Raw genomic sequence first — 57,671 nt, forward strand, 5'->3', positions numbered from 1 at the left:
TATCGAGGTGCGTGGTGCCGTCGAGGTGCTTCTCGGGGGCTCCGTAAACGGCACCGTTCTTGTGCCACGTGTATCGATGGATGGTCTTCGGCGTGAACATATCGACCGCCACCACGTGTCGGCGGAACTCGGGAATGAACCGCACGACACTATCGCTGATCAGGTCGTACCAGCGGTTCTTCTCGTAGCGGTACTGCTGCTCGGAAAGGTTCACCCAGCGGTCGTAGTTGGCCAAGGCCGTGACGCGCAGGTAACCTTCATCGAGGTTCGCTCCATCCTCGTAATCGAAGTTGTTCGGCGAGCAAATCACACCAGTGCGGACATCGCACAATTGGTCTTCCGGTTTAACCCAATGGAACTTGTTCGTGTCGTTAAAGAAGACGATCGTCGAATCGTAACCAACCTCGACCGGTTGCTTCTTGATGACGGAGATTGTTTCGACAAAACTCAAGCGGCCTGGCTCGCTGACAGGCGGCTTGATGCCTTCTTCGCACATCCGCATCGTTTCCCACCAACCGGCGGACGAAACGACCTTACGCCCCATCAGTTCGGTCCCGTCGTCGAGCTTCACTCCGACGCACTGACCTTCTTCGATCTTCAGCGAGGAAACTCCGGTGCGGAGCTTGAGTTCGCCGCCTAGTTCGCGGAACTTTTTGACCAGGTTCTTCAGCAGCAGACGCACACCTTTAAGCGGACGCGCGAAGCCTTCCATGTAGATACTGCGGAACATGATGCAGAACTGCCCCCAGTCCATGTCCTGCTCGCGGGCATTGCCGTACCACATCAGCGGACACAGCAGCATTTCGACCAGCAGTGGATCGGTGATGATCTCGGCCAGACGCGTACGGGCAGAGCCGGCATAGTTGTCCGGCGTGATGTCGTCGTAGTCCATGATCTGCCCGCGTAGGCGATCGAAGTTGTCGGCCTGCTTGGGAAAACGCTGAGCGATTTCGCTTCGCAGCAGTTCGATATCGTTATCGAACTTCAGCTCGACACCGGGAAACATCACCTTCGAGCCCAACTGGGGGCACAGCGCGAACTCGTCCCATTTGAATCGCAGCTGACGCAGCAGCCGTCCGAGTGGCCCCTTCTTCTCACCCTTTTTAGTGAAGTTAGTGACCGCATGCAGGCCGACATCGAAGTCGCGGCCGGCCATACGATAGAAGGAGTTCAGCCCGCCAATCGTATTGTGACGCTCGAGAATGCAGACATTCTGACCGAAGTAGGCCAAGCGAATCCCGGCCGCCAGCCCGGACATGCCTGCGCCGATAATGATCGTGTCGTACATCGTGACGAGAAAGTCCTTGTGGCGTCCCAGTCGAGTCCCCTCGCCCCTGAGGGGAGAGGGTTAGGGTGAGGGGTTTAAATTGTGCGTGACGAGATCAATCGACCGTGTATCGGGTCCGCCCCTCATCCGCCCTTCGGGCACCTTCTCCCCTATAGGGGAGAAGGGACGATTGAGAAAATTACAGATCTTTCATCTTCGGTTCGAGGTAAGCAACCGTGCTGCTCATCGAGCCGAGTTCCGGGTATTCTTCTTCCGGAATCTGGACTCGGTGACGCTTGCGGAGTTCCATGACGATGTCCAGGAAGTCCATGCTGTCGAGTTCCAGCTGATCACGAAAGGGCTTATCGTCGTCGATATCCGTGATGTCGTCATCCGGAGCGATGTCCCGCAAAATGTCCAATATTTCTTCACGGATTTCCGCTGGCGTCATCCCGATCTGGCTCCTTCAACCGTTTGCTTTACAGCTTCTTGATGATTACTACTGAGTTAATGCCCAGCATTCCGAACGAATTGTTCAGAATGACCTGAGCCTTTCCGAGTTCTCGCGGCTGATTTAAAACCAAACCGTCGATGGCACATTCTGGGTCCAACTCGTCGACGTTGATCGTAGCGTGACAAACGCCATCTTCAAACGCAGGCAAGTTGCCGGCTAGTTCCAATGCTCCAGCCGCTCCCATCGCGTGACCGATGAAACTTTTTGTGTTGTTGACGAAAGTCGTTTCGCTTTTTCCGAAGACTTCGCGTATTGCAGTGCATTCCTGCTGATCGCCCAGCGTCGTGCCGGTGGCGTGCGTGCTGACGATATCGACATCGGTTGCATTCATCCCAGCTCGCTTCAAGGCCAGGTTGATGCACTGCACTTGTCGTTCGGGGTTGGGCAGCACGAAGTCAGTCGCGTCGGTGTTCATCGCGTAGCCGACCAGTTCGCCGTAGATCTTCGCACCGCGTTTTTTCGCATCCGATAACCGCTCAAGCGTATAAATGCAGCCACCTTCGGAAACGACAATCCCGTTTCGCTGGGTGTCAAAAGGGCGCGAGGCCTTGGTTGGGTCTTCGTGATGGGCCAAGGCTCCTTGGCTCTTGAAACCGGCGAAGATCCCGAATGTTTGAATACTTTCCGACACGCCGCCCGCCAAAGCCAGATCGCATTCGCCCAGACGAAGCATCTGTGCACCCTGAATCAGCCCCGCATTGCCGGCGGCACAAGCAGCACCAATGGTGTAGTGCGGGCCCACGATACCCAGCGTCAGGCAGATTTCGCCGGCGGGATTATTGGCCACCGTGCGGGGGTTGTGGTGGTGCGACCAGAACGAGGTGTCGTAGTCGTAGCCTTTGATGTTATAGACTTCGTTTTCCGTCTCGACGTTGCCGTGCTCGGTCACGCCGATGTAGACGCCGACCATGCTTTTGTCGGTGTTTTCCCAGTCAATGCCGCTATCGGCGATCGCATCGCCGGCGCAGTAGATGCCGATGCTGCCGGCACGCGTACCGCGGCGGATGTCCCGCTTCTTTTGATAACGGGTCGCTTCGTAGTCGCAGATACCGGCCAGGGTCTCGCCGACGTAGCGAATCTCGTAATTCTGCACGCCGCTCTTCCCCTCGAGCAGCGCAGCTCGGTAATCGACATACGAATTGCCATTGGGCGCGGTCAGACCGATGCCCGTGATGACAATGCGCTGCGAATCGGGAAGTTGTTCGGCGGTGGCAATCATTTGCCCATCCTCGGCAATTTAACGGAAACCGTTCAAGCTACCGATTCCCATGAACCTTGACAAGTCACCTGCGGCAAGCCAAATCGTCGCACAGGCGCTGCATCCCCTCTTCGGTAGAGACCTTCGGCAAGTAGCCCAAGTCGTGGCGAGCAGCGGAGATATCGAAATAATGATGGGTCGCAAGTTGCCGCGCGAGGAAGCGAGTCATGCGTGGTTCTTCCTGCATCCGACCGATCATTTTATAGGTCGTTTCCAGTGCGGCACCGGCATAATAGGCAACGTTTGCCGAAACACGTTTCCGAATCGGGGGAATCCCTTCCATGGCGAGGATCTCGTTAATCCAATCCCACAGCCGAACAGGAGCCCCCTGCGTGACGAAATAAGCCTTGCCGCCGACCTTCTCTGGCGTGTTGGCCAAGGCCCCAGCCGCTTGAATATGGGCCGAGGCGGCGTTCTCGACATAAACCATGTCGACCAGGTTTTTGCCATCTCCCACAATACGCAACTTACCTGATTTCGCTCGCTCAATGAGCCGCGGAATCAAGTGCCCATCGCGCGGCCCCCAGATCAGATGCGGACGGATGGCACACGTGACCAGGGCCCCTGGCCGGTTGGCCGACAGGACGGCTTGTTCGGCGATTGCTTTGGAATGGGGATAGTGGGCCAGCCATTTTTCCGGATAAGGGGCCGATTCATCGACTCCCTTTTGATCCGTTCCGTTGAAGGTCACGCTGGGGCTGCTGCTGTAGACCAGTCGCTCGACATTCCAAGCCAGACACGCATCGATAATGTTCTGTGTTCCTTGAACATTGATGCCGTAGTAGTTTTCCCATCGGCCCCAGATACCGGCCAGCGCTGCGACATGGTAGACAACGTCGCAGCCGCGGACAGCCCCTTCGACGGCAGCCTTGTCGCGGAGATCCCCCTGGATGCACTCGACGCGGAGTGCTTCGAGCTGGGGGTATTTCTGCCGCGAGAGCACCCGCACGTGTTCTCCGTGCATGAGAAGCTGCTCGACGATATATCGGCCGAGGAATCCACCTCCGCCGGTGACCAGCACGCTCAAGGGTTGCTCCGGATGCCTATCTTGTCGTGGTCAGGGCCCGGTTACAGACCCTGAATCATGGACTTGGGAATCTTGAACCGGTACGAACCACTTTTGCCAATCGCTTCGCCTGGCAAGTCAAGATACAGATACTCGACTTTGTTGGGATCGAAATCCTCTGGCACGTCAAAGACGATCGCATCGGTACCTTCGTCCAAAGGCTGAAACGTTTTGCTGGGGGTCCACCATTTCAGGTCGGCAAGATCATCAAACTTGAGGGGATAGTACAGGTTCTTGTCGTCGTCGGAAAGCTGGGCCGTACGAATTGCACCATTTTGTGTGGTAAATTGGTTGCCGTACCAGCTTTTAAAGTCAAACGTCTTGCCCGAGCGATTGGCCAGTTCGAGATAGACGTTCATGTATGGGCGGCCGTTCGAGGTGACCAGTTCGCCTGCTTCGTCGCGGCCGCGAACTTCGCCCCAGTCGACGTGATTGATCTTTACCTTGAAGCCTTCCATGGTGGCCGAATTCTTCGCCGGCACCCAGTTGATGTAGATATCGCCCTTTTCGGCGGCTTCCATCACGTCTTGAATCTGGTTACCGCTATTAGCGACCCCGTCGTTGTTGTACGGGGTTTCGTTGACGACATCATCGCCTGAGCCGATTTCCAGGATGCCCATCGCCACCAGGCCGAAGAACAGCACGACGGCCAGGAAGATCGGCAGCACGACCAACTTGGTGATCTTCAGAATCAGATCGATCGGGATTCCGCCCGATTCGAATTCTTCTTCCCCTTCGGTACCCTCGGCTCCTTCGGCCTGCTCGGTCTTCGGCTGGGCCTTTTTTCGCAGTGGCTTGCTCCCAGGCTCCCTTGGCGTAATGACCGGTGCACTGATTTGCGGTGCACTCATCTGAGGTGCCTGCGGTGTTGCCTGCGGAACGACAAACAGGCCCTGGCAAGTCGGACATTGGACCTGGGTCCCGCCGGGACTGGTCACATTAAGAACGGTCGAACAGTGAGGGCACTTGAGATGCATAGGTTAGAAAAGCCTTGAATCGACTGATTAGTTGTCGCGTGGAGCGTTCGTTGTCTCAGTATAGCGTCATTGGTCCCTCCTCCCCCGCAGACGGGGGCGAGCGGGCACGATCACGAGAGCCGATCCTCGGCCCAAACCTTCAGTTTTTCGCGGAAAATCTTCGAGTTATGCCGCACATCCACAGGAAAATTCGGGTGCAGCAGGAAATGTTCTATTCGCTCGGTCAGTACGTTTTTATTGCCGATTTCCCGCAGCTGGTCTATCAGTTGGTCGATCTCTTGCGGCGTATCGGGGTACATTCCTGGCCACGGCTGAACGATCACCACAGGGATCTGCTCGCCTGGTTCCCCGAGCCCTACTAGTGCGCTACGAAAGATCTTCTCGTGCGTATTGAAGATCGATTCGACCGGGATCGTGAACATCGGCCCCTCGGCAGTTTCCAGGCGATGCGACTTTCGCCCACAAAACCAGAAACGGTCCAGCGTGTCGAGATAGCCCACATCTCCCATCCGATGCCACACGGCATCCCCATCATAAATCTTAGAGAGTCGCGTGGCCTCGTCACTGGTCGCATAACGCCGCGTGATCACCGGACCTCGAACGATCAGTTCCCCAATTTCACCGCGCGGCAGCGGCTCGATCTGGTCGATGTTCTCAATGGCTTCGTCCGAGATCGCAATCACCTGCCAGTCGATACCCGCGAAGCGCGAGCCGACGCACGTACCACCGCCCACGCTGGAGCGTTCGATTGTTTCTCCCAACACCTCACTGGCCGAGATCGAAGCGACTGGCAGGGCCTCGGTCGCGCCGTAAGGCGTGTACATCTCGGCATTGGGTGCGGCCTTCTTCATACGCTTCAGCACATGCGGAGGGACAGGAGCCCCTGCCGACAGAACTCGCTTCAGCGACGGCATCCACAGGTTCTCACGTTCACAGAACTGTCCCACGGCGTTCCATACCGCTGGTGAAGCGAATGACTGGGTCGCCTCCCAGTCGCCGACCGCTTCCAGAATGTTCCGCGGGTCGACCGTCGCAGGCCGGCTGAAATCCATATCAGGAATAACCGAGGTCACCCCCATCGCGCTATTGAACAGCCCGAACAGAGGAAACCCAGGCACATCGATTTCGCCTGGCTCGATCGCGTATCGCTCTTGAATGAACTGCACCTGGCGGCGGAATCCTTCGTGCCGGAACTCGACTCCCTTCGGCGGCCCCGTGCTGCCAGAGGTGAAGATAATCGCCGCTTTGTCGTTGGCCGTGGCCGCAAACGACTGGAAGTCGCCGACCTCCGTTTTGCGTAGCTCTTCGAGAGTCGCTCCACCCCAGAACCACTTGCGACCCACCGTCACGTTCAGCCTGGCATCGCGGTAGCGTCGACCGCAAAGCTTTCGCACGGCATGCACGATTGGGATTCCGACGAACCCTTCCGGCTTGACCTGGTCGAGACAAGACAGGACATTCTTCTTGCCCATGCCGGGGTCGATCAAGATGCTGACCGCCCCGACCTTGAACAGAGCGAACACAAGCGAAACAAAGTCGATCCCCGGCCGAACCATCAGCGCCAGTCGCGTGCCTGGGACGACTCCCATCTGTGAGAGACCTGCGGCAATGACCGTGCTGTCTTCGGCCAATTTGGCGAATGTAATCGTATCGTATTGCCGTTTTCCCAGGGCATCGCGTCGGCCTGCCACGGCAATGGCGGTCGCATCCGCGCGGGCAAGCGCCACTTCATCCAGAAGCAGGCCCACATTGTAGACGGTCGATGTTTTCATTCTTAAGTTCCCTCTCCCCTGAGGGAAGAGGGTTAGGGTGAGGGGTTAATCAACGTTCGGCAATTTTCGCTACGACGTAATCCATCAACTTCGAGGCGATATCGACATCACAGGCCGCCGAAAGCCCTTTCCATCCTGGGACAGCATTGGCTTCCAGTAAATACCAGCCCCCTTCGCCGTCAGGCAAAAAGTCGAGCCCTGCGATCGCCAGGTCGAGAGTTTTCACCGCTGCCAAGGCAACCTCCGCGACTTCCGCGGGGACTGTTTCTGGCGTGGCATGGGCACCTCGGCTGAGGTTCGTTCGCCAACTATCAGCGGACGTCCGCCGCATGCCCCACATCGTATCGCCTAGCACCATCACCCGCAGGTCATAGCCAGGATGCGGCACAAACTTCTGCAGGTAAATGATCTGCCCCATCTGCTGCAAGGTCTTGAAGACACGATGCGCGAGATCGGCATCTTCAACCCGCATGATCCCCCGCCCTTCTCCGCCGAAGATCGGTTTCACAACCACCGACGGTCCCATCTCTTCAAAGGCGACCATCGCGTCCTGCCAGGTCTGACAGACGTGTGTTTGCGGCACACGAAAACCGGCGGACGATAGTTTGGAAAGGGAAAGATACTTGTCGATCGCCAGCTCCATCGACTTAGGCGGATTGATCACCAGCACGCCTTGCCGCTCGAGCCCTGCCAGCGCGTCCATGCGGAACACAACCTGCTCGAGCGAGCCTGGGGGCATCGTGCGGACGATCACGGCGTCGAAGTTTTCTGAAAGCAATGCATCGGTCGAGATTGACTCGACAACGCCGATACGCGACTGAAGTGCCGAGAACTCCAGACGCTCGACATGGGCTTTACCACTGGCCGCACACTGCAGATCCTGGAAATACCAGCTGTCTTCGTTGGCCAGGATGCCAATGCGGGGCAGTTGAGTGCGTGGATCCATCGCGGCGGTTAACCCTGCCCGAACGATTGAGCCAGCACTTCCAGGTTGCGCTGGCCGAAGATGGTCGATTTACCATCCTGCAAGCTCACCAGGCACACTTCCGCCGGGCTGAATAGCAGCGGATCGATCTGATAAAAGTCGAACTTCGCATCACGCAGAATCTTTTCAAACGGCTGTCCGTACATCGTAGACGTACTGCTGGGAAGCTTCTCGCCGAATTCCTTCAGCCGCTCGGACGTTTCATTGACCCATAACGTAACGGTGCCGCCGTAAAGGATGGCATCGTTCGTGCGGCCAATCCCCGCGACATCATCGGCGGCGATCGGCGGAAGCGGAGCGGCCCCGAACCCGCTGGCAATCTTCGAAAGATCGAACTCCAGCTCATGCAGCTTGTGAAGTGACGTCTCGACGCTACGAGCGACAACCTGCACATGCCCGGCGATACTGGCCGTCCGCGCGGCCAACAGGACCAGGTTTTTCGGGTCGACATGGCAGTCAGCCGCGATTTTCTGACAAACTTCATCTCCCGGCAGCCGCGACGTTTCCAAAACGCCCACGGCCACAGGGTAGTCGTCGGTGAGATTCAGTTCGCGAATAACAGGCTCTTTGGCTGCTTTCACCCGCATCGGCCCCGAGCCCATCCCGAAGAAATTCTCGGTCTTGATCTGCCAGCCGGCGTACTGCGAAGCGATGCACGCCAGTTCCGGGCGATCGGTGCAAACGTTCACGAAGGTCCGCGTACCGGGAGCGTCCCCCAGCGAGAACGACACTTCCCCCAGTCCAGCCAGGCAAATCTCGGCCATCTGACGACCTGCCTCCAGCCCCCCTCGCCCCGTGGCAACCCCCAAATCAAGCACTTTGGCACCACATTCGAGCTGCACCAACTCGGCTCCGATCTCGCGTGGGGTTTCAATAATCGGCTGTACCAGGGCATGTGCCCGCTGGTTTAATTCCAAGATTTTCTCCTCAGCGTTGTATTCTGATCCCCTCGCCCCTGAGGGGCGAGGGATAGGGTGAGGGGTTTTCGACGGTGCCGAAAAGTTCACACCAGCAAAGCTCCCCCCATCATCCCTGTCTTTCCCAAATGCTGCAATGACGTCTCCTGCCGGATGAAGGCAGTGCTATTGACGCTTTTTGCCGCATTCTCCTATACTCAGTCGCTTGTTTGTAAGCATTTTACAGGAAACGCTTTAGTAGCAATCCCGCTACGATCACGTTTCCCGCAGGCCCCACTCTTAAAGCGTTAAATCAGCGATGAAGTCGGAACGTCGGCACGAAATCCAAGAGAATTCCCTGGCTCACTTTCTCGAAGGCATTCTGGAGCAAGCCAAACCTCACGCGACGATGATCGGCGGGGTTGCTTTGGCGCTGCTGTTGGGATTCGTGGGTTACGCCATCCTCAATACGGATAGCGGCATCGTGAAACACGAAGAGTGGAATGCCGTTTACTCGACGCTCGACCAGTCATTCCGCGTTGGCGAAGACGACGTCAAACGCCAGGAAGTCGCCCAAGAGTTCGCAACGCTCTCGACCGACTTCGGCACCACCCGACCTGCATTGTGGGCCGAGTACTTCTATGGTCAACAGAACCTGACACAAGCCAGCGACCTCGCGTTCAGTGATCCTCAATCGGCCACTGCCGATATCGAACGAGCTTTGAAGTCTTTCCAGAAGGTTTACGACTCGGCGGACATGCCGGTTCTGAAGGTGAAAGCCCTGTGGGGTATGGCCGAAGCCTACGAACTTCAGGCCACCAAGGAATCGCTGGCCAAGGCCAAATCGAACTACGAAGAAATCCTGGTCATCTGGCCAGACACCAACACTGCCCTGCTGGCCGAAGAACGCATCAAGCGTCTCGACAACCAAGGGGTCGACGGTTTCTACGCTTGGTACCGCGATCAAGACTTCGTTGCCCGAGCAGCGGAAGTCGAGAAAGAAAACCGTGCACCACTTCAAGGAACCGTGCCTGGCATGGACATGAACCTGGAAGCTCCTGGTGGCGGACTGTTCGATGCCCCTGGTGCCGGTGCCACTCCAGGTGCAGGCAACAGCCCACTCTTCACGCCAAGCATGGACCTCAAGGGTGCTGACGGCGAAGGTGCCGCTCCGAAGCCTTCCTCGTTCACCGAGAAGGAAAAAGAAGCCGCTGAAAAGGAAGCTGCCGATAAGGCCGCTGAGCCCATGAGCGAAGAAGCCAAGGCCGATCCAGCCGCAGAAAGCACCGACAAGCCGAAGGCCGAGTCGACTGAAGAAGCTCCTTCCGAAGAGAAGCCGGCCGCTGAAGAAAAGCCAGCGTCTGAAGAACCGGCGAAGGAAGAAGCTGCCAAGGAAAAAGCCGAATAGGCGTCCCTCCCCTACGGCGAATCACGGGATAAAATATCAGCATGGCCACTTTCCGGTGGCCATGTTTTCTTTCTTGGGTCTCATGACATGCGATACACGGTCGACAAATCAGACGCGGGGCAACGGCTCGATCAATTCGTTACCCGCCGCATCAAGAAGGCGAGCCGCGCCCAGGTTCGCGAAGCGATCGACGAAGGTCAGGTCACCATCAACGACCAGGCCATGAAGCCGTCTTACAAGCTGCGTCTGGGTGATGTCGTCGAGTACCCCGAGATCGATGCCCGGCAGGAAGAACAGCTACCCCAACAATTCGACCTCGACATCCTGTACCAGGACGAACACCTGGCGGCAATCAACAAGCCCCCTGGCATGGTCACCCATCCGGCCAAAGGACACTGGGACGGCACGCTAACCGCGGCCCTGATCGCGAAGTTCAGCCAGTTGAGCGACATCGGCGGTGCCTCACGCCCTGGCATCGTGCACCGGCTCGACCGCGATACAAGCGGCGTGCTGGTAATTGCCAAACATAACGAAGCCCACGAGGCACTCAGCCAGCAGTTTGCCGACCGGACCACCGAGAAGGAATACCTGGCGATTGTTGCCAATTGCCCCGACCGCGACCGCGACGTGATCAACGAACCGATCGGTCCGCATCCCCGTTTTCGCGAGCGAATGTCGATCGTGCGGGACGATCCGGAAGCCAAAGAAGCGAAGACCTTCTACGAAGTCGCCGAGCGTTTCGATGGCTACGCGGCGTTTAAAGTCTTCCCTAAGACAGGTCGCACCCACCAGATCCGTGTCCATCTGGCCCATATCAAGCATCCGGTGCTCTGTGATCGCGCGTATGGAAATCAGGCCCGCATCACGCTTGGCGAGATCGCACGAACCGACGACGAAGAAATTGTTTTGGCTCGCACGGCCCTGCATGCCCGGCGGCTGAAGATCAATCATCCGGTAACGGGCGAACCCCTCGAATTCGAGGCCCCGATTCCAGAAGACATTCACTCGACGTTGGTCGTCTTGCGTAAGTACCGCTCGGTGTAAACTCGATCGTCAGGGTACAGCAGTTGCATCATGTCTGGAGTGCCGACGGCCCGCGTTGTGTAGAACAGTTCGCCGGCACCATACCCGGCTGTAGCTCCCAGGTAGATCGCCGCTCCCTTCACGCGTTCAAAGACGTACGCTTTCTCTTCGGAGAACTGTGTCTGGTAACAGCGAATGCTCTCCAGCTTTCGCTCCAGGCAATCGGTGATGTCATGCACGAAGCTGCCAGGCGCGTCGAGCTTGTGAATCGGCTCGAAGGCAATCTTGTAGTACAACTGCCGGCCGATCGTATGTACCGGCAGGTGATCGAACGTTTCGTCCCACTTGGTCAGCCGTGAATAGAAGACCGCCGCGTCGGTGATCTGCATCGCCTGCCAATGATCTGGCGATGCCATCGGCGTGCGATCGCCAAACCCGATAACCACCTTGGGACGATACTTACGGAACTCTTTAGCCAGGGCGACGCGTGCCTCGAAGCTGTCGAACAGCTTGCGATTGGGCAGATCGAGTGTGATCCGCTTCTGCACCCCCAGCACTTTAGCCGCCGCGGCTGCTTCTGCGAGACGCGTTTCCGGATCGGGCGAACGAGGCGTTGGCTCGCCATCGGTCAGATCGATGACCCCCACCGTATGTCCCAAGTCGGCCAACTTGGCCAGCGTTCCGCCGCAAGCAATCTCGACATCATCCGGATGGGCACCGACCGCCAGAATATCGATCTGCGGATACTCTTTTTCGACGTCAACAGTCAACGGACTCTCTCTTTTTTGTCCCCTCGCCCCTGAGGGGAGAGAGGGGGGACCGGAGGTTGGTTAGCTCTTTTTCAGTGGCTTCTTGGCACTGACCAGGAATGTTGGATTCGAGGCTTCAAACCGGTGGCGTTCCAGTTGGTAGGTGGCATGCGAGATGTTCACCATCGTGACCTTGGCCGATTCCATTTCGCTGTCGAACAGCTGGTGCACTTCGGCCAGGTTTTCGATGCTGCTCAGATTGCACACGATGCGGCCCCCTGGCTTGATGCGAGCAATAGCCTGTTCGCAGATGCCACGGACCTGACGACCAGTACCACCGATGAACACACAATCCGGGTCCGGCAGATCGGCCCAGGCATCGGGAGCTTTGCCCAGCACAGCCTGAACGTTCTTCACGCCGAAAGCTTCGATGTTGGCGCGAATCAGGCCATGGTCTTCGGCGTCCATTTCGATGGCGTAGATCGAACCTTTTTCGGCGATCATTCCCGCTTCGATCGAGACACTACCGCTACCGGCACCAACATCCCACACAACGCTCGAATCACCCAGGTCCATCAAGCTAAGGGCAATGCAGCGGACCTCCATCGGAGTCAGCAGACCACGCTTCGGCTTGGCCTGGCGGAAGACATCGTCCGGATTGCCAAACTTGCGTTTGCCAACCAGCGACATCGGCCGGTCAGGCACATCGGGCTTGCGAACGAGAATCATCACATTAAGCGGGCCAAAGGTCTGCTCGCTGATTTCCTTCAGGTCACCTTGCGTGACACATTCGTTCGGCGAGCCGAGATTCTCGCAGATGTAGGCATGGAAGTAATCGAGATCGTGCCCGAGAAGTGTCTTGGCGACTTCCTTCGGCGGGATCTCTTCGGTGGTGAACAGACCGATCGCTTCGGAAATCCGGGCAGCAGCCACCACCGATTCGAGTGGCTGGTTGGCGAGGTTCGCCAGGTGGGCATCGTCCCAGCTCTCTTTGATTCGCGCAAAGGCCAACTGCATGCTACTGACGTGCGGAATGACGTGGAAGCGATCTTTCCCGAGCTTTTCGCACAGGTACCGCGACACGCCGTAGAACAGCGGGTCGCCGCTGGTCAGCAGTACGACATCTTTGTCGCTGTGCTTTTCAAGCGCCTCTACGATCTCGTTCAGGTCGCCACTGACCGGCACCTTCTCGGCAGCGATCTTCTCGACGTGGACCAGGACTTGAGGGTTGCCGATAATGACCTTGGCATCCCCCAAGATCCGCATCGATTGGCTCGTCAGCCCGTCGAGACCATCGTCGCCAATACCTACGATAAATATTCTGGGAGTCTTACTCACCGATTGTTCCAATTCCGAGCTTCTGAAGAAGAAAAGACTTGCGTCGATTTTACGAGATGCGACGATCTCTGGAAAGTTCACCCTCCCCCTCCCTTCTGCCCCATTCTTTTTCCGGAAGATTCATCATGCCCACCATCGCCGTTACAGGAGATCACTTCCATTATCCTCAGCAGGAATATTTTTGCCTGCTAACCAAGGCCGGGTACGAGGTCCGCTTCGTCGATCCGGTGAAACACGATCTGACCAAGCCAGATGTGCTTCTTGCGCAGCTTGAGGGGTGCGATGCCGTGATGTGCAGCACCGAGCCCTACCCGGCTGATCTGCTGAATCAATGCTCGGTCCGTGTCCTTTCGCGGCTGGGCGTGGGGTTCGATTCCATCGACCTGCAGGCCGCCACAGCCAACAACATCGTCGTGTGCCGTACGCCTGGGGTGCTGCACGAGTCGGCCGCTGAGCAGACGTTGGCCTTCCTGTTCGCGATTTCCCGCAACGTGATCGAGCGCGACCGACAAGTCCGCGCCGGCCTATGGAAACGCATCTGCTGGCCGCGTCTGGCCGGACAGACCCTGGGGCTGTTAGGTCTGGGCCTCATTGGCCGGAGCGTCGCCATGAAAGCCCTGGCGTTGGGAATGAAGGTTATTGCCTACGATCCTGTCGCAGCCCCGCACGAGGGTATCGAACTGGTCACGCTCGATCGACTGTGGAGCCAGGCCGATATCGTCAGCCTGCATGCCCCTTGTACCCCGGAAACAGCCAATATCATCAATCACGTCACGCTACAGCGAATGAAACGGGGCGTGATTCTGATTAACACTTCCCGCGGAGGCCTGGTCGATGAAGGCGCGCTGGCCGAGGCGTTACAGTCGGGACAGGTGCTGGCCGCGGGGCTCGATGTCTTTCACGACGAACCACCTCGCGCGGACAATCCGCTACTGAAGCTCGATAACGTGGTCCTCGCTCCCCACATGGCCGGGATGGATCTCGAATCGGAACGCGCCATGGCAACGATGTCGGCCGAGAACATCATGGCCCTGCATCGCGGCGAGTGGCCAACTGCGCATATCGTGAACCCCGACGTGCAGCCAACCTGGAAGTGGTAAGCGTCGGCCAATTCGCGTTCAAGAAAAGAAAACGCCCTAGCAATTGCCAGGGCGTATCTCTTTTCGTGTGTATCAGCAAAGCTGGTTTGCAGCTTAGGCCTGGAACGACGAACCGCAACCGCAGCTACGAGTAGCGTTCGGGTTGTTGAATGCGAAGCCGCGACGGTCGATGCCGTCGTAGAAGTCAACCGTGGTACCGTCGAGGTACAACGCGTGCTTCTTGTCGACAACCACTTCGACGCCGTGATAGTCGTACTTCGAATCCTTCTCTTCGTCGTATTCCTTTTCCAGCGTCAGGCTGTACGAGAAACCGCTGCAACCACCGGCGGTGATACCGATACGCAGCTTAGTGCCTTCTTCGTACTTCTGGTCTTCCAGGATTCGCTTGACTTCGCCGGCCGCTTTTTCGGTAATGACGACTGCCATGTTTTGTTCACTCCAGACGTTAAATTAACGCAAACTTGTATGTGTTTATTATTATCGATGCCCCGAAACGGGGAAAGGGTGCAAAATACTTGGGGAATCTTGAGCACTGATATTATTACCGATTCTACCCCAAAAATCGAGGGTGCGGTCAACCGAAGTGCCTGCTAAGCAATCAACTTACGAAGTTTATCTACCGCCCCTGCCACGACGTCAACGGCAAATTCGACTTCTTGCGGCGTGTTGAACCGCCCGATCCCAAACCTCAGGCTGCTGCGAGTGAGGTCCTCAGACAGGCCAATCGCTCGCAGCACGTGGCTGGGCTGGGGGTTGGCCGAAGTGCAGGCCGAACCACTTGATACGGCAATTTCGCGGACATTCATCATCAGCGCCTCGCCGTCGACCTGTTCGACCGCGAAGTTCAAATTCCCCGCCAGGCGGGCCCCAGTCGCCTCAAGCGACGGCCCATTGAGATGCAGCCCTGCGATCCGCTCGGTCAGGCCTGACCACAACTGCTTTCGCAGTTGGGCTAACCGCTGAGACTCTTCTTCCATTTCGGCCACGCTCAGACGGATAGCTTCCGCCAGACCGACAATGCCGGGGACATTCAATGTGCCGCTACGGATTCCCCGCTGCTGACCACCGCCGAAGATCGCCGGTTGAAGACGAACCCGCGGGGCACTCTTCCGCACGTATAGCCCACCCACACCTTTCGGCCCGTACATTTTATGGGCTGAAAAACTCATCAGATCGACACCTAGTCGCTCGACATCGACTGGGGTCTTGCCAACCGCCTGGGTTGCGTCGCTGTGCAGCAGCACGCCCTGCTCTTTGCAGATCTGGCCGATCTCGGCGATCGGATGGATCACCCCGATCTCGTTGTTGGCCAGCATGACGGAAACGAGAGTCGTATCAGGCCGAATCGCATCGCGGACCTGATCGGGATCGAGCATGCCCGCCAGCGGGTCGCTGGCCTGCCGGGGTGAAAGCCGCGTGATCTCGAAACCGTGATGCTCCCACTGTTCGAGCGGATCGAGCACTGCTTTGTGCTCGGTAGTGACGGTTACCACGTGGTTTCCGCGACGACGACGCTGTGACAGAACGCCGCTGATCGCCAAGTTATTGCTTTCGGTTGCGCCGCTGGTGAAAACAATCTCGCTAGCCGACGCCCCAATGGCCAAGGCAATCGACTGCTGTGACGCTTCGACCAGTTGCTTAGCCTCTTCGCCGTACAAATGCCCGACGCTTGATGGGTTGCCGAAAACTTGCGTAAACGTCGGCAACATCGCCTCGACGACGCGAGGATCGACCTGGGTGGTAGCGTGATTGTCAAAGTAGATGGGCACTGCCGTTGCCAAAATGGTGGACCGATTCATGGACGGTCACCATTGTACTCGATTACTTAGGCAAGGAACCCTCTTGCCAGGCGAAGAGGGTTCGGCGTGCCGGAACCTAGCCGTAGATTGCCTTCAGACAAATGCTCGACCAGGTCTCGAATTCCTCTAGCTTGGCCAGCAAATCAGCGACCGGGCGGAAACCGGCGTCAAGAATGTCTTCTTCGTTGGGCATCACTTCGGGACGTTCGATCTTGCACAGGTAAACCACGCCCAGGTGCACACGACCGACTTCCGATTCGTCGTCGTTGATCAGCCCAGCACATTCCATTTCGTGGGGTGCATTGAAGCTGACTTCTTCTTCCAACTCGCGACGCATCCCTTGCTGGAATGGATCTTGGCTGGCGTCAGGGGCGTCTTCTGAGGAAACGTGACCTCCGATCCCGACGCTTCGCTTGCTGTGTAGACGCGATTCCCCCTGCCCCTTACCGCGAACGTACTGGAAAACGTGCTTGGTCCCCTGGTCGTCCCTGTATTCAAAGATGACGTAAGGGATTAGCTGCTTGAACTCTGGCGACTTTTCCATGATGTCGCGCGGGCGGAAGCTCATCTGCTCTGGCGTCAGCAGCTGATCCAGGTAGGTCTCGACGTCGTCGTGAAATCCCTGGAACTGACCGATCTCGTGAAACTTCTCGGTAGGGACCACTAAAACCTGCTCGACTTCCGCAATGCTCATTTCGTTTTCCCTTCCATGTGGGGGCTACTATGGGATGTTTCACGGGGCTATCGTACCCCATTGCTATCACGCGATCGACACCCCTCTCGCCGGACCTTCGACTAGCAAAGGAAATGTTTTCGGTCGAGGCGAGAAGATTCGCTTAATACACTCTCAGAATAGCCATTTCTCGCGATAATAGCTCGCGAAATCATTCATTTTCTGAGAAAAGCTTGATAAGGCGATTTTCCGCCCCGCTAACGCCCCTGCTACAAGATGAGCATGGCATCGCCGTAGCTATAAAAGCGGTACTCTTCTCGGATCGCTTCCCGGTAGGCCCGGCGTAGGAGTTCATCGCCACCGAACGTCCGCACCAGGATCAGGAGCGTCGACTTGGGCAGGTGGAAGTTCGTTAGCAAGACATCGACGGCCTTGAACTGGTAAGGGGGACGAATGAACAGATTCGTTTTGCCCGTCCATGGCTGCAACTTGCCACTTGCCGCAGCCGTTTCCAGCACCCGTGTGGCGGTCGTTCCGACTGAAACAATCCGGCCACCATTGGCTTTGATCTCGCCGAGCCGGTCGACCGTCGCCTGATTAATTTCACCGTACTCGAAGTGCATTTCGTGCTGGTCGATGTTATCGACCCCGATCGGGCGGAAGGTCCCCATACCGACGTGCAGCGTTACGAATTGCCGGTCAACCCCTTGGGCGCTGACCTTGTTCAACAGTTCATGCGTAAAGTGCAGCCCAGCCGTCGGAGCAGCCACGGCTCCAGGCGTTTCGGCGAAGACAGTTTGGTAGTCTTTCCAGTCTTCCGGCATCATTTCGCCGCCGCGAATGTAGTGCGGCAGCGGCACACGGCCGACGCGTTCGAGGACGTCGAACGGCGACTCCAAGGTCAACGGCTTCACGGCCCATTGCCCACCACCCAGGTTGGCCACCAGTTCCAGTTCGGTGTCTTCGCGGGCCTCGCGGTTCTCGAGAATGACCTTCTCGCCAGGCTGGATCTTGCCGCGCGTCTTCGCCAGGACCAGCCAGTGTCCTTGTGGGTCGGTTTCGACAAACAACCCCTGCCAGCGGCCTCCAGTATTAGCTCGGCGGCCCATCAAGCGAGCCGGAACCACCTTCGTGTTGTTCAATACCAGACAGTCGCCAGAGTTCAGGAACTCTGGCAGATCACGCACATGGTGATGCGAGATTTCCTGCGTCTGACGATTTACGACCAACAACCGCGCATCGGTCCTTTTCTCCAAAGGTTGCTGCGCGATCAAATCGGAAGGAAGATGGTAGTCGTACTGGTCGATATTTGTCATAGAACTCGCAAAACATCAGTGATTAACCGCTGAACGACGTCCGTCCGTTGTGTCGTCCATGGTTGAGTATACGCCGCCAGCGGCAAGCTCGACTAGGCCCGCACTTACCGCCATTGGCTGCCAACACCATGTCTACCGCCCCCAAACGCGTCCTGCTTGTGACCACCGAACTGGGCGTGGGGGGGGCCGAACGATGCGTGGCCAACGTGGCATGCGGTCTCGATCCGGCCAAGTACGCAGTTCATGTCGTGGCGCTTGCACCACCGCCCGAAACGCCCAAGGACGCGCTGGTGCAACAACTGGAAGCAGCTCAAGTCCCCCTTACGTTTCTCGGTTGTCGCTCGAAATGGCAGCTATTCTCTGCGATTGGACAGCTGAAACGCATCATTCGCGAAACTCAGCCGGACGTCGTTTGGAGCTTTCTGTTTCACGCCAATATCGTCACCGCGATGGCGACACGCGTTACCCGAAGACGTCGGCTACAGTCGCTTAGGGTCGTCGAACAAGGGAGTTGGCGTCGTCGATTTCAGTCATGGGCGGCTCGCCAGTCTGATCGCGTGCTGTGCGTCAGCGAAGGGGTCCGCCAGTTTGCCGCTGAGACCCTTCGCGTGCCCCAGTCTCAGCTTCAGGTAATTCCCAACGGCATAGACGTCGACGCGATCCAGCCAACCACCTACGCCGAGCCTGTCGATCGCAAGCATCGGCTGATTGCCGTGGGGCGACTCGACGACCAGAAGGGCTTCGACTGGCTAATCTTTCGGCTCGCGGAACTATTACGTGAGAAGCCTGAGTGGGAACTGGTAATCCTCGGCGACGGTCAACTCTTGCCAGAACTTGTCACTCAAATCGAGTCCGAGGGGCTGAACGACTCGGTACGGCTCGAAGGCTGGCAGGACGACTTGCCGAGGTGGTTTCGCGATAGCGAGATCTACACCCTCAGTTCCCGTTGGGAAGGGATGCCCAATGCGTTGATCGAGGCGATGGCCCATGGCTTACCGGTGATGGCCACGGACGTGGAAGGGGTGCGGGAACTGCTTCCCGGCGATCTTTCGGTGCAGATGGTCGACCATTGGAAGATGCCTGAAGCAGAAGCGTTATTACGCAAACTAATGGAAGACCCGGTACTTCGCCAACAACTGGGGCAGGCCAACCGCCAACAGATCGAGGCCCGCTTCTCCCTTCGCCAAATGCTGCAGTCTTACGAAACCATGCTGGACGACGTACTTTCCGGATCTCCCAACAACCGCTAGCAATCCTTCTGGGTAAGCTGCAAAACTTTTTCTGCCGGGGGGCTTAGTCGCAACTCTCGCGATGGCCAACCGTTAGCCACGCTAGCGTGATTTGCTAGCAAAATTTTCATCCTGGTTTCTGGATTGACGAAAAATGCGCACCGAATATCCTCAATCACATGCTCATCAGGCGACATCGATTGTTGATGTTTTGCTGAATAACAGTTCAACAACTAACGAATAAATTCTTACGTCCGAAGCTTGCTCCGCGCGACGATGCCACCCCGATTAGGCCACTATCGGGAGTACCAGTGCCGTCACGGAATCAACGATTGAGGCCGGGTCGGGCAAGCCCTGTGGAGTCGCTAGTGCAGCGGTGACTCCGCAAGATCCGTCGTTTTGGGGCACGGATGCGCCACGACGGATTTTTTCTCCCCCGCCCTGCCGCGGGGCCCATTGCTTCGGTAAGCTGGACGTTTTGCCTGATTTCTTTCGACTGATCTTATGGCCGCTCCTACCGTTCACGTACCTGTATTGCCGGCGGAAGTTCTCCACTGGCTCGACCCTCAACCGGGAAAAATCCTGGTCGACGGCACCCTCGGTGGCGGCGGACACACGCGGATGATGGCCGAGAAGCTCGGCGACGAAGGATTTGTCGTCGCGGTCGACCGCGACATGATCCCTTTGCAGCGAGCCGAAGAGACCCTGGCCGGCCTTCCGGTGAAGATTGCCCACGCCAACTTCGTCGAGATCCCGAAGATTCTCGATTCACTGGGTATCGATAAGGTCGATGGGATACTCCTCGACTTGGGTCTATCGAGCGATCAACTGGCCGACGATGATCGTGGCTTTAGCTTTGAATCCGAAGGCCCACTCGACTTGCGGTTCGACCTACGTGACAAGAAAACAGCCGCAGACCTGGTTAATCACTTGAAAGAGAAAGACCTGGCCGACCTGATCTATCAGAACGGCGAAGAACGCTTGAGCCGCCGGATCGCCAAGAAGATCTGTCACATTCGCAAAGAAACCCCGTTTGAAACGGCCAAGCAGTTAGCCGACGTCGTTGTAAGCTGTTACCCACCGGTTGCCGGCAGCGGCCGAGGACGCATCCATCCCGCGACCCGCACGTTCCAGGCCCTGCGGATCGCCGTGAACCGCGAGCTCTCGTCTCTTGAGACCGCTTTGGATACGCTGCCTGATCGCCTGAAACCAGGAGGCCGCCTGGCTATTATCAGCTTCCACTCGCTGGAAGACCGGCCCGTGAAACAGGCCTTCCTGGACGACCCGCGTCTGAACCGACTGACCAAGAAGCCGGTCACCGCCAGCGATGAAGAAATTGCCCAGAACCCGCGTAGCCGTACGGCGAAACTGCGAGTAGCCGAACGCGTGTAGGCGATGAAAGTTGCCCTCATCTTCTCAGGGCAACTTTCAATTTCTCAAGGGCTAGTTCGCTGTCGTTTCCCTACGGAAGGGAGAATGGAAACGGAAGCGGGAAGGGGAAGTCGTTATTCGATGGGGGTTGATATCCATCGGATAGTGTTGCCAAAAATGCGACAATCGCAAGTTCCTCTTCTTCGGTCAGTTCCAGATCACCGACAATACCCTGCGTGAGATTGACCGGCACCTCAGGTTCATCAAATTCGCCTGGTATGTCACGAGCATTGTAGAAGTGAACAATTTCTTCCATCGATTTAAAGACTCCATTGTGCGCGTAGGCTTTGACGAACCCGGGGAAGGGTCTTAAGTTCACATTTCGCAATGTTGGTGTTTTGTGACGTCCTTCGGCATTGTCGATATCCTCCTGCGTGATCTCCTTATTCAGCATCTTCAAGGGTGCTTCCTCCGCAGGATCTGCTTGCTGAGCGAGAAAGAATTTCTCGAGCGTCGCGGCCAGGCCACGATCGACAAAGTTCGCACGATCAGGATTGAAACGACGTGGAATAAAGTAGAACGGATTGTCTGGATTCTTCGGAATGCCGATATTGTGATAGGCAAAGTCCGTGAACACAGCTGGCTCACCGTTGGGGCCTGGCTGTTCGGAATGGCAGACGCCACAACGACCTTTTCCCTGATTCCCCCGCGGAAATGAGGTACGCCCCTCTTCTTCATTTGCGTCAAGCAGCGATACGCCATCAAACGGACTCTCGAACAGCCAAAGTCCAAGCTTTTCCTGCTCGGTCAGTTCGACGTCGCCGGCGAGCCAGGCGTCGAACTTGGAAGAATAAGGATTGACCTCGCTGGAACGTTCAAACGCGGCAATCGATTTGACGATTTGATCGTACGCTTGCTCAACCACTTCATCGTCCTGGAAATTGAGCGAACCGGGTCCCCAAACATTGAGGAACTGCTGGCGATATATCGAGAAAAACACCTTGCGAACGACGGCCTTTTTGTTGGGAACGTTCTGCTCGAGTGGGTTCAGGAACGGAGCCAATGCCTGCTCAGCCAGTGGATCAAACTCTGGGCTGCTGTCGGATTCCGGGAACATTGCATGATGCCCCGATGCACGGCCATCCCAGAACATCCCTCCCGCCCAGTCGACACCAAACGGATCAGGTCCCACATAGGTCAGGTCACCAGAATCACCTGCATAAGCGGCCGAAGGTGGCTTGCGGGCACCAAAGCGATTAGGAATCGCCCCGAAATGAGGCCCCCAAAGAAAGTTGACAAACAGATTGGGGCTCGTAAAACCCGTTTGCGGGGCATGGCAAGTGACACAACCTTGCCCCGCCGGTACGGAAAGATTCGTATCATTAAACAGTGAACGCCCCAGTTGCTCGATTGGCTCCAGGTTGTCTTGTTGTGGTGCCAGCGGAAACCCAAAAAAGCCTTGAGCGCTGGCGGCCTGAGCACTTGCTGCTAACACAACCGCAACGAACAAGTACGAAAGTAGCTTGCAATGAAGTAACATTTTTTTAATTCCCCCGATGATGGTTCGTCTCGCAGGTTTCGTCAAAAGAAAGATATTCAACCCGAGTCGGCGGGGGCGGGCGGGCAATTGGCCTTATAAGTAACGATGGAAGCGATACAAAATGCAAAGGCCCCGGAAGCGATTCCGTTTGGATCGCTTCAAGAAGATCGAATAAACGGTTTCGATCTTTACTGTTCATATCCCTGCGCTACAATCGTTTTGAGTGTCGCGAGCGCATACCAATAGCGCTCTTTGATACCATGGTCAGCAAGTCTTCCGGTTGGCGCTGGGACTTACTGGCCATCTTTATGCGCGCCCCGTCTGGGACGAGCTCTTAAATCAACGAATTGGCGTCAATTCAGTTCGTAGCGGTGTGCGTTAACGGCAAAGTCTTGAGGAAGCAGAGTCTTGAGGAATCTGCCACCAAGCTTGAGCACTCGCATTGAGTGCATTAGGCCCTAGACGTCGAACCCATGTCGCAAAGAACACTTGACAACGTCTTGAAGATCTCGGCTATCAAATAAGCGAGAGACGCTCGTACTAAAGAGGATTGGTGGACCTGAAATAACTCGAAAGATGTTCCCGCTTTACCGATTCCACAAATCGAAAACGCTACCCAAAACATTGGTACGGAAACGACATTGTCGAGAAAGCCCGCGCTGCCCCTGACAGGTCTGTGTACTTTGCTTAACCGTTACAAGTTGACATTGAACACGCTTCCTTTTGTAACGCCTTCACCGGTCAAGTCAATGAACTTGGATACGTATTTGCCAACATTCTGGGAGCTTTTGGCAAACTACAAGAGGGGCCATACAGAAACACGCAGGATCTACCCAAGAAACAAACAAAGGGCTACTCCACATGTCATGAAGCAGCCCTTTTCAGTGAGATCGCTGGGGCTCGAACCCAGGACCTACGGATTAAAAGTCCGTTGCTCTACCGACTGAGCTACGATCTCGGTTGGGAAGGGAACCAGTTTCCGCCGGATGGGCGGGATTGTCAAGGGGCCGTCTTGGGGCTGCTCGTCGTAACTGGTTTCTGGTGGCCATTTTGCTGCAAAATCAGCTTTCCTCGTTCTTACTCATAAGACCGCATTACTGCCGATAAGTTCACCGGGCGTGCGAGAAATTGCTCGTCGCAGCTACGCCAGAATGTCGTGCAATACATGCCCGTGGACATCGGTCAGACGCATGTCCCTACCGCTGAAGCGGAAGGTCAGGCGGCGATGGTCGACCCCCAGCAGATGCAGGATCGTCGCGTGCAGGTCGTGCATTTCCGCACGGTTCTCGACCACCTTGTAGCCGAATTCGTCGGTACTGCCATAAACGGTGCCCCCTTTGACGCCGCCGCCGGCCATCCACATGGTGAAGCCGAACGGGTTGTGGTCGCGGCCATTCTTGCCCTGGGCGAAGGGAGTCCGGCCGAACTCGCCACCCCACACGACCAGCGTCGAATCGAGCATCCCGCGTCGCTTCAAATCGGAAAGCAGTGCGGCAATCGGCTGATCGACTGCCAGGCAGTTTTTCTCGTGCCCATCTTTGAGATTGCTATGCTGATCCCAGCGGTCGTGACCGACGTTGGGCACCGTCAGCTCGACAAAACGAACGCCTCGTTCGACCAGTCTCCGCGAAAGGAGACAAAGCCGCCCAAAGGTTTTCGTCGGGTCGTAGTCATGGTTCAGACCATACTCTTCGAGCGTCTGCGGGGTTTCGTCGGCCAGATCCATCAAATCAGGCACAGCCGATTGCATGCGATAGGCCAGTTCGTAATTGGCGATCGCCGATTCCATTTGATCGTTCGCGCCAACCTGGTTAAGCGTCAGTAGGTCGAGCTTGCTCAGTAGATCCAACTTGCTTCGCTGGGCGGCAGGGCTCTTGTCGCGCGATTGGATGTTGGCCACCGGTGGGTCGCTGGCCGCGAAGATCGATCCTTGAAATGCCGCCGGCAGGAAACCGCTATTGAAGTTATCAAGCCCGCCCGGCGGAATCAGCCCGCCGTTAAGCACCACGAAGCCTGGTAGGTTATCGTTCTCACTTCCTAAGCCGTAGGTGGTCCAGGCCCCCATGCTCGGTCGACCTTGCAGACCGCTGCCGGTGTGCAGGAAATAGTTGGCGTTGGTATGCTCTGAGAAGTTCGACGTCATCGAGCGAATAACGGCAAGCTCATCCACATGCTTGGCCACGTGCGGAAAGAGCTCACTGACCTCGATTCCACTCTGGCCATGCTTCTGAAACTTCCAAGGGCTGGCCAGTGTGCCACCCAGATTATTGAACTGCGTCGGTTCCGTCGCTGCCGGGAATGGTTGACCGTCGTACTTGTTGAGCAGCGGCTTGGGATCAAACGTATCGACCTGCGAAGGGCCGCCATCCATGTACAGGAAGATAACACTACGAACCTTGGGGGATACATGCGGAGCCCTTAACAGGCCCAGCCCTTCGGCCGCGAAAGCGTCGCGTTGTAGCATCCAGTTGAGTGCGACCGCACCAAAACCGCAGGCCGCCTGACCCAACCATTGGCGGCGACTTGGCATTCTGGAATGTTGAGGACAAGAATCCACGCGGCGACTCCCCGGTTAACGAACAAAAATAAACGGCTTGGCGTTGACCAACACATGTGCCAGATCGCGCCACAATTCAACCGACGATGCCATCTGGTCCGGGGCGATTGCTAACGTCTGCCCGTGGCTTTCCAGAAACTGGTTAGCCAAGGCAAGCTCTTCGGCGGTTGGCTTACGCGAGAAAGCCTGCTCGACCATGCGTTCGATCCGCAGCTGCGTGTCGTCCGGCGTCTGGGCAATCGCATGCTGGGCCCACAATTGGCACAGTTCAAGGACAAGCGGATCGTTCAGCAATATCAACGACTGCGCTGGCACGTTCGATTGATTCCGCCGACCGATCGTGGTGATCGGCTGTGGCGTGTCGAAGGCCAGCATCATTGGCGAGAGGAAATTGCGACGCACTTCCAAATACACACTCCGACGCCCTGCCCCGTCGATAGGACCACTCTGCCCTGGCCGGCCGCGTCCTTGCATGAACGACGTCAAATGCACCGGCACGCTTGGGCCGTACATCGCCAGGTCTAAGCGACCGCTGACCATCAGCAAACTATCTCGAATAGCCTCGCCAGAGAGCCGCTTCACTTCAGCGCGATGGAACAGATCGTTCTTCGGATCGGCTTGTTCGGCCGAGCCTGCCTGAACCGACGACATCTGGTACGTCTGCGAAAGGACAATTCGGCGGATCATTCGCTTCAGCGACCAACCCTCTTCCACGAACTGCGTGGCTAGGTAATCGAGCAACTGCGGGTGAGTCGGCAGTTCGCCGAGAACCCCAAAATTGTCAACAGAGCGTACAATGCCTCGGCCCATCAGGTAGTGCCATACGCGGTTCACGGCCACGCGAGAGGCGAACGGATTGTCAGCGGCCATCATTTGCTGGGCCAGTTGCAAGCGTCCACTGCCGTGTGGGTCGAAGCTGTTATTGCTGCCAGTGATCGCGGTAAGTAGCTGCCGATCGACCAGATCGGCCGGGTTCTTCGTATTGCCGCGAATCAGCAAGACTTCCTTCTCGGCCGAGTTATCCCACATGCCAGGAGCCGTCCGCGAGCGCCATTTGACACTGGCCAACAGCGGCTGGGATTGCTCGTGATACGTATTAGCCGATTCGCTCCAAGGAGCTGGCTGTCCAGGCGAAATAGTTCCCCAGTTCTTCACCAGCCAATCGGCCAGTGGTGCTGTCTCTGGCGAATCGGTGGCACCCTTCAAGGTCTGCAGAAAACGCGAGACGCTCACATCCCCATCGGCAAGCGCGCCGCCAAGTGCCAGGGCGGCCTTGGCTTCGTTGCTCAGCAGCGGTGGTGGCTGCGGCCCTTCGACGACCTGCAGAATCTCCATTGGCTGGGCGTCGATCGGGGAGAACTCGATATGCGTGGCATGCCCTTGGTAGTCGTGCAGGTCTTGGGTAATCCAATGCGCATCCCCGTCGTCGAACTTCCATTCCCGGGTAGTTACGCCGTGAAGCGGTCCCTGCACCAGGCGATGCGAATCGACCACGGCAAATGCCCGTCCACTTCCCTTCACCAGGTAATGAACATGACCATCCTTCAGCGTGAACGTATCGGTCTTGAGCGTGCGACCGGCGCGGTTCCAGTTACGGATCTTGCCGAAGTCATCCTGCACGCCGTTCTGTAGTTTGAGTTCCCCCCAACGCGTGTCGTAGACGGCCGCACCATCGATACGCACGCCAACGACGCCACCTTCGGCAGCAGTACTGAACGCAAACGTTCCGGCCCGTTGTGGTCCAGCACCATAGACGCCACCATCGGTTCGCCACTGCGGTTGAGATAGCTGGGCATAGTCATGCACCTGTTGCCCCTGGTAACTAGCTATCGCTGCCCGCTGCTGCTGAACCAACTGCTGAGCCGCGGCGATCCGTTGCTCACGCTCCTCTTCCGGAGCAGTTAGTACCTTCGCCCACATGTGCAGCGGGTGCTTCGCGTCTTTGGTCGCTTCCGCGAAAGCCTGACTCCAGGCGGAATCTGGCGTTTGCAGTTCCTTTTCCCAGCGGCTGGCCGCCTGCTGGACGCCGCTTTGATACGCCAACTTGGCCTGGCTTTGAAATTCGTCGTTGATCTTCGCCAGCGAGTTGGCGATCCGCTGGTTGTGCTCATCCGATTCAAAGCGAACCTGGCGATAGGCCGAGCTTTGCAGGAAGCCCATCTGGGCGTAGTAGTCGGCCTGTGAGATCGCGTCGAACTTGTGATCGTGACATCGGGCACACGTGACGGTCAGCCCCATGAACGCCTTGTTCATGACGTCGAGCATGTTGTCGAATCGGTCGGTCTCGTCCTTGCGAATGTCGACCGGCGAATGCACCCAGTCCCCCAGGTGCCAGAAGCCGGTTCCCAGAACCGATTCATTACTGCCTGTTTCGGCACTAATGCGAGGCTTGTCTAAGAGGTCGCCGGCAACGTGTTCGATGACAAGCTCGTTGTACGGCAGATCCTGATTGAGCGCGCGGATGACGTAGTCGCGATATTCGTAGGCGTTGGGAATGTCGTAATCGAATTCATGCCCTCGCGATTCCGCGTAACGGACCAGGTCGAGCCAGTGCCGTCCCCAGTGTTCGCCAAAGCGGGGCGAAGCCAGCAACTGATCGACAATCTTCTCAATCGCAGCCGGCGAAGGATCCGCCAGAAACGCGTTGACCTCTTCCGGCGTCGGGGGCAAGCCGGTCAGATCGAAATAGAGTCTGCGAATCAGCACGGCAGGCTCGGCCGGACTATTGGGTGGCAGATTGGCTTCTTCCAATTTCGCCAGGATGAAACGATCGACCGGGTCCTTCACCCACGCCTCGTTCTTCACCGCCGGAAGCTTCGGCCGCACGACTGGCTGCCAGGCCCAGTGTTCGGCCTTTCGCTGCGCAAGATCGAAGACTTCCTTGCGGGGTGTATTCTTTTCGTCACTTACGGGCCATGCGGCACCACTGGTGACCCACTGCTCAAGCTTGGCGATCTCGTCGGCTGGCATCTTCGATTTGGGGGGCATCTGGTAGATACCGTCGTAGTGGATCGCTTCAATCAGCAAGCTTTCATCCGGCTTGCCTGCGACGATCGACGGACCACTGTCTCCTCCTTCGAGCAAAGCACCACGCGAGGTGAGGAAGAGCCCGCCACCAGGCGTTTCGGAATCAGGCCCGTGGCACTCGTAACATCGCTTTGCCAAAATAGGACGGATGTCCTTCTCGAAGAACTCGAGCTGGGCGGCATCGAACTGCGGCGTGTCCAACTCGGCAGCGATCGCGCTAAGCGAGATCGTCGCGAGCAAACCGCACACAGCCAAACTGGACCGGAGGAAGAGTGGCACCATAGTTTCCGCTAGGGCAGGAGTTTTCAAAGGCGGGAAGGCAGGATGGAACTTCCTTACCTTAGCAATTCAGGCCTTGAATTGCCATATTTCCTGGCTCAATTTTACCTCCTGGCTCAACATAGTGCTCAGATAGTCAACCTTATTTGCGAGTGAAATCGAAGATATGGCCTGCCAACTAGCTCTGAAAGAGTGGAACATCGTCTGCGAAGCGATCGCCCGCGGCCAACAGATCGTCTTGGCTCGCAAGGGAGGAATCTCCGAGCCGGAAGGTGAGTTCGAGTTGCCCAAGAATCGCTTCTGGCTATATCCCACCCATTTCCATGAAGCCGAATCGAAGCTTAACGGCATGGGGAAGATGTTGCTGGCCGATCACCCCGAGTTCACGCAGCCACCTGCCACGCCGGAAATGACGATGCATTTGGTATGCGAAGTGGCCGAGGCGATCTACCTGGAAGACGAAGCGAAGCTCGACGCATCACTCTTCGAGCAAATTCTCAACCGCGAAGCCTTGCACATGCGATACCACTACCGGGCCCCTGGGATCCACATGTTGGTTGTACGTGCTTACGAGGCAACCCAGTCGGCAACGATCATTCCGACCGCTGCGATGTCCGGTTGTAAGAGTTGGGTCGAGTTGAACGAGCCCCTGGAAACCGGCGATTTACAGCCCGTAATCGCGGATGCCGATTTTGAAGTACGCAAAAATTTGCTACTTTCCGCCCTGCGCGCGTGAACCTACAATTCTACTGCCCTGTCCTAAGGGGGCGTTCACGGAGAAACGAGTTTTTGAAAATGCTCTTGTCATTTTAGAAAACTTGGTTCAAAGTGAGTTTACCTAGGGTCGCGTTACGCAGCGCGACATTACTGAAGACCTGAGGTCGGCTCTACACGGCGTTCTGTCCGGCCAACATGGTGAGCTTTAGTAGAAAGGAGGTGTTCCAGTGGAATATGTCTGTACCAGCCGTAGAGGTGGCTCTGCCTAACGGCTACCGGCGGGTTGCCGGTAGGCAACCACATTCCTATCGGAACCTCTTCTGAGAATCCGATCAGGCTACCAATGAGGCTCCGCAGGTCCCACAAGGGACTTGCGGAGTTCTCTTTTTTCTTGGCCCGTGCATCTAGCCACAGTGGGCACAAAGATCACCGAGAGTTCATCTCCCAACGACAGACGAAACTCACTGCACAATCAAGCAATGAGCGCATAAAAAAACGCCGGACAAACTGCCCGGCGTTTTTCAGATGGGGAGTGCTTACTTCTTCAAGTCGAAGGCATAGGTGTTCTCAGGCTTGTTCTCGACGTTTGCCGTCAACGTGGTAGCCGTGTTGTACTTCTTGGGAATGTACGGCACGTAGTTGGGCAAGCCATCGGGGGCCGGCTTATCACTGATCTTGTTGGCCGTGATCTCGACTTTCTTTTCGCCTGGTGGGGCGATGAACGAGAACTCGCCGTTGGTGATAGGACCTGCTCCGACAGGCCCTTCGCCGTTGGTAGGTATGAACAAGATTTCGCCCGTTTCTACTGGTTCACCTTCGAAGGTGACCGTACCTTTGACCACAATTTCGGTCGGACCGCCACAGCCAAGTAGCGGCACCATCAGGCCCAGCACCACGAGCAGGGCCATCGATTTCCACGCGTATCGCATAACTTCCTTTCAGGAAACGTGTCTTGCAAATTCAAAGCGAAATGTGCCGGCGAATCGATTAATATTCGCCGGGCACTTCACCGCCAGCACGCGTGCCCAGGTCTTGCCAGGTTTGCGTGTTGACCGTCTCCGAAACAAACTGCACGCTGGCATCCATCAAGGTGATCATGGCACCACCGGGATGGTTGCTTCGCGAATAAAGGACCTGCGTGTTGGTGTCGCTGACACATGGGGCATACGACGGCGACGGTGGCGAACCTTGGCAGATACGTGTCTTATCGGCAGCGGTCGTGTTAGGTGGCAGCCGCGTGCTCACGATGCTGCTCAGGTGGTCAGCGCGGTAGTAGCGACCACGCCAGTCACGGGCACCAGCCACGTTCGATTTGACCAGCAGAATTTCCGCGGCCATCACCGTGTTAGCGGTACCGTCGGTGCACGACGAGAAGTCCGTATCCGACTGATAGAAAAACATCCCGTTCGCGGTGTTATCCGTCGTCGTCGTGATTTCTTCGTTTCCGTGACACAGCAAATAATTGCCATGGAAACCGTCGTTAAAGTCTGGCGGCGGATCCGCGGTGCCGTGTACTTCGCCGGTCTGACCACGATTAGGGTCCGATGGGCACATTAGCGTTTCGATCTTCGTGTTCATCAGGTCGCTGGGAAACGCGTTCGAGTTTCGTGTCAGCATGTAAGGTTGAAGCTGATCGTGCAGTGGGCCTTGCTCTAGAAACGGCAGCAGCACCGGCATCCACGACATGGAATGCGGGGGCGTAGGCATTGAGCTGTTAAGCCCACTGGCAAACACGCCTGGGGGAAATACCCGATGTGTGTCATGGTAGTTGTGCATCGCCAAGCCCAACTGTTTTTGATGATTGGAGCATGTCATGCGTCGAGCGGCTTCACGGGCCTGCTGCACGGCCGGCAGCAAAAGCGCGATGAGCACGCCGATAATCGCAATGACAACCAGCAGTTCGACGAGCGTAAAGCCCGCCCTCTTGAGCGTCATGGGGTAGTAATCCTTCAGGGGTAAATAAATAGATAAAGGAAAAGTGTCCATCACACGCATTCTATAAAGTCGCGTTATCTCGCATACATATATTTTTGCCAATACCAGCAATTTTTTTACATCTCCCCCATTTGACGGACGCCATTTTCAGAGAGCGTCAAATACCACTAGGATCCCAGGAGACGCCATAAAAAAACGCCGGAGTATTCACTCCGGCGTTTATCTCTGTTTTAAAGTCGCGTCAAAAGCTTAGCAGGCTTACGGACGCGAGAGGGTAAGTTCGGCGTCCAGAACCTTCTCGATACGTCGCGTCGATTCCAGCAAGTGGGCACGCGTGTAGGTATCGAGCTCCAGTTCCTTCTCTTCCAAGTCTCGCAGCTTTTCGTGCAGGTCGATCAGCTGAGCATAGGCGACGGTCTGGCAGTCGGCCGGAGCGTACGCGTTGCCCATCGCCAAGGTCGACAGACGCTGCAGGTAATCTCGCTGCAGGTTCCGGCGAAGGCTGCTGATTGCCGGCTCCCGAACCGAGTAATCCCCTTCTTCCAGCGAATCGAGTTCGCTGAAGATGGCATCCGTCAGGCTCTCGATCATTTCCGCCGTGGTGAATGCATCTTGATCGGCCGGAACTTTCAGTTCGGCATCATGCATCCGCTCGAGCGTGATCGACGAGAGCAGTCGCGACAAAATCGTCGACTGCCACCGCGAGATCGTATCGTGAACTGGGAAGTCACCACGAATATCGAAGCTGGTACCCCAGTGGTTCCAGTGGGAAGGAGCCAACTTGTTGTACAGTTCAGCATCGAACTGGAATGGCTTATCGCTGAAGACCTGCTCGGAGAGCAGTTTCATGACTTCACGCTGTTTTTCAACGTCCACCACCTCGAACGGTGCCGGAGCGTTCTCTTGCCCCTTGTGCGAGCGATTCACATGCACGCCGCCAACATAGCGGGATGCGAAGTACATCGCCTGGCCGTGGGTGCTGAGCAGCGTGTTGAACGCCTGACGAACGCGGGAATAGTCTTCGCCATCTTCCACGACGCGATCGGCCAGACCATCCATTGCCGCTTTCACGACTTCGGCCTGGTTCTTGGCGAACTCGAGTGGGTCCTTACCGAAGTCGAAACGATTCGAATCCGGATCTGGCGACAGGCTGGTCGTGTCTTCGTCGGTCAGGAAGGCCAGGCCCGGCTCGGTGCTCTTGGAAGCCAACTTGCCGAGCTCGCCTTTCTCGCCGTCGGTTCCACCGCTGAACGGCTTGTAGCCGTATTCGATGGCCCACATATCGTAGATACCGATCGATTGCGGGAAGAACGCTCCCTGCTTTTCGCCCGGAGGGGCAATGTGCGGCGGAACGTAATCCATCACGCTGGAGACCGTCGCTTCGCCATCTTTCAGTTCGGCGATCTCGCTCAGGCTGCGATACTTACTGGCAACAAAGTTATGACGCAGGCCCAACGTGTGACCCACTTCGTGCATGGCGACTTCCTTCAGGCCTTCCATGATCATGCGTTCGAGCAATTCTTCTCGCTCTTTCTTGATCTCTTCGGCCGAAGGTTTCTTTTCTTCCTCTTCCTTGGACTCTTCGTCCTTGGCTTCTTCTTTGTCTTCCTTCTTGTCGTCGGAAGCTTCTTCCTTGTCGTCCTTATCCTCGGACTTTTCGCCCTCTTTCATCTCTTCTTTGGACTTGGCTTCTTCCTTGTCCTTTTTCTTTTTCTTCTTCTTGTCGGCCTTTTCTTTCTCAACGTCGGCCAGAACAGCGGCAGCACCGAAAGCGAACTGTTGCGACATTCCGCCAGAGAGCATGCACTGGTGACGTGGCGAGATCGAGCCGACCCGCTTCAAGAATTCTTCCTGGCTGCTGACATCCAGCGGACCGCCAATCAACGCTTCGGTCGCCTGGGGATTGTAGTTCTCAAAGGCCTGTTTCCAGTAGTTCAGGAAGTCGGCGTCGAAGATGATGTCGGCGTCCAGAATTTGTCCCGTGTAAGGATTCACGCGGCTAGGGCCCATCGCGAAACCGGCATCGGAAGTGATCCAGCGGAAGGTGTTATAGCGAACGTCTTCTGGATCCCAGTCGGCGTCATCTTCTTGCTGGCGAACGTGAATCGCGTCGATGAAACCAGCCTTTGCGAAGGCCTTGTTCCATTCCAGAATCCCGTCGCGGATCGGCTTGCGATACTTGTACGGAATCGTGTTTTCCATGTAGAAGATGATTGGTTCCTTCGGTTCCGACATCTTGGCCGATGGGTCAGCCTTTTCCAGCTTCCAGCGATTAACATATCGCACGAACTGGTTGTCGTCGGACTTCGAGTAGTTCTTCACCGCCGTCAGGAAGTATCCAACCCGGTCGTCAGCCACACGCGGGGTGTAACCTCCGCTGGGGATCTTGCTGATCGAGTAGTGGACGTCGATCGTCAAACCACGCGAGTCCGGCACCGAGTCGATGTTGCTGCGACCGCTTGACTGGTAGGTCGCTTCGACCTGAAGTTCCAGGTTCTTCTCGAAGCCCTTCACTTCACCGAAGATCGATTTTGTGCTTGAAAAACCGAAGCCCGGCAGCACGTCGCCGATCATCGGCAGGTCGCTCATGAAGACCGGGGTCACTTCGACCAGGTCACCGCCGTTGGGGCCCTTGGTTGCGATCGGAATGCTGAACAGCACACTGTCGTTGTAGGCATGCTTTACAGCACGCGATTCCGGCTTGCCGTCCTGGGCCTTGAAACGCACGTTCTTGCGAACGATGTGAACGCGATCGTCCACCTTGCGGAAGGTCCACACCCAGTCATCACCAAAGCCCCACGACATGCCGCCGTATAGCGGTTCGACGCCGGCACCGCGGGCAATCGAAATCAGCACGATAAACTCGCCGTTGTAATGCGAGCTGTTCAGTTCAAAGAACATCCGATTCCCCTTGTGATAGGTGGGGATCAGGCCTTCTTGTTTCTTAAAGTCCTTCAGAATCGCGGCATGCGGAGCAGCAGAAGCACTGCTGGAACCACTACCGCCGGAGCTGGAAGAACCGGAATCGCCGGTCGTTGCGGCGACTTCTGATGGGATCGCCTTTTCGACTTTGTCCCCATCCGACTTCGTCTCGTCCGCCATGGCCAGGCCGGTTGCGGCCAAAGCAACCACCGCGGTCGTGCACCAAGCCGTCGACCAACGCAATAATGTAAACACCTTCATGCGTACTACTCTCGTACAATAAAAAGGGAGGGAGATTTCGATAAGCTATCCGGATATCGTTCTCGCTGGGTTGCCTATGACGATTACCGCACACCGCGACGGCAGCAATCGCCCCTCAGGTAGAGGTGTCTCACCGCGAAATCTTGCGACAGAGGACAACGAAATTCGGAAAACTTTCCTTAACGGCTGCTTTTAGATCGCTTGGAAAATATACCCCACTCTAAGCGACTGCCGTATTTGTTCTATTCTGCGCATGGGATTTTGGGAAAGAAAAGCCGTTTATACCAATAAAAACGATTAGAGTTACCAAATCGACCATAAAACTGGCCGGTTACCACTCCGGAAAACTCGCTCGAAAGCGCCGAAAATGACTGACAATGTCCCCAAGATTGTCGAGGTTCTCGCTGCCTATCAGCTTCATCCAGCACAGGTGCGCAGCATCGTTCCCTGTGAAGCGGGTCTGAGCGGAAGCGAGGCTTGGAAAGTCGAGGGGACTACGGCAAGCTACTGTTTGAAGCTTATGCCGCCCAACTTTTCGGTCAATCGATTACTGGCCGCACATCTTGCGGCCAATCACCGTCGGCACCTGGGTATGACCTGTCTGGCTGGTTACCTACCCACAGCCAACGGGCAAACCTATGTCGAGTCGGACGGACGGCTATGGGAACTGCAAACCTGGGTAGAAGGAACACCACCAACGGTTCCTTATACAACCCTGCAAAAGAAGGCCATGTTTCAGGCCATTGCCGAGTTTCACGAGCGGCACGAAACACCCCCACGGCAAAACGACATATCGCCTGGCATCCAGTCCCGTATTGAGCTCTGCGAGAAGTGGCGCGTCCGCCACTTGCGAGATCAATTCCCCTCGCTTCAACACTTCGGACATCCGCAGTGGAAATTGGCGATCGAGCAATTCCTAGACAGTTTCGTGCACTACCATACCCGCCTGGGATTGTTGCTGCTGTCGCAGGAACACGAGACCTTTTTGCTGGAAGATTGCATCGCCGATCCACGCCCCGAGAACTTCCGTTTTCAAGGCGATCAACTGACGGGCTTATTCGATTTGGGATCGATGCGTTGGGACAACATCGCGCTCGACCTGGCACGACTGGCCAGCGAAGTGTCCGTGAACGGGGAAGTCGACTGGAATTTTGCTTTCCAAACGGTGAAGTCAATTCGTTCACTCACCCCTTCGGAAGAGCGGTTAGCAGAGGTTTTCGATGTGGCCAACGTTTTGCTCACTGGGTTAAACTGGGTACAGTGGCTGGTGATCGATGGGATCAGTTTCGCTAACTGTAACCATGTCAGTTCTCGGCTAAACCATCTTACAGATCGTTTAGAGAAAATAGAGAAGCATCCAGCCTGGAAGTTGTAGGCAAACAATGTGAAACCTGCGGACGTATCCGACATCACAGACATTGTCGAAGTCGTGGTGAACAATGCCCATATGGCTACGGACTTCCGTTTGCTTGAAATGCGAATTCCGCATTTACGAACCCACCATTTTTTCCGAAGATGGTCGTAGACCGTTATTTAGGTCATCACCAGCTTATTCCTCGCGATAGAACATTCTCATGAAGCGTTTTGCCCCCATCGCTCTTACGCTGCTTCTTTGTCTCCTTCCGACCACGATCATGGCCCAAGGCTTGGGTGGCGATCTGTTCAAAGGCATCGAGGGCTTCGAAGACTTTGGTGGTGGCCAAAGTGATCCGAATCTGAAGATCACCGCCACGTACGTTGTCGATCCGGCTGGCACCCATGGGCGACTCGACGTCACGGCCACCGTCGGCAGCGGCTGGTGTGTCTATTCGACCACGCAGCCCAAGGGGGGCCCCATGGCAACCAAGCTGAAGGTCGACGAGAACGCCGGCATCACAGCGGTAGGCGAGTTCACCGCCGACCACAAGCCGAAGATCGTTCCGCCTGACAATATCATCCGCGTCGCTCAAGAGAAGTTCTACGAGAAGGTCACCTGGAGCGCCCCGATCCTGCTGTCCCCAGGCACCAAGCCTGATGCATTGGAGTTGAAGGTCAAGCTCAGCGGTCAAAGCTGTCACGACAAAGGAACGTGCGTGCCGGTAACGGCCAATGCGGTCGCACAGTTTGGTGGCATGCAGGAAGTTCCCAAGCCAGAGAATCTGCTTCCCGAAAAGGCCACCACCCCAGGCGGCGCGATTCCACCGGCCGATTACAAAATCCAAGGAACCATGGGGGACTACAAGACCGAAGGTGGTCATGGTGTCCTCAGTGGCAAGTTTGAACCTGCCAGGGTCGAGCCCGGGGATGAAGTCACCGTCACGCTGAACTTCAAGCCAAGCGGTAACTACCACATCTACGCCTACTCGCCGACCGATTCGACCATCGGTTACAAGTCGACCCAAGTTGCCTTGGCGGAAGTCACTCCCTGGCTGGCCACCCAAGCCAAGACACAAAACCCGATCATCACGAAGGCCCTCATCGAAGGTTTTCCTCCCGTGCTGTATCACGAAGGAGAAACAACCTGGACCTTCACCGTTCAGATTCCTATCGATGCCGTCCCTGGCAAGTATCCGCTCGTTGGCTACGTCGGCTATCAAACCTGCACTGACACCACCTGCGATCGTCCCTCCGGCGCGATGTTTGAAGGAGTAGTGCAAGTTGGCGAGAAAGGCAAAGACGAATCGGTTCCGTTCGCCTTTTCTGCCGCCAAGTACACCAAGGCCGCCGAGCGAGCCAAGATTACGCACGCCGAAGTTCAAGACGCACAGGGGGTCAATGCGAACGCAATCATCGCTCCTCCCACGCGCGGAGCCGAGCCACCCGAAATGAACGCGATGGCTCCTCCCGTTCCGCTGAACGACAACATCCAGTGGAAGGTCCTCAACCCGCCGGAAACGGCCAGTCTGGCCTGGATCGTGGTGCTCAGCTTTATCGGCGGTGCGATCCTGAACCTGATGCCGTGCGTGCTGCCGGTGGTTGGTTTAAAGATTCTCTCGTTCGTGAATCAGGCCGGTAAACATCGCGGCCAGGTCTTTATGCTGAACCTGATCTACTCCTTGGGTGTGATCTTCGTGTTCATGATTCTGGCGGTCGTTTCGTCGTCGTTGAACTGGATCGTCGGTGCATTCAGCCCTGCCGATGCCGCCGCCAGCGGAGCCGATGGCCTGGCCTGGGGCCAGTGGAGCGGTGACTGGCGTTACATCCTGGCTATGATCGTCCTGGTTTACACGATGGGCCTGAGCATGCTGGGCGTGTGGGAACTGACAATGCCCAGCTTCCTGGGAAGCGGCAGCGTCGCCAGCGCGTCGAACAAGTCAGGCTACGGCGGGGCGTTCTTCAAAGGGATCGTTACGACGCTGTTGTCGACACCATGCAGCGGCCCGTTCCTGGGGCCTGTGTTCGGCTATACCATCTCGCAGGAAACCTACGTGACGTTCATCGTTTTCGGCTCGATCGGTTTAGGGATGGCTTCGCCGTACCTGATCATCGGCATGAATCCCCGCTTGATCGCGTTCCTGCCTAAGCCAGGCAACTGGATGGTGGCCTTCAAGCAGTTGATGGGCTTCGTCATGATGCTGACGGTCGTTTACCTGATGTACACCATGCCCGACGAATACGTCGTCCCAACGCTGACCCTGCTGGTTGGCCTGGGTGCCGGCTGCTGGATGCTGGGGCAGGTCCACACGCTCGAGCATCAGTCCTCGAAAATCGCCACGACCATTGGCGCGTTCGTGGTTGCTATTGGGATCGGGGTGTTCTCGTACACCAATCTGATTGAAGGGGATGCCCACGAAGGAAGCATCGCCTGGGATACCTACGCCGAAGAACGTTGGCCGGCATTGGAAAACGACATCTACGCCCGGCAACAGGCCGGCGAAACGGTAATGGTCGACTTCACTGCCGACTGGTGCCCAACCTGCAAAGTGAACTACTACACCGCGATCAATACCGATGGCGTCGGTGAAGTGGTCAACGCTCACGGCATCGTGCCGATGCTGGTCGACTGGACCAACACCACCCACGACAACAGCCCCCAGGTGCAGAAGTTCATCAACAAGCTCGGCTCGAACAGCATCCCATTGCTGGCCATCTTCCCCGGCGGCAAAGCCGGCGAAGTCTACGTCCTGAGCGACCTGCTGACCGAATCCAAAGTCATCGAAAGCCTAAACGCCGCCCAGCAAGAATCAAGCAGCGTGCCGAAACAAACGGCGATGAACGAGTAACATTCCAAGGGGCGGCCTTTCAGGCCTTAAGAGTTTGCCAACTTCTAAGCTTAGCCCCTCAGGGGAGAGGGGACCATGATTTACTCGCTCAGGGATACGCGTTAATCCTAAAGCCGGCAATTTGCAATATTCGTTTGCAGAATCGCTGACGCTCCCAACTGCTCCAACTGTTCCATTACGTCGATCACTTCTTTCCGCTTCACCATGGCCCGCACGGCGCACCAGGCGTTGTCTTCCAGCGGGTTGATCGTTGGCGAATTGAAACCAGGCGTGATCTTTTCGGCTTCGGCCAGTTTCTCGCGGGGAATGTTGTATTCCAGCAGCGAGTAGTCGCGGGCGATGACCACCCCTTCCAACCGCCGAACGATGCGATCGGCAAGTTCTGGTTGGCGTTTCTGTGTGTTCTGGATGAGTACCGTTTGATAGTTGCCGATCTCGGCGAAGATCTTCAAACGATTCGCGGCCAGCGTGCTGCCGGTTTCGACCAGGTCGACAATCGCATCGGCAATGCCCAGCGAGATCATCACTTCAACCGAGCCCGACAGGTTCACCAGGTGCGGATTGGCACCGTTGGCTTTCATGTAGGTCTGGGTCACGTGTGGGAAGCTCGTTGCGACGCGGCAGGTCTTCATGTCCTCGACACTCTGCCAGTCGGTATCTTCCGGCACGCACAACGCCAGGCGACATTTGCCCACGCCTAGTTCCATGCGGGTTTCAACGTCGACGTTCGCTTCCTGCACCAGGTCGCTACCGGTGATCCCCATGTCGATGGCCCCTTCGGCGCACAACACCGGAATGTCATCGGTTCGCAGGAAGGTGATGTCGATCGGCATATCGCGCACCCGAGCAAACAGGCTGCGATCTTGACGACGGAATTTCAGACCTGCGTCGCCGAGAAGTTCGGTGGCGACTTCCGCGAGTCGCCCTTTGCTGGGAATGCCAATCCGGAAGTTTTCCATGATGGTTCGCTGGGGGTTTAGATGTTGGTTTCAGAAGTTACTTAGGGTCGCGGGCCGCTTTTTCGTCGATTCCGGAAACACCAAAGCGGCGTCCCAGTTCGCTCTCGACTTCGGCCAGGGAAATCTCGCGATGTCCCAGCATGACCAGCAAGTGATAGATCAGGTCGCCGGCTTCGTAGATCAAGTGCTGACGTCCCTCTTCTCCCTCTTCGCCGGCCGCTTCCACGACTTCGGCGGCCTCTTCCATGATCTTTTTACCGATCTTGGGCACTCCACCTTGAAACAATTTGGTGGTGTACGACTTCTCTGGCGGGTTGGCGCGGCGATCTTCGATCACGGCCATCAGCGCTGCCAGAACGTTCATGGAAGAATCTGCGTTAGGTTCGCCGGACAAAGCACGGCCCCCTTCTTGAGGTAAACCAGTGGAGGAAGTTCGTTTCAGTGACTAACCCAACCCCCTTCGTCGAGTGGCCGGGAATCTAGTATTGTAGTCAGCAGGGGGTAAACTGAAAATTGCACCCCCGCCGAACCTTAACAACCGCGAAAGCCCCGGTTTTTCCCCAGAATCGCCCCCCATAAGCATGACCAATCCCACGACTGACAAAGACTTTACCTTCCGGGACTGCTGGTTTCTTTCGGGGGCCACCGCCAGCGGAAAGACCCGCGTGGGGCTTCGCCTGGCCGAGAAAATTAACGCGGAAATCATCGCCCTCGACTCGATGTCACTCTACCGCCTGATGGATATCGGCACTGCCAAGCCCACCCCGGAAGAGCAATCGGCAGCTACCCACCACCTGATCGATGTGCTCGATCCCAACGAGAATTCCAGCATTTCGCACTACCTGGAATTAGCCGAGGCCGCCGCAAAGGAAATCCGCAGCCGTGGCAAAGAGGTCCTCTTCGTAGGTGGTACCCCGCTCTATTTAAAGGCCCTGCTGCGTGGCCTTTCCGAAGGTCCCGCCCCCGATCCCGAGTTGCGCAAGGACTTGGAAGAGGAAGCTGCCAGGGTGGGTAACGCGGCCCTGCATGCCCGGCTGAAGATGGTCGATCCCCTCGCCGCGGCCCGCATTCACGAGAACGACACCCGCCGCATGATCCGCGCTCTCGAAGTGCATCAGGCCACCGGCCAGCCGATGAGCCATTACCAGTTCGAGTTTGAAGATCACGCCAAACCGGAAGATTGCAAAGCATTCTGGCTCTCGTGGGAGCGAAGCGTGCTGCACGATCGCATCAACCAGCGTGTCGAGGCGATGTTCCAGGCTGGCCTAATCGAAGAAGTGCAGCGGCTGCTCGACCAGTTCTCGCCCCTCAGCACCACCGCCATGCAGGCGGTCGGCTATCAGGAAGTGATCGATTACCTGGCTGGCAATCAAGAGCTTGAGTCGGCCAAAGATCGCGTCAAAGCTCGCACGCGGCAATTTGCCAAGCGGCAATGCACCTGGTTCCGCAGCCTGCCGGAATGCCGCGAGGTAACCCTTACCGAGCCATTCGATGCCGAAGCGGTCGCCCAGCAAATCTACGAAATGGGGACCGCCTCTTAGGCAGCGTCTGTCGCTATGGCCACCAGGTGACGTAGTAGGCCGACAGGCCCATCGTCATCCGCAGCAGCAGCGTGATCAGGATATACAACGAGAAGTGCAGGAAGCCGGACAGGGGCTGAATGTCGAACGAGCCTGCCGCGGCAAAGCCGCCACCAATCAGGCAGACAACCGCCGTGATCACGAAGTACGGCAGGTTCTCATTCAAGTTGCTGTCCAATTCCCAGTAGCCGATCAGAAACGCATAGATGCCCCAGATAAGGGCATACGCGGCAGAGCAAATCAATACGCGTACCCACAGTTCCTGACCGGAATAGGCCTCGTACTCGTCATCTCGCAGAAACCAATAGCCGCTCCAGCACAGAGGCACCGCAATCAGGAAAGAGCCTGCCGCAACAATCCACGTCAGGTTATTGGTATCTTCGGTCGAGTGCCCGATAAAAAATGCGATCGCGAATGCCGAGATCGCAGCGGTCAGCACTACGGCCAGGGCGGTGGTCGAAAACTTGGCGTCTTCGCGGGCCACTGGTTTGAAGACCAGCTTCCCTTCCTTCGACTTGACGCCGCCGAAGCCTTCCTTCTCGCGAAGGACCACTTGTTCCGACAGTTCCGGAATCTTGATCGGCTTCTTGCACGCAGGGCAAGGGCCTTCTCGACCGGCAAACTTGGCACTGACTTCAAAGCGTTTGAAGCAACTAGGACAGGTTACGCGTATTTTTTCTTGCTGTTCGGCCATGTTGTTCCGCGATAAGGATCGAAAGCAGGGCTTCCAGGGCAACGTGAAGATAAGCTAAGCCGCGCCTTTAACTTGCCCGGGGGCCACATTTTAGTCAACTGCTGAGCGATTGATAATGTGACATATCTGAGTGCCCTAAGTCGAGATCTGAGTGAAACTTCGGCGAAAGTACCCCAAAATTACGGAATGCAGGGCTTGAATTCATCATTTGTTCAAATCCACCCCCTATCCTGGAAGGATGATCGAACGATCACGAGCCCCAATCATTGCACGATGCAGCTGTCCGGCTCGATTTTCTCATACGAGGAGCGCAGGTGAACACTAAGTCCGACACCATTATGTTCCTGTGCCCCAATGGGCATCGGCTCAACGCTCCACAACGGCTGCAAGGCCAGCCTGGTAAGTGTCCGCACTGCAACGTGCGATTTCGCGTCCCCGGCGATTCGGCCGATTCCGACCCCAATTCACAAACCCTGTCTGCTTCGTCCTCGGCCAGCAGTGCCTCTTCCCTAAAAAATTCCGCCCCGGTCCAATCGGCCGGCCTCTCCGATTTTGGCCTGCGTGACGACCCCGAAACCTCTGACGTGCTACATTCCTCCATCGGATCGAAACAGGGAGGTTCCCCCATCGTCGCGGGGCACAGCCGTCTGTTTGTCGAGTTCACTCATCTGTGGAAAACGCGTGCCCCCGAGGCTTCGTTTGAAATCCACCTGCCCGAGGGAGAAATCTTCGTCCCGCACCACTACTCCCCCGAGAAATCTTCGCCTGAGCTCGGCTATTTCGCTCGCAAGGGGGACTCTGGCAAGTTTCAGATCCATTTGATCCCCTGGAAAGCGGTTTGCCGCCTGGTGGTCAACGGTGTGGCCGACCTTCCCTTCGACGTCTAATCCGCGTACGCTAGAAGACGAATCCCCGTAAATCGCATCCCAAGCTGGTTTATGGGGTTACGCCGCCTGAGGATGGGCGGTTAAGTTTCTAGTAATTTTGTGCACCTGGTTTCCACTCACCGTGCAAGATAACGCCGTGAACGCCGTCGAAATGAAGCCCCGTGTGGGGGCCGTTCGTTACTTGAACACCAAGCCCTTGGTTCACGGCCTGGGTGATGCGGATACTCCCTTCACGCTGTCGTTCGATTATCCCAGCCATCTGGCCGACCAGCTTTCGTTGGGGCTGTTGGACGTCGCCCTGATCCCCTCGATCGAATACTTTCTGGGGGACGGCTACCGCATCATCACCGATGCCTGCATCGGCTGCCTGGGACCGGTTTGGAGCGTGAAGATCTTCTTCCGCGTTCCCCCTCAGCAGGTTCAAACGCTGGCCCTGGACGAAGGCTCGCGTACTAGCGCTGCCCTGGCCAAGATTCTGCTGGCCGAGCGTCTAGGTGTCCGCCCTCGCCTGCAAGCGCTGCCGCTAGGTAGCGACATGCGAGACTGCGAAGCGGACGCGATCCTATTGATCGGCGATCGGGCGATCCATCCTCCGGCGATCGATGCCGTCGAGGTGTGGGACCTGGGGGAAACGTGGGTCGAATGGACAGGGCTGCCGTTCGTCTTCGCCATGTGGGTTGCCCGTCCTGGCGTGGCGACTGAAGCCATCGCTCAGCATTTGATGCAAGCCCGCAACAGCGGACTGGAAAACCTGCCGGAAATCGCCGAGCGGGAAGCAGCCAACTACCAGCTAACTACCAGCGAATGCTTCCAATACTTTCACGATAATTTACACTTCACGCTGGGCCCGCAAGAGAAAACGGCGCTCACGCGTTTTTACGACTATGCAGTGGGTTTAGATCTAGCACCCAGCGGCAGGACACCGATTTACGATGATTGCGAAATTGCTCGATAAAGCAGTCGCCGGCGAGCGACTGACCCCGGAAGAAGGCCTGAAGCTTCTCGAGTCGAACGACCTGCTGGCGATAGGCCGCGCCGCCGATGCGGTCACCCGGCGTCTGCACCCGGAAAACTACCGCACGTACAACATCGATCGCAACATTAACTACACCAACGTCTGCACGGCCGTGTGCCATTTCTGCGCGTTCTACCGCAGCCCGAAAAGCAACGAAGGTTACGTCCTTTCGCGCGAAGAAATCCTCAAGAAGGTCGAAGAAACGGTAGCCCTCGGCGGCGATCAGATCCTCATGCAAGGGGGCCTGCACCCTGAGTACAAGCTCGAGTGGTACGAAGAACTGCTCGGCGATATCAAGAAGGCTTTCCCCGAGGTCAACCTGCACGCGTTCAGTCCACCGGAAATCCACCACTTCACCAAGGTGAACAAGATCCCGCTAAGTGACGTGCTCCAGCGATTGAAAGACGCCGGCCTGGGTAGCCTGCCGGGGGGTGGCGCTGAAATCCTCAACGATCGCGTCCGCCGCGAACTGACCCGCGGCAAAGTGATGACCGACGACTGGTTGAACGTGATGCGAGTCTGGCATGAACTGGGGGGACGCAGTTCCGCGACCATGATGTTCGGGCACGTCGAAACGTTGGCCGAGCGAATCGAACATCTCGAACGAGTCCGTCAGTTGCAAGACGAAACAGGCGGCTTCACGGCATTCATCTGCTGGACCTTCCAGCCAGAGCATACCGACATGGCCCACATTCCACCGCGTGGCACGTTCGAGTACCTCAAGACCCAGGCCGTCTCGCGGTTGTACCTCGACAACATCCACAACATTCAATCAAGCTGGGTCACCCAGGGACTGAAGGTCGGCCAGTTGGCACTGCTATACGGAGCCAACGATATGGGCAGCCTGATGATCGAAGAGAACGTCGTCGCCGAAGCAGGCACGGTACACTTCCTGACCCTCCAGGAAATCCGCGACGCGATCAGCGAACTCGGTTACGAACCGCGTCAACGCAACGTCCACTACCAACTGCTGGCCAAAGAACACGAAATGAAAGCCGTCCAGGCCAACGCCCTGCGAAACCAGGAACTGGTAACGTTGTCATAAGACTTCATCGTCTTAAGTGCCGGAGGCCCAGCCGAATGTAGCCAGGGGCGTCAGCCCCTGGATCGACGCCCATTAAAAACAAAGAGCCCTGGAAGGGCGACCGAAGGCACAATACTCTCTTCGGTCGCCCTTCCAGGGCTCAATTCATTCTTGCCATCATCCGCCAAGGGCTGACGCCCCTGGCTACATTCGACCGGCCTTCCAGGCCTTAAGAATTCGCATCATCACTTGGTCGCACGTGGCGGCTTCACCTGCCAGCTTTCGCTAAAGAAGTCGGCAGCGACGATCTTCCCAGGCCACAGGGCATCGGGCTTGGTCGTCACGTCCACCACAGCCCAGTCAGGCAGTTTCGGCACCTGGCGAGCATTGTTCAGGTAAGCGTACTCGCGATAGGTGAAACCACTGTTGATCACCACGTACTTGGCTGGGTTCAGTGGGTTCGGGTAGATCAAGATCGGAGCGTTCTCGGTTGCCTTGTAGGTCTTGCCGCCAACGGTCACGGCATCCTTGGTCCACTGGATCGGCAACTTGTCGACGATCTTCGCCAGAACCGCGTTGCTACCTGGGTCGCCAAACAGGATGAGGTTGCTGTTGGCGATATCGGCATCGGCCACCATGTCATCGGTCTTCACGACCGCATCGCCACGGAACTGCTGACGCCACTGCTGGGTGAAGTGATTCATCTCGCCAATGGCCCAGTTGTTGGCGGCATCGTTCCACGGCTCGCCGGTGGGGCTGACTACGACGAAGCTATCGAGGAACGCGTCGTCGATCGGACCTTGCAGTCCTGGTACTTTCGCCAGTCCCGTTGGTGCACTGTAGCCCAACTGCCAGCCGTTGGCCGTGAACTCCAATTGAGCCGTCCACGAACGATCCGTTTCGGGACGCAAGGCCACCAGGTCAGCGATCTCCCCTTCACTGCCGGCCTCGGACGAGGCAATCCGAATCTTCACCGGCTGATCGACCGACAACAACTGCTGCCCGGCGGGGAAGTTCAGTTCCAGGCGCGTGATGTTCTTCGTCGCCAGCGAGATCGTATTGGTGCTGGAGTCGACCTTGGCATGCACCTGGGCCTGCTTCCAATGTTCACCCAGACCGGCAACCCGGACCCAATGCATCCGGGGGTAACGCAGCGTGTACGTGGCGAAGCGGATCTCGCTAGGCGTGGTGATGCGACCGACCTTGGCCAACTCGTCGAGCTTGGCTGAGATGATCACCTTGGAATCGGCGTGAATCGCGTGCTTCGTTTCCGGACCGATGATGTGCGTCAGACGCATTCCCTCGGCAGCGATCGCCTCTTCCATGACGTCGGCGGCTTGCTTCTGGATATCGAGTTCGCCACTGTAGGCGATCGTTGGCAAGTTAAAGACGTTCGCGGCGTAGCCAGGGCAGTCGTACCACTGCCACAGGGCCTTTTCGTACCAGGTCGGCTCCAGTGTTTCTTTTTGAAAGACGTCCAGGAACAGCGGCGTTTCCGAGAAGCCAGCCCCGGGGTTGGCCGCAAAGAACAAGTCTGGGTAGTGCACGGCCATCTGCCAGCACCCTGCCCCGCCCATCGAGAACCCACGAATCGCGACACGGTTGTCGTCGATGCGGTAGTTCGCTTTGACGTGCTCCATCCCTTCCAGGACGTCGATCTCGCCAGCGAACTTGAACGCGTTGCAGTACCGCCCAAACGGATGCAGCACGATAGTGCCAGCCGGTTGGAACTGCCCTGGCCGCTTCATCCGTTCGGCAATGAAGTTGGCTTCGGTGTTGCGTTCACCGCGGCCATGCAGCCAGATGTCGAGACGAAACGCGTCGTTCGAATCAAAGTTGTAGTTAGCCGGAATCTCCAGGCCATAAGGCTGCACCGTTTGATCGATCTTCGAGCGATAGCCGCGTACGACCAGTCCGGTTTGGGTGAGCCACGGGGCCTTCCCTTCCAAAAGCGCCTCGGCCCGGTTCAGACCTTCGGTGAGGGTCTGCTTGGCGGCGGCGATATCTTGCGGCTTGTAGAACTCGCGGTATTTGAGGGCTTCGTTGATCGCACGCGAAAAGATCTCGACATCCGGCAGCAGCTGCGGCGTGCGTGCATCGCGGCGCATCGCCAGCTTCTTGATCAAGTCGTCCAGCCGTTCGAGCCCTTGCGAAAGCTCCGCGGCGTCTTCCGCAGGCACTTCGATCCCTTCCGGCGGGATCACGCGGACCTGGGCCGGAATGTTATCGGCCGGGCCATCCGCCCAGGCAGAACTAGCAAGCAAACAGAACGAGGCAGCAAATAGAAGGCAGATTCGCATGAGGTCAATCCAGGCAGGGGGGCGAAAGGCCGACAGGTACGTTGTCGGCCAGGCTGGATTGATTTTAGCTGCTCGTCGTCACCGAGGAAACAATGCTCTACGAAGCTTCGTCTTCGTCGACGATCTCTTCGCGAACGATCACTTCGTCGTGATCTTTGCGAGGATCTTTCGTTTCGTACCAGCGACGCGGCGAGTCCCACCCGAATTCGTCGTGGGCCGTGTAAACGTAGCGAATTCGCATCTTCTTCTTCGCTGGCAGCGGCACTGGCACTGGTTCCGGCTCCGGCTGAAGCTCCAATTCCGGTTCCGGTTCTGGCTCCCACTGGGGTTCCGGTTCGAGGATGGCATCGGCCACGGGGAACTCTTCTTCGTAAGGTTCCTCTTCAACCGGCTCTTCGTCCAGCAGTGCATCCCAGTCGATCTGCGGCTTGCTGTCGCCGTCGGCATCCTTCAATCGGTAATTCACGTTGCCGTTGGTCTCGACACCAAAGTCCGACAGCGACAGGAAGTACTTGTCGGTAACGTCGCTCCCCTTCAGACGGTAGCTGACCTCTTCCTGCAGCACATCGCAGCGAAGTCGGACCGGCTCTTCCTTGGGTAGCTGAACGATTGGCAGCGGCACCGGTTCAGGCTCGACGTGCTTGATCACTTCAAAATCGATTGGCACGTACTCTGGCAAAACCACTTCGGTGTACTTGTTGGAAGGTGGCGGAACCGGTTCGGGCAGTGGGTTCTCGATATGGACGGTCACCTTGGGTTCCGGCAACGGAGCCTGTTTGACCTTCGGCTTCGGGGCTGGCTTCGGAGCGGGTTTTGGCTCCGGCTTGGGTTCCGGTGCGGGAGCCGGCAGTTCCATCTTCGGCAGCGGCTCTTCGATCTCGATCAAGCCGGGACGGCAGAGACCGGTGAACTTGGGAAGTGCCCGGACGTCGGCCCCCATGTCCTGGAACATCGCGGCGATGTGTTCGTGACAGGTAAAGATCAGCAGCTGATGCCCTTCGGCGGCGAACTCTTTGAAAACTTCCGCCGTGTTCTTCGAGCGTTTCGAGTCGAAGTTCACCAGCACGTCGTCCAGAATCACCGGCAGTACGCGCCCCTGGCGGGCAAACAAGTGAATCAGCGCCAAGCGAACGCTGAGAAAGACCTGCTCGCGGGTACCTTCGCTCAAGTGAGCCAGGCTCTTCGAGTCGGCATCCTTTTCTTCGACGAACAGGGTGTTCTCGTGCAGCGGCGTCCAAATGCGGATGTAGCGGCCGTCGGTCAGTTTCTTCATGTATGATGAGGCCAACCGCAGCGTTTCCGGCTGACGATCGTTCTCGTACACACGGCGAATCTGTTCCAATAGGCACGACGTGGTGGCCAGCGTCTGCCACTTTTCGATCGCCTTTTCCAGCTGGGCTTCTACTTCCGAAACCTCCAGCTGAGCATGCATCAGGCGGTCGTTCTTCTCGAGCGCTTCAAGCTGAACCTTCAGTTCGCCGCGACGCTCGAAACATTCCTGCATCCGCTTTTCAGCGTGCTGGTGGTCGGCCAGCAGCTTGGCCAGTTGCTCGTCGGCATCTTTGCTGATGGTTGTTTCGAGCCACGCTTCGATCTCTTCGACCGTGCACTCGCCATCGATCTTTTCGTCGATCTTTTCGTTCTGCTCTTCCAGCTTACCTTGCAGTTCTTCGACCTCTTCCGTTTTCACGATCCAGGTCAGGTACTCTTCTTCATCGGCGCTGTTGGCTTCTTCCAGAATCTGTTCGCGCTCGGCAATCAGTTCCTTCGCTTCTTCCGCGACTCGGCGGAAGTCGCCGCGGACCTTCTGCCCCTGCTCGAACAGCGTCGTACGCTGTTTGTGCTTCCCTTCCTGACGCAGCAGGTCATCTTCCAACTGACCCAACAACAGCAGGGCATCGTTGGTCTTGGGCTGCACGCCAACATCTTTGGCCAGGTGGGAAATACGACCCAGCAGGGCTTCGCGTTCTCGTTCGGCGATTTCGTTCTCGCTGCGAATCCCCTTCAGACGCTTACGGTACTGATGAATCTGAGCCAGGAAACGGCCCAGCGACTTCACGCGGTCTGGGTTGATGTCTTCCGGCAGATCGAGAACCCGCAGAGCGTCCTTCCAGTTTTTGCGGGCACGCACGACGGCGGCTTCCAAATCGCTGATTTGACGCGTGCTCGTCTCTTGCTGTTCGCGAACTTGCCCCAGCTTGTGCCCCAGCGGAATCAGTTCTTCCAGGCGAGTCAGGTGGTCTTCGGCACTCTTCAAGCGAGCCAGAAGCGCCCCATTGCCGCGTGGCAACGAAACATCCAGCTCTTTCTGCTCGGCTACCGCTTTGTCCAACTGCTGATCCAGCAGCATCAACTGACGCTTGGCCGAATCGAACTGCTGAGCGGTCTCGTTATCCATCTTCCGCTTCAGGCTGTACGATGCCACCATCGCCATCGAGCCGAAGATCCAGCCGAAATGCCCCAGGCCGGAACCAATCAGCAGGGCATTGCCGAAAATCGACATCAGCGTCATCGAGCCGCCAGCGATGAACAGCGCCCCCAGGAACACCATTTCCGGCTTGGGCATCATCTGATGTTCCAGCAGGTCGTGCGTTTCCGCTTCCGACTCGCGGTACTGAACGCGGATCTGGTCGATCTTGTCTTCCACTTGAATGCGGCGACGAAGCAAATTGACCAGGTCGCCAGCCTTGGCAAGGGCTTTATTCAGGTCTTCTTCACCCAGCGAGGTAAGCGACTCTTCGACTTCGCTTTCCACCCCCAGCAGCTCTTCTTCATGCGAAGACGTATGCCGCTTGGTGTCTTCCAGTTCCTGCGTTGCCTTTTCCAGCGTACGCAGAGGATCGCGCAAGCTACGCAATTGCTTCCGCGACAGGTCAGGCCGTTTGCCGCCGCGTGTCTTGATACCGGTCTGTTCCCACAGATCGTCGATCTCGGCATTGATTTGGGTCGCTTCTTCCTGGTTGCGATCCAACTGCTGCGTAAGAGACAGAATCCATTGCCGCTGCTCACCCAGGGCATCGACACGAGCTGCCTGGCGGGCAAGTTCCTGGTTCACAGGAATCGAACTGTGCTTCTCGCGTAGCTCGGTATAGCTGGCCCGCAGATCGCGGCACTTGGCTCGCTTCTTGGCGATCTGATCCTGCAAGCCATGTAGATGTCGTAGCGTCTCGCGCGAAACTTCCGGCAGTTCGCCGATCGAATCGATCTTCTCCATCAGCTTGTTGCGGCGATTGATCTCAGGCCGGATTGCCTGGCACATCTCGACGAAGTGGGCCATCTTTTCCAGATCGGCCACTTTGAACCCAAACTGGTTGATCTGCGTTTCCAGGGCTCGGCGCTGGTTCAAGAGGTTCGACCATTCCTGCGTGCCGCCGCGCAGCTGATCGATCTCCTTCTTGAGCACCTGATGCCGTTCGAGCAACTGATCGACGAGTGCTTCCTCTTCGCCGCCGGAAATCAGCCGACGTCGCGAGGTCTCCAGCTCACGCATCACTTCGGCCAGCGAAATGCGGTCGAGGCCGCTGGTTAATTCGTAAATCTTCTGGGCGGCCACACTGTCATCAAGTGTTGCCAGCAGTTGCATCTCGCGCAGACCAACCGCGAAGATATTGCTGTACGTCAGACGATCGACCCCTTCCAGCAGCGCATCCAACTGCGCGCGGCTTTGCCGGGTACCATCCTTCGCTTCAATCCAAACCTGTTCTTCGCTGCCGTCGTGATTGAAGCGACGAACCACCTTGAAGCGGCCCATCGAACCATTCACGCGCAGCGCACCACCAGGCTCGCCACCATGCACTGGCGGCAGATAGCGGCGTTCTGCATCCGGCTCTTGGCCGTACAGCATCGTCCGCAGGAAGTGCAGCAGCGTGCTCTTACCCGCTTCGTTGTGCCCGAACAATACGGTGATGGTCGGCGAAAGCTGTTCGACACTCAGGTCGTGCCAGACACCGAAACCGTCGATTTGAATTTGATTGAGTTGCATCCCTTCACTCCTGAAGATGGCCCATCACTGGCAGCCGGCGGAAATCTTGTTCACTCGGCTCGCAGCAATCGGACGCCAAGGCGGCGTGCATCTTGCAGCACACGGCGGCGATTTTCTCTGGATTCAATGGAGACCGCCTCGGCTAACTGGCTTTCCTCGTGCCCTGCGGCCAGGAATTGCGTTAGCTCGATCGGCAGACTGGGATCGGCAGCCAATTCCCGCGTCAGTCGCAGGTAATCGCCGCAGATCGATTGTTCCTGATACCACCCTTCGGGAATCACCGAGGCCGTTTCAACCGTCAGTTCGTACGTCCACGAACCCATCGGTTCTTCACCAAACTGCTTGTTCAGCTCGTCGGTGATCTCTTGCCAGGTTTCTTCCTTCAGCAGATCGCGGGTCGCTTCGTTGGCGACCATCACCCGCCAGTCGATCATCAACTGGCGATTTCCCTTAGTGGTGTTGAGCGTGTTGAGCCGGTTCTTGATGATCTGCGTCAGGTCGCTCACCTTCTTGCAGTTTTCCAGCTCGATGATTTCACTTTGCCAGCGGCAGACGTCGGTCGGAATCGCTTCCATGGCGATATCCCCTTCTTCGTCCACTTCCACCAGCGTGCAGCCCCGTTGGCCGTTGTGCGTGACCGTGCGTCCCTGCGGAGAGCCAGCGTACACGGCGATCGCCGGCGAACAGTTCAGCTTGTCACGCAGTTCTTTGCCACCCAATGCCCAATAAGGAATTTGGCTACGAGCGATCGAGTCCGACTCGAACTCGCCATGCAGCGCACCAATGGTGAACAGCCCGGCGGCATCGGGCCGGAACTGGCTCCAGCCAGGCTCGCGGCCGATATACCCTTGGGCAATGATCAGGCAGATTGGGAGGTCGCCGCGCTGATGCAGAATCTCGACCGGCTTACCAGGGCCGATCGTGTGCACGTTCGACGGCAGATGAATCGAAGCCGGCCAGCGTGCCGGCGGATCGCTCTCGCCGCCAAGCCAATAGACTTTGATCCCGGCGTCGTTGAGTGTTTCCAGTTGATCCAGCAAAAACCCGACAATCACCGGGCTGCTATGACGGACATCCAAGACGTTACCGGTGATCAGTACGAAGTCGACTTCATGCAGCAGCGCGTTCTCGACCACTTGCTGCATCGCTTGACGCGGCGCACTAAGGAAGATCTCGCGCAGATGCTTGGGGACTTCAGCGAGCCCTCCTAGCGGCTGATCGAGATGAATATCACCAGTTTGAATGAACCTGAACGGGGAACCAGGCGTCACGGCCTCTCTCCATGGCTGACGGCCTTCAAAATATCATGCGATAGCATCATGCATGCTTGCACACTGGGAGTAGTTTAACGAAACGTCAAACTTTCGCCTATCCAGATTTCTTAAAGTAGAGAAGCTACATAGCCGACACCACCACCCAGCTCGCCGGAGGAATTTAGGCAAGCTAGGAAAAGCCCGCCCCCACACCCAGCAATGCCCACCCAATCCCGTCCCTTCTCCCCGCCGGGGAGAAGGCCAGGGTGAGGGGCAAACCAAGTACCAGCTCCCAAGTTCTCAAAGAAAAAGAGAACCACGGATGACGCAGACTTACGCGGATAAGAGCACACAAAAACTTTCTTCCAAAAAATCTCCCCCAAACATTTGACATGTATACACATGTTCACATATCTTAGGGGAACCCCTGCGATTCCCCCTCGAGTCCAGGACCTGGAAACAGATCCCCCGGCTGCCACGCCCAAGTCTGCTTGGGCGTGCGAACACCATTTCCACTCAACCCAAAAGAAAAATGTCCCATCCCGACCCCCAACCTGAACAACACGGAGCCGGCCATCATAGCCAGACTCCGCAGGTTGCCGTGCGCGATGGGAACCGCATCATCTGCCCCTGCTGTGGTGAGGTGCTCATGGTCATCCCCGATCGACCGATCGAAGAGATGACCATCTTCCAGCAGGCCAACCAGGTCCGCGTCTCCCCCAAAGGAGACCCGCGGCGAACGTGCGCGGCCCTGGAAGAAATGATTGCCCGGCAAGAGGCCGAAGAACGAGGCGATCACCAGCCTCCGCAAGAGGAAGAACCGCCGCCAGAACCATTCGTCTACGTGCCAGACCCCAACCGGCTAACGTACCGGGCAGACCCGCTCGTCGAACCGATTGATCCCGAAGTCGCCGCCCACCAGTTCCCCGACATGCGACCTCCCTGGGTCGTTCCCCAGGCCAAGAAACCGCGGAAACCGCCTGCGTACCGAGCACCGCGCGAACGCGACGACAACACGCGCGAACGGGAATGGCAACTACGACGCATGAAACGCCCGCCCGAAGAGGCCTGGACGTACGAGCTGGCGCGGCTCTACGCGTGGACGTACTACCGCCTGCAGAAACTCGACCGGCAATTACAGGGCGAGATCTGCGCGAAGCAGGTCGAGTTGGATCGACTGGAACAAGAGTTGTTCGAGTTGAACCCAGAGCTCCAGCCCTTCAAAACGCAACCACGACAAGTGGCGCTAACGGCAACACGTTTGCTAAGTGAAGCGAATGCGAACGCCCCGACATTGGATACGCATGAACTGCAAACCGGCGCTCCGCACGCCCAAGCAGACTTGAGGGTGGCACCCGGGATGTCTTCTAACGTGTCGTCCGAAACGTTGAGCAACGTTTCATCTGGCGCATCAAACGCTTCAGCGAGTGAGTTTGAATGCCCAACCAGCCAACCACACGAACGCGGCCCGCCGTGACATGTCAGCTCCAACGGAGCGACCGTTCATAGCCAGGGGCGGCAGCCCCTGGTACCCGTGCCACCAACATCGAGTCCCAAGCCCCAAGGGGGCGGCCGAGTGTGCGCGCACCGGTTCGGCCGCCCTTTCAGGGCTTAAGATGTTTGTTGGGTGATCGCTTTCCAGGGGTTTCCCCCCCTGTCTATGAACGGTCGCCCCTTTGGGGCTGGCGAGAAGAAGATTGCGCGCGAACATGGTGCTCCCGTGAACGTTATCATCCCATAGGGTGCAAACAGCGCAGCGGATCGCACCGAATGCGGCCTCCATCGGTACCCACGACGAGCAACTCATTCGTGGTACGTTTCGCTGCGCGGAGACGAAACCTATCTAACTCGCTCCAACATGTCAGTCTAGATGGACGATGATATCAACAAACGGCAGGGCTAGTCCGGCCGCGGCAGCGGCAAGCATCACGATCGCCAACAGCAAGTAACTAGTAAACCAGAGCCAAGTAACCCACTGATATCGCTGGGGCAAATAGCAAACGGCGATCGCAATCGGCGCATCGATCAGCACGTGAGCCGCGGCCAATAGATACCAATAATTGACCATTCCGTTCGACCAAACGAATACCAATTCGGTGATCGCCGGAAGATCGAGTTCCATGGTATCGCATTGCTCGCGCACCATGGGAACAACCTTCACAAAAACCGCCAGCAGGACGACCGTGACAAAGCAATGAATCGACCAGGATAACGCGGAGGTAAGTAGACGCCCGAGAATTACCCAAATGGTCAGCTTCGAGGTCGTGGCCGCTGGCTCTTCGATGGTGGCCGCGTCGTACGGATCCATAACGACCTCTTCAAAATGGAATGTCTCTATCGCCGGCGCGCCTCGGCTGAGGGACGTTTTTGTCCTGACTTGGGTGCGGCTGGCTTCCTGGCTTCTGGGGCCACCGCATTTGGATTATCGGCTTGGCCTGTCAATTCGTAAAGAAATCGGCTCGTTTCGGTGGGGCGAGGTTTACCCCATTTCTTGCGTGCCAGGGCAAACGAGAAGGTCAGCCGTTCCTGGGCTCTGGTAATGCCCACATAGCAGAGCCTACGTTCTTCTTCGATCGCTTCGTCCCCGTCCTTCAGGCTGCGGCTATGGGGCAGAATGCCTTCCTCCATGCCCACCATGTACACGAAAGGAAACTCGAGACCTTTGGCCGCGTGCAGCGTCATCAGGATAACGCCGTTCTTTTTGAGCTGCTTCTCTTTCTCGTTGTCGAAGCCGTCGCCGGCCAGGGCGGTGTCGTCGAGGAAGCCGGCCAGGGTGGCCTTCTTTTTCTTCTTTTCCTCGTAGGCGCTCACGGCGTTGACGACCTGTTCGATCGCCGCTTCGCGCGACTCGCGATCGTTCGGGTCGGGATACAGCCGCGCAAGTTCCTGCTGATAGCCGATTGCCCCGATCAAATCGCGGACGATATCGGTCAACGAATCCTTACCCAATCGGCCATGATAATGCTTGATCAATCGCACAAACTTGCTGATCGCGTCGGTGGTTGTCGTCGACGCCCCCCCCCGCAGGGCCGCTGCCTGGGGCAGCACGTCCCACAGCGGTTTTCCTTCGTTGGTGGCATGATCCAGCAGATCCTTCACCGTCTTCTGGCCAATCCCCCGCGGAGGCGTGTTGATGATTCGCAGCAGGGCCACTTCGTCCTGCTGCGAGTTAATCAGCTTCAAATACGAAAGGATGTCGCGAACTTCCTTCCGGTCGAAGAACGACATCCCGCCGATCAGCGTGTAAGGAATGTTCATCGCGCGGAACTGCTGCTCGAATGCCCGCGGCTGTTCATTGGTGCGGAACAAAATTGCGAAGTCGCGAGGCTCGACGGCCGGGTCCTGGATGCGGCGAGAGATATCGCCGACCACTTCCTCGGCCTCTTTTTCCTCGTCCTTGAAGTACAGCACCTTCGGCTGGTCGCCGCCATGCCGGGCCGCGTTCAAGACTTTGTCGTAGCGCGTGCTGTTGAACGCCACCAGGCGGTTGGCCACCGTCAAAATGGCATTGGTGCAGCGGTAGTTGTCGGCCAGCAGCACCACCTTGGCTTCGGGCCAGTCCTCTTTGAAGCGGAGAATGTGCTTCACCTCGGCACCACGCCACGAGTAAATCGACTGGTCGTCGTCCCCCACCACGCACAAGTTGCGATGCCCTTCGGTCAGGCCGCGGACAATACGGTACTGCGAAGCGTTCGTGTCCTGGTATTCGTCGATCATCACGTGATCGAACAGGGCCGCTTCCTGCTCGCGGACGGCGGGGAAGTTGGTAAACAGCTCTTCGGTACACAGCAGCAGGTCGTCGAAGTCGAGTGCCCCGCAGGCCTTCAGCGCGTTCTGATAACGACGAAACGCGACCGCGGCCAGGTGTGCCTTGTCGGTATCGGCGTGGGCGAAGGCCTCTTTGGGGCGAATACCGGCCGACTTCCAGCGGCTGATAAAGTTCAGCATATCGCCGGGTCGCAGCGTTTCGTTGGGCACGCGGATCTCGCGAAGCACGCTGCGAGCCACCATTTCCTGATCGCTACGATCGTAAATGGTGTACGTATTGGGATAACCCAAATGGTTAATATGTCGACGCAGAACGCGAACACAATGAGAGTGGAACGTCGAAACGACTGGCTCGTCCTCGGAATTGGTGTTCTTGCCCAGCAGTTTCAGGGCACGTTCCTTCATTTCCGCGGCAGCTTTGTTGGTAAAGGTCACCGCCAGAATACGCTGCGGCTTGATACCATGCTTGATGAGATTCGCGATACGGAAGGTCACCACCCGGGTCTTGCCTGACCCGGCCCCGGCCAGCACCAACATGGGGCCTGACAAGGTGTTAACCGCTTCCAATTGTGGCGGATTGAGTCCGTTCACCCGATTCTCGTCCGTTGCTGCGTTGAAGTCGCTACCCTTTCGCAAGGCAAGTCTCGCGTAAAGGGTTACATCGTCTGTGTTCCGTTTCGCCCCTCACCCTAACCCTCTCCCCGAAAGGGAAAGGAGACCGGATGCGGTGCTCACCAATGTTCCACCGTTCCCAAACTATTATTTCAGGTCTGACCGACACTGAGAGCCCATTGATGGTACGAAGTTGACCTAGCGATATTCAATGGGGTCTTGCCTAACTTTCCACGGTTGCGGCAATTCGCGAACTGCGATGAAGCGCAACCCCTGCTAGAATGGCAGTTTGAATGCCCACAGAAGCGACTCAGGTTCTCAATCCGTCAAATGTTATGCTTGCTACGTGGAAAAAGTTTTTCTCGCAAATTGTGAAGCGCTGGGTCGCCAACGATCATTCCACGTCGGCGGCGGCGATCGCGTTTTACGTTTTGTTCTCGCTGGCACCCATTGTCGTGTTTTCAGTCGCCATTGCGGGGCGCATCCTGGAAAACGACGCCGAAGCCCGATTAGCCGCTATCAGCTATCTCAATAACGCGCTAGGCAAAGACTACGGAGCTGATATTGTCGAACAGATTAAGCTCTCGACATTCAATCAATCGACGTTTCTACCAGCGATTTTCTTCACGTTCATCGTCGTCTGGAGTGCCTCGAACACGTTCATGCAGCTTCGTAATGCCCTCAATCGAATCAACGGATTCGCCGCCGAGAACCTGCGAGGCAGCATCATTGCCGTGGTACTGGGGCGTTTGCGGGCCACGTTGTTTTCGATTGCGGTTGGTTTGCTCTTGGCCCTGGCGTCGCTGCTGAGTACCTGGTCGCACACCCTCTGGACCGAGACCAATTGGTTTCATTTCATTTCCGCACAAAACCAGGACTGGATCACCATGCAGGTCATCTCGTGGTTGACGGTGTTGGTCACTTTTTATGGCATGCTCCGATTCCTGCCGATGCGGCGACCGCCGTGGCGGGAGGTTCTCGCCGGTGCAGTGTTCGGCACCATCCTGTTTCAGGTCGCGAAATACGGAATCATCGAATTCGCGTCCGCCAATGTCGTTGCCAATGCCTATGGTACCAGCAGCGTGTTGGTGATTACCGTGATGTGGATTTTCATGTCCGCGCACGTACTGCTATTCGCCGCCGAGATCGGGCACATGCTCTTCTCGCCGGAAACTACTCCGTTCGAGAAATACAAATCGAAGTCGCCGGAGTAACCTTACTTTCCGGTGCGAATATACTGCCCCATCCGTTCGACCTGCCGATGCAGGAATGGCGACCAGGGGAAGCCCGTATTGATACGAATGAAGTTTTTGAACGCGCCACTGGGCGAGAAGATCGGCCCTGGGGCAAACTGAATCCCTTCTTCGCTCAGTGTGTGGTACATCTGCATCGCATCGACATGCCGCGGCATTTCGA

The 57,671-nt window shown here is 57.0% G+C and carries 43 protein-coding genes and 1 tRNA gene (2 of these 44 running past the window's edge); 14 read left to right on the forward strand and 30 right to left on the reverse strand.

From position 1 onward, the window contains the following. From C5Y96_RS24445 to mch, 8 genes are all read right to left on the reverse strand, one after another. A protein-coding gene (locus C5Y96_RS24445; RefSeq protein WP_105358928.1) for a phytoene desaturase family protein crosses the window boundary here: on the reverse strand, nucleotides 1-1,288 show its 5' portion. 104 nt of this gene lie to the left of the window's left edge; the window shows 1,288 of its 1,392 coding nt (coding positions 1-1,288); it begins with the start codon at nucleotides 1,286-1,288; the stop codon falls past the left edge of the window. A gap of 178 nt (nucleotides 1,289-1,466) precedes the next feature. Then, a complete protein-coding gene (locus C5Y96_RS24450) occupies nucleotides 1,467-1,718 on the reverse strand; it encodes an acyl carrier protein (RefSeq protein WP_105358930.1) in 252 nt (83 codons plus the stop codon). Between the two features lie 28 nt (nucleotides 1,719-1,746). Next, the gene (locus C5Y96_RS24455; RefSeq protein ID WP_105358932.1) at nucleotides 1,747-3,000 is read right to left on the reverse strand and encodes a beta-ketoacyl-[acyl-carrier-protein] synthase family protein; all 1,254 of its coding nucleotides are present in this window, start codon (nucleotides 2,998-3,000) and stop codon (nucleotides 1,747-1,749) included. Nucleotides 3,001-3,064: 64 nt separating this feature from the next. Further along, nucleotides 3,065-4,060: an NAD-dependent epimerase/dehydratase family protein gene (locus tag C5Y96_RS24460; RefSeq protein ID WP_233199116.1), complete on the reverse strand. Its 996-nt coding sequence runs from the start codon at nucleotides 4,058-4,060 to the stop codon at nucleotides 3,065-3,067. A gap of 47 nt (nucleotides 4,061-4,107) precedes the next feature. Beyond that, nucleotides 4,108-5,082: a hypothetical protein gene (locus C5Y96_RS24465; protein WP_146115794.1), complete on the reverse strand. Its 975-nt coding sequence runs from the start codon at nucleotides 5,080-5,082 to the stop codon at nucleotides 4,108-4,110. Nucleotides 5,083-5,192: 110 nt separating this feature from the next. Continuing rightward, the gene (locus tag C5Y96_RS24470; protein ID WP_105358938.1) at nucleotides 5,193-6,854 is read right to left on the reverse strand and encodes a fatty acid CoA ligase family protein; all 1,662 of its coding nucleotides are present in this window, start codon (nucleotides 6,852-6,854) and stop codon (nucleotides 5,193-5,195) included. A gap of 49 nt (nucleotides 6,855-6,903) precedes the next feature. Beyond that, entirely contained in the window at nucleotides 6,904-7,800 is an 897-nt protein-coding gene (locus tag C5Y96_RS24475; protein ID WP_105358940.1) for a RimK family alpha-L-glutamate ligase, read from the reverse strand. A gap of 8 nt (nucleotides 7,801-7,808) precedes the next feature. Next, the gene (gene mch / locus C5Y96_RS24480) at nucleotides 7,809-8,756 is read right to left on the reverse strand and encodes a methenyltetrahydromethanopterin cyclohydrolase (protein ID WP_158261410.1); all 948 of its coding nucleotides are present in this window, start codon (nucleotides 8,754-8,756) and stop codon (nucleotides 7,809-7,811) included. A gap of 298 nt (nucleotides 8,757-9,054) precedes the next feature. On the opposite strand from mch, the gene C5Y96_RS24485 reads away from it, so the two are divergent. After that, nucleotides 9,055-10,143, forward strand: a complete 1,089-nt coding sequence (locus C5Y96_RS24485; RefSeq protein WP_105358944.1) for a tetratricopeptide repeat protein — start codon at nucleotides 9,055-9,057, stop codon at nucleotides 10,141-10,143. Nucleotides 10,144-10,230: 87 nt separating this feature from the next. Further along, the gene (locus tag C5Y96_RS24490) at nucleotides 10,231-11,187 is read left to right on the forward strand and encodes an RluA family pseudouridine synthase (protein WP_105358946.1); all 957 of its coding nucleotides are present in this window, start codon (nucleotides 10,231-10,233) and stop codon (nucleotides 11,185-11,187) included. On the opposite strand, the gene C5Y96_RS24495 is transcribed toward C5Y96_RS24490, so the two are convergent. After that, nucleotides 11,145-11,936: a PIG-L family deacetylase gene (locus C5Y96_RS24495; RefSeq protein WP_105358948.1), complete on the reverse strand. Its 792-nt coding sequence runs from the start codon at nucleotides 11,934-11,936 to the stop codon at nucleotides 11,145-11,147. The genes C5Y96_RS24490 and C5Y96_RS24495 overlap by 43 nt on opposite strands. A 60-nt stretch (nucleotides 11,937-11,996) precedes the next feature. Then, nucleotides 11,997-13,253: a precorrin-6y C5,15-methyltransferase (decarboxylating) subunit CbiE gene (gene cbiE, locus C5Y96_RS24500; RefSeq protein ID WP_233199102.1), complete on the reverse strand. Its 1,257-nt coding sequence runs from the start codon at nucleotides 13,251-13,253 to the stop codon at nucleotides 11,997-11,999. 125 nt (nucleotides 13,254-13,378) lie between these two features. Between cbiE and C5Y96_RS24505 the strand changes: the two genes are divergently transcribed. Then, entirely contained in the window at nucleotides 13,379-14,353 is a 975-nt protein-coding gene (locus C5Y96_RS24505; protein ID WP_105358950.1) for a phosphoglycerate dehydrogenase, read from the forward strand. Between the two features lie 93 nt (nucleotides 14,354-14,446). On the opposite strand, the gene C5Y96_RS24510 is transcribed toward C5Y96_RS24505, so the two are convergent. From C5Y96_RS24510 to queA, 4 genes are all read right to left on the reverse strand, one after another. Then, a complete protein-coding gene (locus C5Y96_RS24510) occupies nucleotides 14,447-14,779 on the reverse strand; it encodes a HesB/IscA family protein (protein WP_105358952.1) in 333 nt (110 codons plus the stop codon). A 164-nt stretch (nucleotides 14,780-14,943) separates the two neighbouring features. Next, nucleotides 14,944-16,152 (reverse strand): cysteine desulfurase family protein, encoded by a 1,209-nt coding sequence (locus C5Y96_RS24515; protein ID WP_105358954.1) that lies wholly within the window; start codon nucleotides 16,150-16,152, stop codon nucleotides 14,944-14,946. A gap of 76 nt (nucleotides 16,153-16,228) precedes the next feature. Next, complete coding sequence (locus tag C5Y96_RS24520) at nucleotides 16,229-16,846, reverse strand: NUDIX domain-containing protein (RefSeq protein ID WP_105358956.1); 618 nt, start codon at nucleotides 16,844-16,846, stop codon at nucleotides 16,229-16,231. A gap of 248 nt (nucleotides 16,847-17,094) precedes the next feature. Further along, nucleotides 17,095-18,141 (reverse strand): tRNA preQ1(34) S-adenosylmethionine ribosyltransferase-isomerase QueA, encoded by a 1,047-nt coding sequence (queA, locus tag C5Y96_RS24525; RefSeq protein ID WP_105358958.1) that lies wholly within the window; start codon nucleotides 18,139-18,141, stop codon nucleotides 17,095-17,097. Nucleotides 18,142-18,269: 128 nt separating this feature from the next. On the opposite strand from queA, the gene C5Y96_RS24530 reads away from it, so the two are divergent. Both C5Y96_RS24530 and rsmH read left to right on the forward strand, forming a co-directional pair. Continuing rightward, nucleotides 18,270-19,391, forward strand: a complete 1,122-nt coding sequence (locus tag C5Y96_RS24530) for a glycosyltransferase (RefSeq protein WP_105358960.1) — start codon at nucleotides 18,270-18,272, stop codon at nucleotides 19,389-19,391. A gap of 483 nt (nucleotides 19,392-19,874) precedes the next feature. Continuing rightward, the gene (gene rsmH / locus C5Y96_RS24535) at nucleotides 19,875-20,762 is read left to right on the forward strand and encodes a 16S rRNA (cytosine(1402)-N(4))-methyltransferase RsmH (RefSeq protein WP_105358962.1); all 888 of its coding nucleotides are present in this window, start codon (nucleotides 19,875-19,877) and stop codon (nucleotides 20,760-20,762) included. A 70-nt stretch (nucleotides 20,763-20,832) separates the two neighbouring features. On the opposite strand, the gene C5Y96_RS24540 is transcribed toward rsmH, so the two are convergent. From C5Y96_RS24540 to C5Y96_RS24555, 4 genes are all read right to left on the reverse strand, one after another. After that, nucleotides 20,833-22,281 carry a cytochrome-c peroxidase gene (locus C5Y96_RS24540; protein ID WP_105358964.1) on the reverse strand — a complete coding sequence of 483 codons (1,449 nt, stop codon included), beginning with the start codon at nucleotides 22,279-22,281 and terminating at the stop codon, nucleotides 20,833-20,835. A gap of 885 nt (nucleotides 22,282-23,166) precedes the next feature. Beyond that, nucleotides 23,167-23,239, reverse strand: a tRNA-Lys gene (locus C5Y96_RS24545). A 183-nt stretch (nucleotides 23,240-23,422) separates the two neighbouring features. Next, nucleotides 23,423-24,811: a DUF1501 domain-containing protein gene (locus tag C5Y96_RS24550; RefSeq protein WP_105358966.1), complete on the reverse strand. Its 1,389-nt coding sequence runs from the start codon at nucleotides 24,809-24,811 to the stop codon at nucleotides 23,423-23,425. Between the two features lie 42 nt (nucleotides 24,812-24,853). Continuing rightward, a complete protein-coding gene (locus tag C5Y96_RS24555; RefSeq protein ID WP_105358968.1) occupies nucleotides 24,854-28,147 on the reverse strand; it encodes a PSD1 and planctomycete cytochrome C domain-containing protein in 3,294 nt (1,097 codons plus the stop codon). A gap of 163 nt (nucleotides 28,148-28,310) precedes the next feature. Here C5Y96_RS24555 and C5Y96_RS24560 point away from each other — a divergent pair, with 163 nt between their 5' ends. Next, nucleotides 28,311-28,880: a DUF1802 family protein gene (locus C5Y96_RS24560; protein ID WP_105358969.1), complete on the forward strand. Its 570-nt coding sequence runs from the start codon at nucleotides 28,311-28,313 to the stop codon at nucleotides 28,878-28,880. 517 nt (nucleotides 28,881-29,397) lie between these two features. Here C5Y96_RS24560 and C5Y96_RS24565 read toward each other — a convergent pair. The 3 genes from C5Y96_RS24565 to C5Y96_RS27915 all read right to left on the reverse strand — a co-directional run bounded on the left by C5Y96_RS24565 (nucleotide 29,398) and on the right by C5Y96_RS27915 (nucleotide 33,979). Continuing rightward, complete coding sequence (locus C5Y96_RS24565; RefSeq protein ID WP_105358971.1) at nucleotides 29,398-29,790, reverse strand: hypothetical protein; 393 nt, start codon at nucleotides 29,788-29,790, stop codon at nucleotides 29,398-29,400. Nucleotides 29,791-29,848: 58 nt separating this feature from the next. Next, the gene (locus tag C5Y96_RS24570) at nucleotides 29,849-30,796 is read right to left on the reverse strand and encodes a DUF1559 domain-containing protein (protein WP_105358973.1); all 948 of its coding nucleotides are present in this window, start codon (nucleotides 30,794-30,796) and stop codon (nucleotides 29,849-29,851) included. Nucleotides 30,797-31,054: 258 nt separating this feature from the next. After that, a complete protein-coding gene (locus tag C5Y96_RS27915) occupies nucleotides 31,055-33,979 on the reverse strand; it encodes a zinc-dependent metalloprotease (protein WP_233199104.1) in 2,925 nt (974 codons plus the stop codon). Between the two features lie 367 nt (nucleotides 33,980-34,346). On the opposite strand from C5Y96_RS27915, the gene C5Y96_RS24580 reads away from it, so the two are divergent. Both C5Y96_RS24580 and C5Y96_RS24585 read left to right on the forward strand, forming a co-directional pair. Then, complete coding sequence (locus tag C5Y96_RS24580; RefSeq protein WP_105358975.1) at nucleotides 34,347-35,354, forward strand: phosphotransferase enzyme family protein; 1,008 nt, start codon at nucleotides 34,347-34,349, stop codon at nucleotides 35,352-35,354. A gap of 199 nt (nucleotides 35,355-35,553) precedes the next feature. Beyond that, complete coding sequence (locus C5Y96_RS24585; protein ID WP_105358977.1) at nucleotides 35,554-38,181, forward strand: protein-disulfide reductase DsbD family protein; 2,628 nt, start codon at nucleotides 35,554-35,556, stop codon at nucleotides 38,179-38,181. 107 nt (nucleotides 38,182-38,288) lie between these two features. Here the strand turns inward: C5Y96_RS24585 and hisG are convergent, their stop codons facing one another. Beyond that, on the reverse strand, nucleotides 38,289-39,140 hold the full coding sequence (gene hisG, locus C5Y96_RS24590; RefSeq protein ID WP_105358979.1) for an ATP phosphoribosyltransferase: 852 nt from the start codon (nucleotides 39,138-39,140) through the stop codon (nucleotides 38,289-38,291). Nucleotides 39,141-39,177: 37 nt separating this feature from the next. Then, on the reverse strand, nucleotides 39,178-39,504 hold the full coding sequence (locus C5Y96_RS24595) for a phosphoribosyl-ATP diphosphatase (RefSeq protein WP_105358980.1): 327 nt from the start codon (nucleotides 39,502-39,504) through the stop codon (nucleotides 39,178-39,180). 217 nt (nucleotides 39,505-39,721) lie between these two features. On the opposite strand from C5Y96_RS24595, the gene miaA reads away from it, so the two are divergent. Beyond that, nucleotides 39,722-40,681, forward strand: a complete 960-nt coding sequence (miaA, locus tag C5Y96_RS24600) for a tRNA (adenosine(37)-N6)-dimethylallyltransferase MiaA (protein WP_105358982.1) — start codon at nucleotides 39,722-39,724, stop codon at nucleotides 40,679-40,681. Nucleotides 40,682-40,694: 13 nt separating this feature from the next. Here miaA and C5Y96_RS24605 read toward each other — a convergent pair whose 3' ends face one another. Continuing rightward, entirely contained in the window at nucleotides 40,695-41,414 is a 720-nt protein-coding gene (locus C5Y96_RS24605) for a hypothetical protein (protein WP_105358984.1), read from the reverse strand. A 314-nt stretch (nucleotides 41,415-41,728) separates the two neighbouring features. Here C5Y96_RS24605 and C5Y96_RS24610 point away from each other — a divergent pair, with 314 nt between their 5' ends. The 3 genes from C5Y96_RS24610 (at nucleotide 41,729) to mqnC (ending at nucleotide 44,361) form a co-directional block, all read left to right on the forward strand. Further along, on the forward strand, nucleotides 41,729-42,301 hold the full coding sequence (locus C5Y96_RS24610) for a hypothetical protein (protein ID WP_146115795.1): 573 nt from the start codon (nucleotides 41,729-41,731) through the stop codon (nucleotides 42,299-42,301). A gap of 136 nt (nucleotides 42,302-42,437) precedes the next feature. Continuing rightward, nucleotides 42,438-43,256 carry a menaquinone biosynthetic enzyme MqnA/MqnD family protein gene (locus tag C5Y96_RS24615; RefSeq protein WP_233199106.1) on the forward strand — a complete coding sequence of 273 codons (819 nt, stop codon included), beginning with the start codon at nucleotides 42,438-42,440 and terminating at the stop codon, nucleotides 43,254-43,256. Further along, nucleotides 43,234-44,361, forward strand: a complete 1,128-nt coding sequence (gene mqnC / locus C5Y96_RS24620) for a cyclic dehypoxanthinyl futalosine synthase (RefSeq protein WP_105358989.1) — start codon at nucleotides 43,234-43,236, stop codon at nucleotides 44,359-44,361. Before C5Y96_RS24615 ends, mqnC begins: the two co-directional genes overlap by 23 nt. 224 nt (nucleotides 44,362-44,585) lie before the next feature. On the opposite strand, the gene C5Y96_RS24625 is transcribed toward mqnC, so the two are convergent. The 3 genes from C5Y96_RS24625 to C5Y96_RS24635 form a co-directional block, all read right to left on the reverse strand. Then, nucleotides 44,586-46,640 (reverse strand): prolyl oligopeptidase family serine peptidase, encoded by a 2,055-nt coding sequence (locus C5Y96_RS24625; protein ID WP_105358991.1) that lies wholly within the window; start codon nucleotides 46,638-46,640, stop codon nucleotides 44,586-44,588. A 97-nt stretch (nucleotides 46,641-46,737) separates the two neighbouring features. Further along, nucleotides 46,738-50,622, reverse strand: a complete 3,885-nt coding sequence (locus C5Y96_RS24630) for an AAA family ATPase (RefSeq protein ID WP_105358994.1) — start codon at nucleotides 50,620-50,622, stop codon at nucleotides 46,738-46,740. A 50-nt stretch (nucleotides 50,623-50,672) separates the two neighbouring features. Continuing rightward, the gene (locus tag C5Y96_RS24635) at nucleotides 50,673-51,893 is read right to left on the reverse strand and encodes an exonuclease SbcCD subunit D (RefSeq protein WP_105358996.1); all 1,221 of its coding nucleotides are present in this window, start codon (nucleotides 51,891-51,893) and stop codon (nucleotides 50,673-50,675) included. Nucleotides 51,894-52,407: 514 nt separating this feature from the next. On the opposite strand from C5Y96_RS24635, the gene C5Y96_RS24640 reads away from it, so the two are divergent. After that, nucleotides 52,408-53,352, forward strand: coding sequence for a hypothetical protein (locus C5Y96_RS24640; RefSeq protein WP_105358998.1), 945 nt, complete (start codon nucleotides 52,408-52,410; stop codon nucleotides 53,350-53,352). A gap of 384 nt (nucleotides 53,353-53,736) precedes the next feature. Here the strand turns inward: C5Y96_RS24640 and C5Y96_RS24645 are convergent, their stop codons facing one another. After that, nucleotides 53,737-54,183: a hypothetical protein gene (locus tag C5Y96_RS24645; protein WP_105359000.1), complete on the reverse strand. Its 447-nt coding sequence runs from the start codon at nucleotides 54,181-54,183 to the stop codon at nucleotides 53,737-53,739. A 26-nt stretch (nucleotides 54,184-54,209) separates the two neighbouring features. Then, complete coding sequence (locus C5Y96_RS24650) at nucleotides 54,210-56,234, reverse strand: ATP-dependent helicase (RefSeq protein ID WP_233199107.1); 2,025 nt, start codon at nucleotides 56,232-56,234, stop codon at nucleotides 54,210-54,212. A 314-nt stretch (nucleotides 56,235-56,548) separates the two neighbouring features. On the opposite strand from C5Y96_RS24650, the gene C5Y96_RS24655 reads away from it, so the two are divergent. Beyond that, nucleotides 56,549-57,469 carry a YihY/virulence factor BrkB family protein gene (locus tag C5Y96_RS24655; protein ID WP_105359002.1) on the forward strand — a complete coding sequence of 307 codons (921 nt, stop codon included), beginning with the start codon at nucleotides 56,549-56,551 and terminating at the stop codon, nucleotides 57,467-57,469. Between the two features lie 2 nt (nucleotides 57,470-57,471). Here C5Y96_RS24655 and C5Y96_RS24660 read toward each other — a convergent pair whose 3' ends face one another. Then, nucleotides 57,472-57,671, reverse strand: the end of a protein-coding gene (locus C5Y96_RS24660; RefSeq protein WP_105359004.1) for a PLP-dependent aminotransferase family protein. Its footprint extends 1,255 nt past the window's final position; only the last 200 of its 1,455 coding nucleotides appear in the window; the start codon falls outside the window, past its right edge; the stop codon is at nucleotides 57,472-57,474.

The organism is Blastopirellula marina (genome assembly GCF_002967715.1).
GTDB lineage: Bacteria > Planctomycetota > Planctomycetia > Pirellulales > Pirellulaceae > Bremerella > Bremerella marina_B.

Bases quoted from the DNA above. Each gene is read 5' to 3' on its own strand.
- C5Y96_RS24450 (WP_105358930.1), bottom strand. From the start codon at position 1,718: ATGACGCCAGCGGAAATCCGTGAAGAAATATTGGACATTTTGCGGGAC.
- C5Y96_RS24455 (WP_105358932.1), bottom strand. From the start codon at position 3,000: ATGATTGCCACCGCCGAACAACTTCCCGATTCGCAGCGCATTGTCATC.
- C5Y96_RS24465 (WP_146115794.1), bottom strand. From the start codon at position 5,082: ATGCATCTCAAGTGCCCTCACTGTTCGACCGTTCTTAATGTGACCAGT.
- C5Y96_RS24470 (WP_105358938.1), bottom strand. From the start codon at position 6,854: ATGAAAACATCGACCGTCTACAATGTGGGCCTGCTTCTGGATGAAGTG.
- C5Y96_RS24475 (WP_105358940.1), bottom strand. From the start codon at position 7,800: ATGGATCCACGCACTCAACTGCCCCGCATTGGCATCCTGGCCAACGAA.
- C5Y96_RS24485 (WP_105358944.1), top strand. From the start codon at position 9,055: ATGAAGTCGGAACGTCGGCACGAAATCCAAGAGAATTCCCTGGCTCAC.
- C5Y96_RS24490 (WP_105358946.1), top strand. From the start codon at position 10,231: ATGCGATACACGGTCGACAAATCAGACGCGGGGCAACGGCTCGATCAA.
- C5Y96_RS24505 (WP_105358950.1), top strand. From the start codon at position 13,379: ATGCCCACCATCGCCGTTACAGGAGATCACTTCCATTATCCTCAGCAG.
- C5Y96_RS24510 (WP_105358952.1), bottom strand. From the start codon at position 14,779: ATGGCAGTCGTCATTACCGAAAAAGCGGCCGGCGAAGTCAAGCGAATC.
- C5Y96_RS24515 (WP_105358954.1), bottom strand. From the start codon at position 16,152: ATGAATCGGTCCACCATTTTGGCAACGGCAGTGCCCATCTACTTTGAC.
- C5Y96_RS24520 (WP_105358956.1), bottom strand. From the start codon at position 16,846: ATGAGCATTGCGGAAGTCGAGCAGGTTTTAGTGGTCCCTACCGAGAAG.
- queA (WP_105358958.1), bottom strand. From the start codon at position 18,141: ATGACAAATATCGACCAGTACGACTACCATCTTCCTTCCGATTTGATC.
- C5Y96_RS24530 (WP_105358960.1), top strand. From the start codon at position 18,270: ATGTCTACCGCCCCCAAACGCGTCCTGCTTGTGACCACCGAACTGGGC.
- rsmH (WP_105358962.1), top strand. From the start codon at position 19,875: ATGGCCGCTCCTACCGTTCACGTACCTGTATTGCCGGCGGAAGTTCTC.
- C5Y96_RS24540 (WP_105358964.1), bottom strand. From the start codon at position 22,281: ATGTTACTTCATTGCAAGCTACTTTCGTACTTGTTCGTTGCGGTTGTG.
- C5Y96_RS24550 (WP_105358966.1), bottom strand. From the start codon at position 24,811: ATGCCAAGTCGCCGCCAATGGTTGGGTCAGGCGGCCTGCGGTTTTGGT.
- C5Y96_RS24555 (WP_105358968.1), bottom strand. From the start codon at position 28,147: ATGGTGCCACTCTTCCTCCGGTCCAGTTTGGCTGTGTGCGGTTTGCTC.
- C5Y96_RS24560 (WP_105358969.1), top strand. From the start codon at position 28,311: ATGGCCTGCCAACTAGCTCTGAAAGAGTGGAACATCGTCTGCGAAGCG.
- C5Y96_RS24565 (WP_105358971.1), bottom strand. From the start codon at position 29,790: ATGCGATACGCGTGGAAATCGATGGCCCTGCTCGTGGTGCTGGGCCTG.
- C5Y96_RS24570 (WP_105358973.1), bottom strand. From the start codon at position 30,796: ATGACGCTCAAGAGGGCGGGCTTTACGCTCGTCGAACTGCTGGTTGTC.
- C5Y96_RS27915 (WP_233199104.1), bottom strand. From the start codon at position 33,979: ATGAAGGTGTTTACATTATTGCGTTGGTCGACGGCTTGGTGCACGACC.
- C5Y96_RS24580 (WP_105358975.1), top strand. From the start codon at position 34,347: ATGACTGACAATGTCCCCAAGATTGTCGAGGTTCTCGCTGCCTATCAG.
- C5Y96_RS24585 (WP_105358977.1), top strand. From the start codon at position 35,554: ATGAAGCGTTTTGCCCCCATCGCTCTTACGCTGCTTCTTTGTCTCCTT.
- hisG (WP_105358979.1), bottom strand. From the start codon at position 39,140: ATGGAAAACTTCCGGATTGGCATTCCCAGCAAAGGGCGACTCGCGGAA.
- C5Y96_RS24595 (WP_105358980.1), bottom strand. From the start codon at position 39,504: ATGAACGTTCTGGCAGCGCTGATGGCCGTGATCGAAGATCGCCGCGCC.
- miaA (WP_105358982.1), top strand. From the start codon at position 39,722: ATGACCAATCCCACGACTGACAAAGACTTTACCTTCCGGGACTGCTGG.
- C5Y96_RS24605 (WP_105358984.1), bottom strand. From the start codon at position 41,414: ATGGCCGAACAGCAAGAAAAAATACGCGTAACCTGTCCTAGTTGCTTC.
- mqnC (WP_105358989.1), top strand. From the start codon at position 43,234: ATGATTGCGAAATTGCTCGATAAAGCAGTCGCCGGCGAGCGACTGACC.
- C5Y96_RS24625 (WP_105358991.1), bottom strand. From the start codon at position 46,640: ATGCGAATCTGCCTTCTATTTGCTGCCTCGTTCTGTTTGCTTGCTAGT.
- C5Y96_RS24630 (WP_105358994.1), bottom strand. From the start codon at position 50,622: ATGCAACTCAATCAAATTCAAATCGACGGTTTCGGTGTCTGGCACGAC.
- C5Y96_RS24640 (WP_105358998.1), top strand. From the start codon at position 52,408: ATGTCCCATCCCGACCCCCAACCTGAACAACACGGAGCCGGCCATCAT.
- C5Y96_RS24645 (WP_105359000.1), bottom strand. From the start codon at position 54,183: ATGGATCCGTACGACGCGGCCACCATCGAAGAGCCAGCGGCCACGACC.
- C5Y96_RS24655 (WP_105359002.1), top strand. From the start codon at position 56,549: ATGCCCACAGAAGCGACTCAGGTTCTCAATCCGTCAAATGTTATGCTT.